Below are 57,671 nucleotides of genomic sequence, written 5' to 3' on the forward strand. Positions count from 1 at the left end.
GAGCATAAACAGGTTATTCTCTGGCTTATCCCAAGTCGATACTGTACTTAGTTTTGACATCATCTCATCCTTTCGACACCTCATCGGTGGTTCATTTACATTCATCTTCTTACAACTTACCTGACACCTCTTCGGATGCCTTTTCCGCTAACGCTCCTCACCATGGTTCGTTCACCACAGCAACTTAGCGGTAGTTTGATACCAACGCCTGTACGTCGATACCGATGGACCTACCATCATCTTCTGCAAAGCATCAAGCTTCGAGTTCTCACGAACTCTCTGCTTGTTCGTGTCGCCTAGTAACCAGGATTCTGGTACATTTTAACCGGATCTAATTTCACTTCATCAAAAGGAATAGGATAATACCTGTCTTTAGTGGTTACATTAGCCAGTTTAGCAATACCGTATGATGATTGTGGTTTGGCCTTTAAATAGCTAACTAACTCTGCAGCAGTAAAATTCCTGATTAAATCAAACCATCTTTGGTGTTCGAAAGCGAATTCTACCCTGCGTTCGTGTAAAATAGCAAGCTTTAAAGTAGGGAATTTAGCCGCATAAGTAGCATCTGTTTTGGATACAGCGTATAGTGGCATTCCAGCCCTTGCCCTAACCATATCTAAATATTGAATGGCCACCGCATCATTGCCCTGTAACATGTTTACCTCAGCAAGCATTAAAATTACATCAGCATAGCGCATTAAAACACAATCATTACCTCCATAACCCGCAATGGTTGCCCCTTGGCTCGCATCACGGAATTTGGTAATAAACCAATCTTTAACAGTCGGATCATTGGCAAATTTGACAGAGAAATCTTTTCTTAAATCGTTTGTTTCGTATTCATTAATCAGATCAAGCTTTACATTGCTACCAATCCCGGTAGAAGGTTTAAGCGAGTTGATGGTTTCGCCTTTGGCCTGGTTGTTTGCCGCAATGCTCGAACTAAAATTGATATCGCCCTGTCTGTAAGAAATCTGGAAAATCAGTTCTTTACAGGTTGTTTTTTTCGCTACGTCAAAAACATCTGTATATGGAATTTCAGATAGATTTCCGAAAGCTTTCATATTGTAAGCTGCCGTTAGATAATTATTGGCATTGCCTAGGTTCTCAGCCTTATTTGCCGGTAATGTAGCTGCCATGGTTAAATAAACCTTACCCAAATATGCGTTTATTGCTGCTTTTGAAGTTCTACCTACATTCGCTCCTGTTTGGAAATTCGGTAAGGTGCTGCTAAGGGCATCTTTTAAATCGGTTACAATTTGGTTGTATACAGCTTCTTCAGGCACACGAAAAGTGTTCTCTTTTACTTCATCGGCTGTGCTAAGCTGTTTGGTTACCACTGGTACCGGTCCCCATTTTCGTACCAGTTCGAAATACATAATGGCCCTGATAAACTTGGCTTCTGCTTTATAATTCTCTTTGGTGGCCGCATTAGCAAAAGATACTTTATCAATGTTTGTAAGTACAACATTGGTTCTGCCAATTGCCTCATAAAGTGCCAGCCAATGGCTCCTTAAATAAGAATTGCTTGGCAGGAGCGAAAAATCATTGAACTGGAAAGGCTCACCCGCATTACTCTGGTTATCATTCCTACCCGCATCATCCGAACGTTCGTCGGTAAACAAACCACTGTTTTCGCCCAGGGTATTGCTGCTTCTTAGCGATTGGTAAACACCATTAACAGCCAGCAATACATCATTTTCTGTTTTAAAATAGTTTTCTACAGCAATGGCGTTGGGGTTACTTTGATTTAGAAAATCTTTTTTACAGGCACCCAAACTTAAAATTGCACTTAGGGCCAATACTTTATAAATATGTTTTTTCATTTCTTTAGTTCTAAAAAGTCAATTTGATACCAAGGTTATAGGTTCTAGCCAATGGGTAGTTTCCATAATCCACACCCGGAGCAAGGTTATTGCCCGCACTATAATCTACCTCAGGATTATAACCTTTATAATCGGTGATGGTAAAGGCATTATCTACACTCGCATAAACGCGGATATTGCTCACCTTAAGTGTATTGGCCAGTTGCTTTGGAAAACTGTAACCTAAAGTAATATTGGTACACCTGAAATAAGATCCATCCTGAATGTAAAATGACGATAAACGCGTACTGTTACTTTGCGTACCCGCACGCGATGCACGGTAGTTTAAACCACTGCCTGGATTTGCTTCATTTCTGTAACGATCTGCAACCTCTACATACTGGTTTCCCGAACCTTCAAAGTTATACAGGTAATAATCCTGTCCATCCAAAACCTGGTTCCCGTACGATCCATTAAATGATGCCCTTAAATCAAACGTTTTGTAAGAGGTGTTTAAGGCGAAACCATAGGTAAATTTTGCGTATGGTGTGCCGATTACCGTTTTATCCGCGTCGTTTACAACGCCGTTACCATCCGTATCCTGAAAATATAAATCACCGATTTTCGCCGGGTTGGTAGAAGAAGCTGATGGCGCTACCTTGCCTAAATTATCGGCAGTAATCCGTCCTAAAACCTTAAATCCATAAAACATCCCGATTGGCTGGCCCTCTTGTGTAACGTGTGTAATGTACGAGCGCTCCGCACCAGCAGTAAAAATCGTACTGTTACCACCCAGGTCTAAGACCTTGTTTCGGTTTGCCGCGATGTTTCCGCTTAACCCCAAAGTAAAGTCCTCATTTTGGATAATTTTGCCATCAATCTGCAAATCGAAACCCTTATTGCGAACTTTACTATCAGAAAGATTGGTTAGAATTGTTGATGTTCCGGCAATTGCAGAAAGCGGTTTGTTAAACAATAAGTTGAAAGAATAACTTAAATAATAATTTGCCATGATGGATACACGGTTTTTGAACAGACTGATATCGGTACCAAAGTTGAACTGAGAAGTAGATTCCCATCCTAATCCCCTATCCTGAATGCTACTTGGCCAAATAGCGGTAGAAATAGCACTTCCGAAAACCGCGCCTCCCGGTGCGCTTAACTCTTGCTGCGTGCGGTAATCCGGGATATTGTTATTTCCGCTTAAGCCCCAGCTGGCCCTTAGCTTAACCCTTGATTGTTCACCCAAAAAGTTATTGTAAAAACTTTCGTCAGATAAATTCCAGCCTGCGGCTATAGAAGGGAAGTTACCGTATTTATTTAACGGACCAAACCTTGATGAACCATCGCGACGGAAGGAACCAGTTAAAAAGTATTTGCCAGCATAGTTATAACTGAAACGGCCAAAGTAAGAAAGTAAAGTGGTAACTGTTTTACCTGCTCTATCTAATTTAAAAAAACCTGCCTCAGCCCCTTTATCCGTAATTTCACCGATATAATCGTTCTGGAACCCGCTTGCGGCTACCCTGATCAGATCACTTGATGTTTTCTGGGCAGAATATCCGCCTAAAACATCTATACTATGTTTACCAAAGGTTTTATTGTAATTTAAAGTAAACTCTGCCAGTTGATCTACCTGATTAAGTGTTTGTGCAATTGCGTTTGCTGCCCTAATCGATTCGGGAGAGTAAGGTGGGGTATTGCCACTACTTAAGCTGGTAGGCAAATAATACTCATATTTCTCGTTGTATGTTTGTGTTCCTAGGTTAGCTTTAAAATTAAGCCCCTCTAAAATTTTGTAAGTAGCATTGGCATTATAATTACTCCTATTGCTCTTTCTGGTGATTTTTAATTGCTCAACCGTAGCCAAAGGGTTTTCAGGGTTTTGGATACCGAACTGAGAAGACAATGCACCCATTCCAAACTGAACAGGGTTGCCGTTTGCATCTCTTGCAGGCAGGTAAGGCAAATAAATTAATGCCGACATCATCGGACTTAAATTATAACGTCCTTCCTGCACCTCTCTGTTATCGTTCTTGGTATAAGCAATGTTTGCACCCACACGTAAACGCTCGCTCACCTTGCCATCAATATTACCCCTAAAGTTGGTTACTTTTTGGTTGGTGTTGGTTACAATACCATCATTGTCTTGGTAACCGCCGCTTAAAAAGTATTTTACATCTTTGGTACCGCCAGAAAATGAAAGGTTATGACGTTGAAAAGCCGCATTGCGGTAAAGTTCGTCCTGCCAATCGGTATTATAGGTAGCAGGGATAGCCTGTTGGGTGCTAAAATTATAAAGATCGGCCGGAATGCTTACGCTACTACCATTACCTACATTGGCAATACGGGTGGTATTGTTATCGCTGAACATGGCATCGTTCCAGGTTTTGCCCGAGTTTACCCACAAATCTTTATAGGCGTTGTTTCGTCCATCAATTAAAAGCTGTATAAACTGGTTCGCATCCAATAATTTTACTTTTTTAGCCAATTGGGAAACTCCCCCCTGAACATCGTACTCAAACTTTCCTTTTCCATCTGCACCTCTTTTGGTGGTAATTAACACTACCCCACCCGATGCCCTTGAGCCATAAATGGCTGCAGAAGCTGCATCTTTTAAAATATCGATGGTTTCGATATCCTCCGGATTGATGGATACGTTGTTTCCTGCCGGATAACCATCAATTACATATAAGGGATCAGAACTGGCGTTAATTGACCCGATACCCCTTACCCTGATTTTGGTACCGGAATATGGTGCACCACTGGTTTGTGATACCTGTACACCGGCAACTTTACCAACCAGCGCCTGACCAACAGTAGGAGAAGTTAAATTCATTTCACTTGCCTTAACACTGCTGATGGCACCTGTTACATCCGATTTCCTGATCTTCTGGTAACCAATGGCCACAACCTCATTTAGTGTATTGCTGCTTTCTTTTAAAGTAACATTAATGTTTTGGCGGCCATTAACCGCAACTTCCTGATTATCGTAACCGATATAAGAAAACACCAAAATTGCACCTTCTTCTACATTAATTGAATATTTACCATTGGGATCGGTAACGGTTGTTTTTTTTGTTTTCTTTTCGAAAACACTTACACCTGGTAAGGGTTGGTTATTTTGATCGGTAACCGTTCCGCTTATAGTGGCAAATGTTTTATTATGCAAGCCCGAAGCAGTTACTTCATGATTAATTGCTATTGCACCGGAATTACAGATGGCCAATAGGCCTAAAGGCAAAAGCAATTTCCTGCAAGCACTTTTTATACTTGCGGTTAAAAAAAATGATGTCATCTTTTTGTTCTTAGTAATGGTTTTGAAATATAATTGGGGTTTTGTTTAATTAGAAGCGTAGATTTTCACATTTACATAGGCTTATCCTTTAAGGTTAACAGGTAATTTTTTGAGCGTTCTACAGCCGCAAAAGTATAAGTGTACTTTTAACACGATGTATCTATTATGTTAACTCTATACACCAATTTGAACCGGCACTTTAAATTAATATTAAGCACCATTAGATATATGATAAATCGTTTTAATAGCTATCAAAACATAACATCTTATTAATGTTTCTTTAATGGCCAATCTTTAAATTTGCTTCCAAAACTTTGATGAAATTCTTTTATACCTTCTTTGTGTTATGCCTTTTTTGGCAATGCCTATCTGCACAAGATTTAACAAGCCAGTCTTACCAATTAATTAAGACCAGGAACGAAGTACAATACAAAAATTATTACCTGCTTACACTTTTTCAGCAATTGCCCGGGTTGCGCAAAATACTGAGCACAGACACCGCGCTCAATAACATCTATAAATCAAAAACAGCACAAGTAAATGAAGCAGTTAAAACCTGCAAAACAGATATTTCCTGTTCTGCCAAAGCCTTAAAATTTACCAATGAGGAAATAGCCGATATCGGAAACCGTTTGGCCTTGCTTTACGCAGAAAATAATCCCTTGGGAAATTTGGTGAAAAATCATCTAATCCCCTCAGGTTGTTATGCCATGTTCGCCAAAGGACAACACAAAACCCTTTTAGTTAAAGCCTGGGAACAAGATGCCAATGCCATTAATTATGCAATTGGTGTTTACGTAGAAGGGAACAAACCCAATTACCCAAAAATAGATTCGATCAGTTTTAGCTTAAAAGATAAAGCATTTGCAGAGCTCGTATCTGCCAGTGCATGGTTAGCCTTGCAGGGCAATACTAAGCTCTTTTTCGAACCCACCATGTTATTTGCATTGGAAGCTTTAGAACTGAATGAACGCAATGAGGCCGCCGATTACGAGCCGATGGCCAAAGGTGTAAACCTTGCCGCCATTAACCAGATTAAAAAAACAGACTGGAAAAAATATCCTTACAGCGTAATCCTGGTTCCTGGTGCCGGCCCGGAAGAAAAAGATGTTGCGCTAAGTGCTGGCGGAATGATCCGCTGCCGCTTAGCAGCCATACAATATAAAAAAGGTATGGCACCATTCATCGTGGTTTCGGGCGGACGTGTACATCCCTATAAAACCAAATTCAGCGAAGCCTACGAAATGAAGAAATTCCTGATGGAAGTGCTTCAAATACCCGAAAATGCCATTATTATGGAACCACATGCCCGCCATACCACCACCAACCTGCGCAACTGTGCAAGGCTAATGTTTAGGTATGGGATGCCGGTAGATAAACCGGGTTTAGCCTGTACCGTAAAATCGCAGAGCTATAATATCACCAATCTGCTCCCCGAGCGTTGCAAAAAAGAACTCGGCTATTATCCTTATAAAAACGGAAAACGTTTAAGTGATACTGAATCAGAATTCTACTTAAATACAGCATCCTTACAGATTGATTTTGACGAACCTTTAGATCCTTAGTTTATGAAAACATTAAACCCAATTTTAGTATTAATCGTGATGTTTTTTGTGGCCAGATACAATAAAACAGAAGGAAAGATCACAAAAACGATTACAATTGATTCGTTAGGCGCCTGCCAGGGCATTTCTTATCAAAGCGGACGGTATTTCCTCTACGGAGATAGAGAAGTGGGTGTAATGCGCGAATATAAACTCCATAAGGATTCTTTAATTTATCAGCATAAGGAATACAAGTTCACCATTAAAGGCGAAAATATCATCAAACATCCCACCGGTATTGCTTTCCACAAGGGCTTACCCACATTTGTGGGCAACTCGGTAAAGCAAAATGCTGAAGGCACCGTTTGGAAAGCGGTAATTAATTGCATCAACTGGGAAGCTTTTTTAAAGACGAAAACATTGGACGGAAATTTGGTAAAATCTATTGAAGATGATGCCTGTATCCAGGGTACGCGGCCCGAGTATGTAAATTATAAAGGCAAATGGTTTGTAGCAACAGCCGATTATGGCAATAAAGCAAATCAAGTACGATTATACAATCCCGAAGCCTTATCAAAAGCCGATAAAACAAGTGAAAAGGGAATTCTCTTTAAAAAATTCACCTGCTCACCATGGGTCCAAAATCTACACTGGATTGCCGATAAAGGTATACTCGTTTTAATCCAGAACCAAATTGAGGGACGTAAATGGAGACTGACCTTTCTTGATCTGGAAAAATCGCTTGCCAGCGGGCAGGAATCTGTCATCAAAGTTATAGATACCGATAAGCTGGATGAACTGGAAGGTTTTAACTTTACAGATCAAGCAGATAAAGGAATTGCGGTAAGCTCTGCTCGTAAAAACAATGTGAGCTTTATGGATTTTGCGGTTGGCGGTTAGCGCTAAGTGTTGGGCCAATCCAACAATAAAACACTACAGCAATGAAATTTTGTCCTATCGGTTGGTGTCTCACCGACCAAAATAAACATTCACTATTTCTTAAAAATCAGGAAATGGAGGGCTTGTAGTTTTTGGCGGTTCGCAGTCCCGCTCATTTCAAGTCCGCACCCGTACCTCGCTTACGGGCTTTGCATTGCAATCGGGTTTAGGAACAAGGGTTGTGCACCCTGCAACCTCACAAATGAAAAACTGCCTTAACCTATTAGCCCCGGCTGAAGCGATTACCCTGCAGCAACGAGGCACGGGGAAGCGAAGCGTAAAAGCGGAAGACGGGAATAAATTTAGTGTGTTGCAGAAGCCTTACGCTCCAAAATATAAGCTTGCAGTCGCCCCAATTTGCCAGTCTGAACGCAGTCGAAGCCCCCTAGATGCGTTTAACCATAGAAGGAATATAAGATCATGTAAGTTTAGTATGTTACCTGCCGGCAAAGATACTAATGGTGGCCCTTCTTTACTTTCCCTTTACACATCTTCGTCGTACCTTTATTTAATTAAAAAGGAAAGATATATGAATACTGAAAAAGCCATTCTTGCAGGCGGTTGCTTTTGGGGAGTAGAAGAACTGCTCCGTCATTACCCAGGTGTTACCTCTACCGTGGTAGGTTATACTGGTGGTGATGTTCCAAATGCCACTTACCGGAACCATGGCACACATGCCGAAGCCATTGAAGTTACTTTTGATCCAACTGTTTTAACCTACCGTAAATTATTAGAATATTTCTTTCAGATCCACGATCCGAGCACACGCAACAGACAGGGAAATGATGTGGGTACATCGTACCGCTCAGCTATTTTTTACAATAGTGAAGAACAGAAAAACACCGCAAATGCATTAATTGCCGAGTTAGATGCTTCGGGCAAATGGCCTGGCAAAATTGTAACCGAGGTGGTGCCCGAAACCGACTTTTGGAATGCTGAAGAAGAACATCAGGATTATTTACAGAAAAACCCTTACGGTTATACCTGCCACTTTGAAAGACCAGACTGGAAGTTATAATAAGACCGTCAATTACGATGCATGAAACATTTTGACAGAAAGCAGGAGGATCCGTTTCATTATCCGAAAATCAGATACAGTAGCATTTTAGTTCATGCTGCCCGTTGTTCGCTGTACCCCTCATACTTTGGGGCTGCACGATGCTGAAATACGATCCATCTATCTGCATCATGCCAATCAACCTTCAATAGCAGCAAAATATTCCCCATTTAAACCTGATTGCCGCGGTAGTCCCGATTTCCTTCTAATCGGGACTACAAGCAGAAAGCAAGACAAACGTTAATTGAGCACAGCAATTGCTTTCCAAATAATAATGAAAGTTCAGCATCTTTATTTTTCTAGAAATCAAGTTTTACAACAATAGCTATATACTAAGCTTTAGGATTGCTCCATGCCTTGCAACGATAAGCCCATTATCATGTTCGGAGGCCGCCTAACTTGTTAAAACTTTGTTTCATTAAGTAATGGCGATCCACTTGCATTTACCTGGTAAGTTTGGATCTTATCATTTTCATCAACCTCTACAATCCGGTAACCTTTATAGGCTGTGCCCCAGCTTCCACCGATGTGTGCATCGAAAAAATGTGGCAGTTTATTGGTATAAAAAACGGCATCGAGACTGTGGTCGTGCCCATGGAATACCGCTTTTACATTTGCATAGCTATGCAAGAGTTTAATCGTATCCGGACATTCTACAAAAGGACTTTCGGGTACCCAGAAATGAGGAGGGATATGCAGCACCACGAAAACAGTTTTCAGGTTTTTAAACTTATCAAGTTCTTGTTTTAAAAAATCATTGTCAGGGCATAAATAAGTGCCTTTGGTATCAGAAGTATTGGCCAAAACAAAACCTACTCCATTTTTTTCGAAAGAAAAGTTATCCTCGTAACCGAAAACCGATTTCCAGATCTTGGCATCGGCATGGTCGTGGTTGCCTGGGATAGCATAAAATGGAACTTTAAGTTTATCGTAATATTCTTTTTTTACTTCTGATAATAGTTCTGGGCGATCGTGAACAAGATCCCCATTAATAATCACAAAATTGAGCGGATTTTTATCATGCGATTCATTTAACCACTTCACAATATTCTGGTGGTGCAATTTGTACTCCGTTCCAGGCTGACCATAATGTCCATCCGATGCGATCGCAAAACGCAATTTAGGAGCTTTGCCTGATCTGGCGGGGGCGGTTTGTTCTTCAGCAAATGATGAAAGAACTGGCGAAATACTGGCAACCACAGCAGCAGCCAAACTATTTTTCAGAAAAAAGCGTCTGTTAGACATAAGGATAAGATATGTTTTGTATCAAAGCCCAATATTAGGGTGACCAGGCTTCTTAAACATAAATTTAATGTTATGATTAGGTTAAACCAATACATAAATGTGTATCAATTTTATAACAGAATAGTGATTTTGGCAGCTGGTTTTGCCGATACAATTTTGGCAATTTCAAAACAATTTAGGTGTAGCAGCGATTATCATAATATGAAACTACTCAAATCCTTACTCGCGGGCTTCGCTGGTGCCGGAGCATTAAATATATTGCACGAAAGTGTAAGACGGATTGATCCAGATGCACCTAGAATTGATCTTTTAGGCGAACAAGCACTGTCAAAATCGATGAAAAGTTTAAATCTTGAAACGCCAAGTGGAAACAATCTTTACCTTGCAACTCTTGCCGGCGATATTGTGAGCAATGGTTTATATTATAGTGCTATAGGCTTTGGCAGCAAAAAAAATATTTATATAAAGGGTGCGTTAGCAGGACTTACAGCAGGCCTAGGGGCTATAAATATTCCCGATAAAATGGATTTGGACGATACGCCAGTAACCCATACGAATAAGACAAAAATATTAACCGTAGCTTGGTATGTTATTGGCGGCCTAGTAACTGCAGCTGTTCTTAGCCGTTTACAACGGGCTTAATAAGATGAAAACGCATTCCCCGTCTGTGCCCCAACAGAAAGAAAAACAACTAATTTCTTCGTATTCAATACTTGACAAAAGCCAACTTGAAGGTCTGTGAGGACACAGACCTTGGTGAAGAAAACTTGCTTTTAGGTCTTCGACGAGCTCAGACGGATAATACTATTCAAAATAATAAAAATCAAGTGCACCTGTTCCGTGCTTTCCGTGTTTCCGTGGCAAAAACAAACTACCAATCCAGAAAATACAAAAAACAAAAAGGTCTGTGGGATACAGACCTTGGATTAGATTTATAGAATAACGATTGCCTGTTTTATGACCAGATAGGCCGCCAATGCGAACAAAAATATCGCTATCGATTTATTGATAATTAAACTACTCAGGGCAAATTTCTCCTGAATATAAGTGGCAAAATGCGCATATAAGTAAAGTGCGAGTGTAGAACCAACGCCCGAGCCCAAACTAAAAATCACTAATGAAAGGTAATCCGTTTCAATCCATTGGTGTAAAATTACATAATTGCCAAAAAACAGCCAGAACGGAATCTGAACAGGGTTTAGCACCCCTAAAATCAATCCATATAAAACGCTTCCACTGCGCTTATCTTCTTTAGTATTATTTGTTTTAGGCACTTTTTTCCTGTTCTTCCAGGTAATGGTACCCATCACCAAAAACATCACGATCATAAAACAATCGACTAAAGTACTTAAACGCACTTCACTTACCGCTTCGTTCGGATTGATATCGCTCATGGCCCAGCGGGCAAAACGCATCATCCCAAAGGTAAAAAACACTTCTACACAAGAGAAGGAAAGAATAAAGTACCAAACCTGCCGCATCCCCTTGTTAATAGCGAGCTGTGCAACGGTGAGATTAATGTTACCCGGGGGGATATAGCCCATGGCATTGAGAATGATGCCTATGAAAAACGTTAGAAAAAGCATTGCCGAAATTATGGATTTAAATTTAAATGCGATGCTAAATATTTTCCGGTGTACGATTTTTCTACCTTAGCTAAATCTTCGGGTATACCTTCAAATACCACCTGACCGCCGCCATCGCCTCCTTCTGGGCCGATGTCAATTACCCAATCGGCACATTTAATCATGTCCATATTGTGTTCGATCACCAAAATCGTGTTTCCTTGTTCGATCAAGGTATTCAGTGCTTTTAATAGTTTTTTAATATCATGAAAATGCAGACCAGTAGTAGGCTCATCGAAAATGAAGAGCGTTTTATTTGCATTGTTACCTTTAATCAGGAAAGAAGCAAGTTTAATACGCTGCGCCTCACCACCCGATAAGGTATTAGAAGATTGACCTAAATGCACATAGCCCAGACCTACATCAACCAACGGATTTAATTTATTGAGGATCTTTTGTTCATCTTTAAAAAATTCTACAGCCTCTTCAATAGTCATATCCAAAATCTCGGATACATTTTTCTCTTTATAGGTTACATCTAAAACCTGCTGCTTAAAACGTTTACCGTTACAGGCTTCGCAAGGCAGGTAAATATCGGCCATAAACTGCATTTCGATCTTCACCTCGCCCTCACCCTGACAAACATCGCAGCGGCCACCTTCTACGTTGAAAGAGAAAGCAGCTGGTTTTAAGCCTGCAGCTTTTGCCGATGCCAGGCCCGAAAATAAGGCACGGATATCATCCCAGGCTTTAACATAAGTAACCGGATTGGAACGGCTCGAACGGCCAATCGGGTTCTGATCCACCATTTCTACAGCACTTACCAGATCGTAATTGCCAAAAATGCCATCATAAGCACCCGTTTGCTCACCAGCGTAGTTGCCAATTGCCTTTTGCAGTGCAGGATATAAGATTTTTTTAACCAAACTGGTTTTACCCGATCCTGAAACGCCACTTACTGCAGTAAAAACACCTAAAGGAAACTTCACATCAATATTCTGCAGATTGTTTTCCCTTGCTCCTTTAATCAGGATGTGATCTTTCCACTTACGGCGTTTATCCGGAATGGCAATTTTTTCTATTCCCGATAGGTAACGGCCCGTTAAGCTGTTTTTATCTTTTAAAATCTCCTCGTAATTACCACTAAAAACCAAATTACCACCATGGGTACCAGCCTCAGGGCCGATATCGATAATGTAATCAGCTGCACGCATCATTTCTTCTTCGTGCTCTACCACCAAAACGGTATTGCCTACATTACGGAGCGAAATCAATACTTCGATCAGTTTATTGGTATCACGTGGGTGCAGACCGATGCTTGGTTCGTCCAAAACGTAAATGGACCCCACCAAGCTACTTCCTAATGAAGTGGCCAGGTTAATCCTTTGCGATTCTCCACCCGAAAGCGTATTCGATAAACGGTTTAAGGTAAGGTAACCTAAACCCACATTGTTTAAATAAAGGAAACGGTTATCAATCTCTGCCAATAAACGTTTGGCAATTTTGGTATCGTTGGCATTTAATTTCAGCTCGTTAAAGAAAACCAGCGCTTTTGCCAATGGCATCAGCACCACATCGATAATCGATTTTTCAGCAATCTTTACATAAGATGCGTCCTTACGCAAACGCGAGCCCTTACAATCAGGACAGGTGGTTTTGCCGCGGTAACGTGATAACATTACCCGGTACTGAATTTTGTAAGTCTGCTCTTCCAGTTCTTTGAAAAAAGCATCAAGGCCTGCAAAATATTTATTTCCTGTCCAAAGCAAGCGTTGCTCTGTTTCTGTTAAGGCACTATAAGGCCGGTGAATGGGAAAATCGAATTTTGGGGCAGCTTTAATAAAATTCTGCAACCATACATTCATTTTTTCGCCACGCCAAGGCGCAATGGCATTATCGTAAATACTTTTGCTCTTATCAGGAATAACCAGATCTTCATCAATGCCGATTACGTTTCCATAACCTTCACAACGTTTGCACGCACCATAAGGGTTATTGAAAGAGAAAAAGTTCGGCGTAGGTTCTTCAAATTTTATTCCATCCAGTTCAAACCTGTCGCTAAAATGTTTCGTTGTGCCCTGGGCTTCTACATAACAATCGCCTTTACCTTCAAAAAAAGCAGTCTGTGCCGAATCGGCCAATCTGCTTAATGTTTCTTCTTCCTGGTTGGTTACAATACGGTCGATCAGGATCTGAACGGTCTTATCATCTGTAAGTTCTGCATCTTTAAAATCAGCATCGTCTAAAACTGCTTCTATTTTTTCGATTTTATCATTAATCAGAACCCGTAAAAATCCTTTCTGTAATAAAATAGCCAGTTCTTCCTTAATCGTACGGTTATTGTGCGGGTACAAAGGACAAAAAATCGTAACCGTTGTATCCTCTGGCATTGCATTTACATAATCTACCACCGTACTTACCGAATCCTTTTTTACTTCTTTGCCCGAAACAGGCGAAATGGTTTTACCGATACGCGAGAAAAGCAGTTTCAGGTAATCGTAAATTTCGGTCGAGGTACCAACGGTAGAACGTGGGTTGGAAGTAATAACCTTTTGTTCGATGGCAATTGCCGGAGCAATACCTTTAATATAATCAACATCGGGTTTATTCATCCGGCCCATAAACTGGCGGGCATAAGAAGATAAACTTTCTACATATCGGCGTTGCCCCTCTGCATATAAAGTATCAAAAGCAAGCGAAGATTTCCCCGAACCAGACATACCTGTTACCACCACAAGTTTGTTTTTTGGAATGGCAACATCGATGTTTTTTAGGTTGTGCACACGGGCACCTTTTATGATAATATTTTTATGCGGATTTTTTTCGGCCTCTTTTTTGCTCATGTATGGTAACGAATATAAATGTATAACCCCAGAATGTTGTTAGGGTTTTAAGAACATACAAAAATAGGGTACTGAGACGGTTAATTTATTTTTTAACATTTTATTTTTTGTTTTTTGATAAAAAAATAACTTTCTTTGAACATTAACAACCTCAAAACCAAACTAACACATTCAAAAAACATAGGAGAGCAGCTATAGAAATTAAACATCTACAAATTAATTTTTAGCAAATAGTACGGGATTTAGTGTAGGTAAACCTATGAATTTACAATCATATAATGATCAGGACCTGGTAAAGGTATATATTACCGGGAACGAGAATGGATTGCAGGAACTTTTAAGAAGACATAAAAGTAAAATTTATACCTCTATCTACTTATTGGTTAAAGACCAATATCTGGCGGAGGATATTTTTCAGGATGCTTTTATAAAAGTAATTAACACCCTGCGGTCGGGAAGATATAACGAAGAAGGCAAGTTTTTGCCTTGGGTAATGCGTATTGCGCATAACCTGGTGATCGATTATTTCAGAAAAGAAAAGAGAACACCAATCATCACCAGTGCTGATGGAATGGATGTATTCAATATGCTACACTTTTATGATGAGAGCGCAGAAGATAAAATGCTTCGCGACCAGACCCATAAAGATTTAAAAGCAATGATCCATTTATTGCCTGATGAGCAGAAAGAAGTGCTCCTCATGCGCCATTATGCAGATTTAAGCTTTAAAGAGATAGCAGATTTAACCGATGTAAGCATCAACACAGCATTAGGCCGTATGCGTTATGCATTGAGTAATTTGCGTAAAATGCTTAAAACAAAGGAGATGACCTATAAAGGGTAGTGAAATTGTTACATATTTTTTTTTAGGGGTTGAAATAAAGCATCTGAACTATCGTTAAGTTTATAAAACTTATCACATTTAGTTGCTTATGACAAAAACCTCTACATCAAAAACAAATGTAAATTTACCTACACCTAACATGTTTCAGCCTAGAACTGATATTGAATCTGACGCAGAAATCGACTTATTTTATGATCAAATAAAAGGTAAGTTAGATAGACTGGCTAAAAATCCTCAAGATGAAACCATCAACAAGATTTTAGCTTACAGCAGAGCAAAGTAGAAAATCTTTACATGAGCCAAAAAGCTTGTTCCACAGGGTGGGGCAAGCTTTTTTTATTTTATGGGGCAGAAAATAAAAAGATTGAGATGGATAAAGATTCTACTGCAGCCTTTTCTAGCTAAAACTACTTTTAATAATTTTCTGTTTATTATATCATTAAAAATGCTTCTACCCCGAAATAAACAAATATGAAATTAAATCAAATTGTCATTATCAAACCAAAGATGGACAAACCGCTGTTGATGTAAATATACAAAACGAAACGATCTGGCTAACCCAGGCCCAAATGGTTAATTTATTTAAAAGAGATCAATCAGTTATTTCAAGGCATATTAGTAATATTTTTAAAGAAGAAGAATTAGATAAAAAAAGCAATATGCATTTTATGCATACTGCAAATTCTGACAAACCAGTAGCTGCTCTTACATATGCATATAATGGCCTAATTTTTACAATCCCCTAAAACAAAAAGCCTTACCTTTGCATAGTGTAAATTTAACACTAAGTACGCTATGAACAAGAACTTGCTCCCACTCACTTTAGGTGGTTTAGGCATCGGGATAACAGAATTTGTTATGATGGGCCTGCTACCCGATATCTCAAAAGATTTAGCAGTAACCATTCCGCAGGCAGGGCATCTAATTTCTGCATATGCTTTAGGCGTAGTAATTGGCGCACCCTTATTGATCATGATTGCCGGCAAATATCCACCAAAAATGATATTGATTGCTTTGATGATCATGTTCACGGTGTTTAATGCCTTCTCTGCATTCGCACCTACTTTTAATACCCTGTTTATTGCCCGGTTACTTTCTGGTTTACCACACGGTGCATTTTTTGGCGTGGGGTCGGTAGTGGCCAGCAGAATAGCCGAAAAGGGAAAAGCAGCTCAAGCCGTATCGCTTATGTTTATGGGCTTAACCATCGCCAATATTGTTGGGGTGCCATTGGGTACCTTCATCGGTCACAATTTCTCTTGGAGGATTTCTTTTGCCGTTGTTGTATTTGTTGGCCTGGTTACTTTGCTGAGTTTAAAATTATGGTTACCAGCTTTGGAAGCCACAAAAAACCGCGATTTAAAAGCCGAACTAAGTTTCTTCAAAAAAAGAGAAGCCTGGATTATCATTTTTATGATCTCGATTGGAACGGGTGGATTATTTACCTGGTACAGTTATATCGCCCCTTTAATGACAGATGTTGCAGGCTTTTCGCCTAATGCGGTAACCTATATATTAATGTTGGCGGGTATAGGCATGTTATGTGGTAATTATATCGGTGGTATACTGGCCGATAAATTTTCACCAGCAAAAGCATCAGCAGCCTTATTACTAACCATGGTAATTACCCTAACCATTGTTCACTTCGTATCAGCAAGTCAGCCATTGGCTTTAATTATGACTTTTGTTACCGGCGCCGTAGCTTTTGCGTTGGCAGCCCCAATCCAGATGTTAATGATCCAGAGTGCCAAAGGCTCCGAAATGCTGGCAGCATCTGCAAGTCAGGCCAGTTTTAATATTGGTAATGCTTTAGGCGCATTCTTCGGTGGGCTCCCGTTAGTGTACGGTTTCGATTATACTTCGCCAGCTTATGTTGGTGCGGCTATGGCTTTGGTTGGTGCTTTTTTTGCCTTCTGGTTGATTAAAAGTAATCAAGGCGTAACTGAAGAAGTTAAAGTGCCAGCTACCTCTTTTCACTAATTTTTATTTGGAAAACAAAGGTTAGTACAAGTAAAAATTTCAGTCCTGCTGTCCGCTAAAGCCTCGCAGAAAAAGCTCGGGCTACCGCTTCCATCAGGTTTATAATGAAAGGTCATTGCGATGCTTAAAACCCAACATACTAAAAATTGGATCGCCTAGCTAAAGCCCTTTATGCCTAATACCTGTGGCCTCCTTTATCTTTCAACCTGCCTACTACCAGACCTAGGGATATTCCATAAAAAGATTGCAGATTGTTCAGGTTTGCCGAAAAACCAGCAGTAACAGCCGCTGTCCTATCCAAGTACAGTTCATATTTCATTTCGAGCGGTAAACCGACCGTTTTTCTTCTGATCCTTTCATACACTTTATTACTGAAAAGGCATCCGCCCGGCCTGTCACAATCGTTATACAGGAATGCACCGGCGCTTACCTGATCAACCAAAGAAACCCCTGCACCAAACTTAACATAATGGTAACGGTTAAAAGTATAACTTTTGCCTGCTAAAACACCAACGTCAGCAATATGTGGTTCTGGCAAACCGCCGAAAAAAATCCTGATACGTTCTACAGCTGATGTTTTAAGCGAGATATAATTACTTCTTTTCTGCAGATAAAAATCTGCAGCTCCATACAACCGTCTGTTTCCCCCACCGCCCAGACTAAAGCCAAGGCCAAAATAGATTTTCCTTTTTTGGTGTAAGGTATCCTGCTGTGCCAAGGCATCTACAAACAGTGGCAAACAAAAGCATATCAATAAATACTTCATAACGTTTAATTTAGATAAGGGCTATACAGCGGTTCCCATTCTTTTAAGCAGTTTTAAATGAGATTTTATCCCTCCTAAATAACTGGTGCAATTGGGCGTTATACCACTTTCATTTAATATTTCGTATAATATTCTACTGATCTGTGGGTAGTATACATGGTGATAATGCGGAAATAAATGATGGGCAATGTGATTGTTAAAGCCACCCAAAATAAAGTTTGCCGTTTTACTAAAAGGATGCATATCGTTGGAGCTCTTAATCTGGTTCATTAACCAGGAAGCGTTAATATAACCCTGCGCATTTGCTTTCGGATATTGTGTTTCCTCTACATGGTGCGTCATAAAAAATGTAAACAGTAAAAACAACGATTGGCTTAAATGCATCATCAAAAAGCCAAGCACTATTACATCCCACTGCTGGCCAGAAAAAAGTAAGGGCAGCACTAATAATAAAATGATATAGATTGTTTTTTGAAGCACAAAAGACAGATAATACTCAAAACTCTTTTTAACCGCAAAGCCATCATTGCCAAAAAGAATCAGAAAATCTTTAATAAAAATCCAGAACAGCGAATAGGTAGTATAAGCCAATGGTGCATATAGGTGTTGGTAAGCATGAAACCAATACTGTTTACTATCGGGTACCACGCGGATCAGCTTCGATATTTTAAGGTCTGAATCATAATCTTCTACATTTGGTGCATAATGATGCGAATTAACATGCCTCAGTTTCCAGGCTTCGGCATGCGCACCAACCAATGTATAAATAGCCACAAAGCAGATATGGTTAAGCCGCTTGCTTCTAAAAATAGTATTGTGCGAAAAATCGTGCGAAAAATTAAAGGCAAAGAGCAACGAGATAAAACCATACCCCATAAAACAGCCTATAAAACCAATTGGGTTAACCATGCGGTACAAAGCTAAATATGCAAAAAAGGTGAGCACGAAATACACAACGAATTTAGCGGCAATTATCCTCATAAACGCAGATTTATCAATTACCAGTTCCTGCGCTACACGTTTGTATATTGCTTTGAGCAACTGACTATCAGCTGCTACATGAATGTGTTTATCCTTCATATCGCATTGGGATTAAGTGTTCACTTCTGCCCATCATTTTTAAAAACCTGAAATGTGAGGCCAACGATTCGCCGTACGACATTTCCATATAGGTAAGCTTGTGTTTTTTAGCCAGCGCTTTAAAAATTGGAATAATATCAAGGTAATGCACATGGCAAACATTCGGAAGCAGGTGGTGCACCGCATGAGCATTAAAACCACCAAGTGTCCAGTTAAGAAATTTACTTTCTGCATGATAATCGATCGAGGTAAGCAATTGCAGTTTCGGCCAGCTCATGTTCAATTTATTATCTTTATCAGGCATCGGATGAGATACATAATCTGATAAGTGTGCAACGCCTAACACCGATACAAACAGCAGCGAAATAATAAAATGGTTCAACAGGAAGGCCATCAGAACAACTGTCCAACCGAAAGGCAACAGATAAATAGGCAAAACGATCATATATCCTATATACAAGAGTTTATATAGGACCAGCTTTATGGCTTCAATACAGGGGATCTCCACTTTAATGGTTCGACTCGATAAATTGAACAACATCAGGGTTTCCCTAAAAAAGAACCAGTTAATAGAATAAAAGAGATATAGAAACGGTGCATAAATAAACTGATACCGATGGTACCCTTTTAAAGGCTGCGATTCGGTCATCCGAAACAGGGGATTGTTCAGCACATCAATATCGCTACCTTCTATATTGGTATATAAATGGTGCGATTCGTTATGGTTTTTACCCCATACATAAGCATTATTACCTTGCAGATTAAAACTGAGTGAAAACAACAACTGGTTCCAGAACTTACTTTTAACCGCTACACCATGGGCGGCATCATGCGAAACATTAAAAGCAGTTAATAAAACCGAAAGTCCCATCAGCAGGTAAAATGCATAGAATGCCAATGGCGAAGGACTGGTAATCATTAAGGCGTAAAACAGTATGTCTAAACCGAAGTAAAGGAAAATCTTGAAAAACATTTTTGCGTTCCCCGTCTTTTTCATTCCAGTTTGAATAAAATATTGTTCTATCTGCTCGTTCAATTCTTTATAGAATTCGGAGCCCTCATCTTTTATAAATCTTAATTTGTTCATAACAGTGCGTTTTAATTCTTAACCAAATCTAAAACATAGAACAAACCGTAATTAATCTAAAAGATTACAACAAACCAAATAATCACCTTTTAAAGAAAATACAAACACCCGTACTTAACTATAAATTAGATTTTATGATTTAATCTGATACAATAATCCATTTGATTATTAAAAAACCATATATTCAATTAAAAAATTAATCTTTATGAATAATCAGCAAGTATTATTTTTTCAAGCCATCAAAGCTGCGTTGCCCGAATACCAGAACCTGGCGCTAAGTGTCGCCGAAAAATTAGGAATAAGCACGAATGAGGCCTATAAGAAAATCAGGGGCGACAGCAACCTTACTTTCCAGCAAATCATCAAACTTTCCGATTGTTTCGACGTCCCGTTTCTGTACAGTCCGAAACAATCGTTATCGGTTACTTTTAGCTATTTAAATGTAAATGAAGATTTAGATATGATTGGCTATCTCCGAAACTTATTGGACAATATAAAAGCCATCAAGAACAGCAACAAGAAACACATCACCATTACTACCGACGATATTCCCCTATTTCATTTTTTCAAGTATCCTGAACTCACCAGCTTTAAACTCTTCTTTTGGGCAAATAGCGCCAATAACCTGGAAATGCCGTTCAGTTCTTCCTTTCTATCCGATGAGATTATTAAAATTTCGCAGGAGCTGCATGCCACTTATCTGGAAATACCAAGCACCGAAATATGGTCTAAAGATACCGTAACAGGCACACTCGAACAGATCAGGTATGCATTCGAAGCCGGGCACCTTACCGATACCGAACTGGCCGTAAAAATTGTAGAGCAGGTAAGGTATTGCCTCACCGATATGAATATGTACGCCATTAGCAGCAAAAAAACCATCGACCCCAACCATACCTTTAACTGGTACAATTGTGATGTACTGGGAAGCATCGCTTACCTGGTCGATTTTAAAGACCACATGGCCTGCTACAATAGGTTTAATACTTTCAATTACTTAAGAACCGAAGATCAGGCCTATTGCAAACAAACCAAACAATGGATGCAGGGCCTGATTATGAAATCGGTTTCTTTTAGCGGCCAGGGAGAAAAACACCGCAATAAATATCTGTACAATGCCTTTGCCGAATGCGACAAATTGCTGAGAGAGATTACCAATGGTTAGATTAATAATTAAGCGTTAAGCCTGCGCCAAAACCCATATCGCTATCATAGTGCGCAGAAATACCCATGTATTTTGTGGTAATAAACTTAAGTCCGCCCATAAATTCTTTATCACTGTTTACCATAAAGCTTGCCCTTAAGCGCTTAGAAATCGGTATATCTTCCCGCATTAACTGTAAACGCACATTACCATCATGATACACTTCTGCCTGCGCTACCACCAACATGGGCAAGGTATAGGCAAGCCCTACACTAAACAATCTTCTGTTATCCTTTGTACTTTTTTGGCCAAAAATATTGCTCTCCTGCTCACCCATTTCCATTTTCCGGTAGCGCCAATCGAACCCGACAAAAGGCATTAACCACTGCATTCTATCTATGTACCGGCCAATATGGATTTCAGTTTCAAAGCCGTGCATTTTAGTGTAACCTAAGCGCCATTCGGCGCCAATGCTCCAGCGCGTATTTGCCAACATGGCCATACCGTCGTTTCCGTTGCTGGCAAAATCGTTTTCGGCCATAAAATGAAACATCCTGTCATCGGCAAAAAGTTTTCGTTGCGCCAATTTAGGGTTTGGAATTTCAGGATTTAGCGGTGAGTTTTCATAGCTAAAAATTTTACCCATCCCACTCATCATGTGGTACAAAATGTGGCAATGAAAAAACCAATCGCCACTTTCTGAAGCGCTAAACTCAATGGTATCGCGCTCCATGGGCATAACATCGAGTACATTTTTTAAAGGAGCGTAATCTCCCTGGCCGTTAATTACCCTAAAATCGTGCCCATGCAAGTGCATAGGGTGGCGCATCATACTGTTGTTATATAAAATGATCCGCAGGTTTTCGCCTTTTTTGATGAGGATTTTATCTTCCTCGGAAATGGTTTTATTATCTAGAGTCCAAACATAACGGTTCATATTGCCCGTTAACTGAAACTCCATTTCGCGAGTTGGGGCTTTAGGTAAAATCGTTTTTTCAGGCGAGCGCAACATATCGTAATTTAATGTTGTCATGGGGCCTTTTGCGCTTTTGCTACTACCTATATTATGGGCTTTATGCGCATCAGCAGCAACAACAGTATCAGTCCCAGTATCATCCAGCTCAGCATACATTACGGCATTCATATCCATTACCTGGTTCTGCATTTTCATGCCTTCCATCTGCACCAGATTGCCGTTCATATCCATCATTTCGTTCATCATTTTCATGCCTTCGAAATATTTCAATTTGGGCAATTTTTGAGCCGGCACTTTTTGTCCGCTACCCAGCCATAACGAGGCCGATTTGGTGCGATCTTCAGGTGTTACCAAAAACTCGAAGCTTTTATTTTCGGGGATGGATACAATCACATCATAGGTTTCGGAAACGGCAATAATGAGCCGATCTACTTCTACAGGTGTTACATCGTTGCCATCATTGGCCACCACCGTTATTTTACCACCGGCATACGTGAGCCAAAAATAGGTAGATGCCCCGCCGTTAGCAATACGCAACCTTACCTTATCGCCTGCCTTGAGCTTGTTTGCTACCTGGTACTGATTTTTTCCGTTTACTAAAAATGCTTCGTAGTACACATCGCTCACATCCATGGCGGTCATCCGTTTCAGTTCGTTGGTGAGCTTGGTTTTAAAGTGCCCACCTTTTATGGCTTCGGCATAACTCTGTGTTGTACCTTTTTTTATTGCGAACCAATCATTCGCATTGTGTAATCGCCTGTCAACTTCGTGGGGCATCATATTTGTCCACTCACTTAAAACAACAGGTATCGTAGGTATGACAGGCTCTTTTCTTTTATTTAAAATCATGGCACCGTACATCCCAATCTGCTCCTGCAAGCCCGAATGGCTATGGTACCAATGGGTACCGCTCTGTATAATTGGAAAACGGTAAACATGGGTTTTATTGGGCTCAATAGGCATTTGGGTTAAATAAGGAACCCCATCATATTGATTTGGCAAAAATAGCCCATGCCAATGCAATGAAGTTGGCTCCTTAAGTCTGTTATGTACATGTATTTCTGCTGTATCGCCCTGGGTAAAAGTTAGTGTTGGCATAGGTATTTGCCCGTTAACCGCAATGGCTCTTTTAGGTTTCCCGCCAAAAGTTACCGTTGTATCGGCAACATATAAATCATAGCGCACAACCCCCGGCGACTTTTTGTTGCCTAAAGTTTCCACATCACTTGCTTTGAGGGGAGCTTTTTTTGGGGCGGCTGCTTTTACCTCACTGTGCTGATGTTGGCCAAAAGCAAAGCTACTAAGCAAAATACTAAGGCAACAAACTAAAATAAACTTCATTTTGTAGCGTATGTTTTATTTAAGCACCTCGGCAACCTTACCACAAGTTAACATTTTACTACCATAATACGGATTTTTTATCGCCTCGACTTCACTTAACCAATAGCTTTTTTTCATGGGGCAATAAGCATAATAAACAGGCTTATCACTAAGTTTTACTGCTTTTTCCAAGGCATAAAAATCGGTCGACAGGGAGGTAAAATGATCTCTTTGATGTTCGATATCTTTACTTTCGGCAATGTGCTCGGCATCAAACAATATTTTATCACGCAATACTTCCGAAGCGTTGGTTTTTTCGTTGGCTTTTATGGCATTAATTAATGCAGTAGCCTTGGTACCTGCCACGCTTGCATTGCTGCTAATTAAGGCATCTTTAACTTCATAATAAGCCTGCAAAGGGTTAACCGCTACTGCTTTTTCCTGTGCTGAGGCACTGCCAATTACAATTAGTACAAGGACGTTGATTGCCCAGAATTTAAATAACGTTTTCATTTTGTGTTAAGTTAAATGTTATCAATATATTTTCCCGATACCAGTTAGCGAGCTGCTTATTAATCTGCTTTCCAACCAGAACCGGGTTTTATTGTTACACAAAGCTAGCGGTATGGTCTTTCCTGATGTTACACTTTTACCGAAAATGTTTATATAATTATCGCTCTACGGTCAGGCCATGAGGTTGGCGTTAAGCGGTTGGGGGTGGATTGAGCGGTTTAACAATTAACCTTTTATAAGTAGAGATCCTTTCGACCAAGCTTTCATTGACAGATTCAAAAGAAAGGCCATCATTGCGAGGAGGAACGACGAAGCAATCTTTCAAACTAGTAACCCTTGCCATAAAGATTGCTTCGTCGGCTGAAAAAGCCTTCTCGCAATGACGATAATCTGAGGAGATTTATTTCTTTTAAATACTCCTGTCATTTATATTCATTTTTATACAAAAAATTAATCCCCAGGATGACAAATCGCAGTTTTAATGCATACCTCATCCATCTTCATGATCTTACATTTCCCGTATTACATTTTCCATCTTTAACCTATATTTGCACATGCTTAAAAAAGAACGCTACAAACTTTTTGTAGAACATTTTTCGGCCAAGCAGCCTGATGCAGAAACCGAGTTACATTATAACAACCCCTATCAGCTTTTAGTGGCGGTAATCCTTTCTGCTCAGTGCACCGATAAAAGGGTAAATATGGTAACCCCTGCGCTTTTTCAACGGTTCCCCAATGCTAAAGCGCTGGCCGAAGCTACGCCCGATATTGTTTTCGATTACATCAGAAGCATCAGCTACCCCAACAATAAGGCAAAACACCTGGTGGGTATGGCTAATATTCTGCTTAACGAGTTTAATGATGTGGTGCCTTCGGGGATTGACGACTTACAGAAAATGCCAGGCGTTGGCCGCAAAACTGCCAATGTAATTGCCTCGGTAATTTACAATGCACCGGCAATGGCGGTTGATACCCACGTTTTTCGTGTGGCCAACCGTTTGGGTTTAACCAATGGCAAAACCCCATTGGCGGTTGAAAAAGATTTAGTTAAAAACCTTCCCGAACACGATATCCACATTGCACACCACTGGCTTATTCTGCACGGACGTTACGTTTGTGTAGCAAGAAGCCCCAAATGCGATGTTTGCGAAATTACCTACATGTGCAGGTACTTCGAACGTTTGACCGCCCAAAACGAAAGAGATAAATTAAAAGCTTAAAAAATTATTTTCAATTTACTATTGACATTAGCTAAAAAACATTTACCTTAGCTAAATATATTAGCATCATAAATATCAACATTTAAGCATATTAGCCGATAAACGATTATATTTACGCAATCAATGAAAAAAGAAATGAGCACTGCAAATCCAGATAAACTAAAAGCCCTACAACTTACTTTAGATAAACTAGAGAAATCATACGGTAAAGGTACCATCATGAAACTTGGCGATTCTGCCATCGAGCCAATAGATTTTATTTCTACAGGATCAATCAGTTTAGATATTGCTTTAGGTATTGGCGGTATTCCAAAAGGCCGTGTAATTGAAATCTATGGTCCAGAATCTTCTGGTAAAACAACTTTAGCTACACATATTATTGCCGAAGCACAGAAAAAAGGCGGTATTGCTGCTTTTATCGATGCAGAGCATGCTTTTGATCAGTTTTACGCAAAGAAACTAGGTGTAGATACCGATAACCTTTTAATCTCTCAACCAGATAATGGTGAGCAGGCCTTAGAAATTGCCGATAACTTAATCCGTTCGGGTGCTATTGATGTAATTGTAATTGACTCTGTTGCGGCTTTGGTACCTAAAAGTGAGATTGAAGGCGAAATGGGCGACAGCAAAATGGGTTTACATGCCCGTTTAATGAGTCAGGCGTTACGTAAATTAACCGGTACAATTTCTAAAACCGGATGTTGCTGTATTTTCATTAACCAGTTACGTGATAAAATTGGGGTGATGTTCGGTAATCCTGAAACCACAACCGGTGGTAATGCTTTGAAATTCTATGCATCCGTACGTTTAGATATCCGTCGTATTTCACAGATCAAAGATTCTGATGAAGTTTCGGGTAACCGCGTTAAAGTAAAAATTGTTAAAAATAAAGTTGCCCCTCCTTTCCGTATTGCAGAATTTGATGTAATGTTTGGTGAAGGTATTTCTAAAAACGGTGAGATTATCGACTTAGGTGTTGATTTTGGCATCATCAAAAAAGCTGGTTCATGGTTCTCTTACGGAGATACCAAACTGGGCCAAGGCAGAGACGCCGTAAAACAATTGTTAAGCGACAACCCTGAGCTTGCAGAAGAATTAGAAATTAAAATTAAAGCCGAAGTAACTGGCGATAAATTGGCTGAGAAATAAGCCCGTCTTAATTCAATAATATTAAAACGCCCTGCTAAAATTATTTAGCGGGGCGTTTTGCTTTAAATGCTATAATATTTTATAGCGCAGGCCTTTATTGAAAAGACACCGTTATTAGTTCTGGCTAAAAATGGCGCTAAAATCTTTGGTTACATATACAATTACCAAAAGTGCGGCAATAACCAAAGCGCCTAAAATAATCACGCCCCAACTCCCCTTTAGTTTGTTTTTGTCATTCCTGATTAACCAATATAAAATGCCGATTAGCGGTATCGCGCAAACAATCCAAAATATTAACGATGCTCCAGTCATATATATAAATTCAATTTAAACAATTCTCGTTGCCAGTTTTCGGTTGGCGGTTTTCAGTTTACAGTCGTCAATCTTGGCCACGGAAGCACGGAAAAACACGGAGTTACATTATGCAGTACCCAACGGGCGTCATCCTGATCCGATAGTTATCGGATTTGTTTCAGGATCTTTTTTCAATAGCAATCATCCTACCCCTAAACAGATTGCTTCGTCGGCTGAAAAAGCCTTCTCGCAATGACGAACGAGGGGATAACTAATGAACCGACTAACCAGTTTGGCAATTAACCATAAACTATTAACCAATGGCCCATGAACCAAAACTAAAACTCCATCCTTGCCATTGGCGAAACATCCTGCCCAACAAAATCCTGCTTTAAATATTTTTGATAACCTGCTATGGCAATCATGCCCGCATTATCTGTACAGTATTGAAAAGCGGGGATATACACCTTCCAGCCCAGTTCGTCGGCGGTTTGTTGCAGGCCATTTCTTAAACCAGAGTTTGCCGAAACACCTCCTGCAATAGCTATTTCATTAATTCCGTATTGTTTTGCCGCTTTCTTCAACTTATTCTGCAAAATCTGCACAATGCTATATTGAACTGATGCACAAATATCATCTAAATTTTCGGCAATAAAATTAGGATTCTCTTTTTCCTGCTTCCTGATAAAATACAGGATAGAAGTTTTAAAGCCGCTAAAGCTAAAATTCAGATCGGCAATTTGCGGTTCGGCAAATTTAAAGGCCAAAGGATTTCCATGCTGTGCATGTTTATCGATCAGCGGCCCTCCCGGATAAGGCAAAGCCAGTAATTTAGCTGTTTTATCAAAAGCCTCACCCGCGGCATCATCCAATGTTTCGCCAACTATTTCCATATCAAAGTAATCTTTTACCAGCACAATCTGCGTGTGCCCGCCCGAAACGGTTAAACAGATAAACGGAAAATTGGGCTTAGGATCATCAATAAAGTGCGCTAAGATGTGCGCATGCATATGATTAACAGAAATTAAAGGTATATTTAAAGCTAATGCAAAAGATTTTGCAAAAGAAACACCAACCAGTAACGATCCTAAAAGGCCGGGGCCACGTGTAAAAGCGACAGCACTAATGTCCTGTTTTGTAACTTTAGCACTAATTAAAGCTTGTTGTACGGCAGGCACAATATTTTGTTGATGTACCCTTGAAGCTAATTCAGGTATAACACCACCATAATTTTGATGAATTGTTTGGTTTGCAATAACATTGGCAGTAATTTTGCCGTTGTTACAAATAGCAACGGATGTATCATCGCAAGAAGACTCGATAGCAAGTATAACAGACAAATTATTAATATTTAAGCTGCAAAATTATTAAAAAACTATTTAAAATACTCCTTTGGGTAATCGCATCAATAATCTTGCTGCTCGCGCTTCTTATTTTTTCTTTACAATTTAAGCCTGTTCAAACTTATTTTGCGCAGAAGGCTGCCACATATTTATCTAAAGAGCTTAAAACCACCGTATCGATCAAGAGTCTCTACATCAAGCCATTTAAATCTATTGTACTCGAAGATTTATTGGTTTTAGATTTACAAAAAGACACTTTACTAAGCACGCCACAATTTATGGTGGATATTAATCAATTATCCATTGATAAAAAGATCATTGATATCAATACCGTTCAAATTAACAATGGGCAGTTTTTCCTAAAGGATTTCAAAGATAAGTCTTCTAATCTCGATTTCATTATAAACTACTTCGATTCTGGTAAACCTACTGTAAAGAAAAAGAAAAGCAAACCATACGATATTAATGTTGGCCGCATTATTTTAAATAAATTCGCCTTCAGGTATATCAATTACAGGGCAAAAGATACCGTTCAGGGCAAAAGTGTAAACTTCGAAAATGTAGCTGTTAAAGAGTTGAGCGGAATTTTTGAAGGGCTAGACACCAAAAACCATTTGATTAAAACCAATATCAAAAACCTAACTTTTAAAGAGCGTAGCGGGTTTTACCTTAAAAACTTAACGGCTGAAACCACTATTGATAGTAATGCCATTGAACTGAAAAACCTATTGCTCGAAACCAACCAGAGCCATTTAACAAACTACTACCAAATGCGGTTTAAAAGCTATAAGGACTTTAACCACTATGTAGATAATGTTCGGATGAAGGCCATTTTTAAAGATAGCCATATCACATCCAGAGATATAGCCTTCTTTGCACCTGAGCTGAGCACCATGAAACTCGACCTTGATGTTGATGGCCAGATTACCGGTTTAGTGAATAACCTTAAAGCCAAAAAACTATCATTAAGAACCGGAAAAGCCACGCACATTAAAGGCGATTTTATTTTAAAGGGACTGCCGAAATGGAAAGAAACCTTTATGGACCTCAACATTGAAATGGCGGGAACGAATAAAACCGATCTGGATGAAGTGCTGGCAGGCATTACCAACAGCAAAAAGAAAATTGTTCCAGTAATTGTAAATAAATTCGGCAACATTAACTTTAACGGAAGTTTTACCGGTTTCCAGAATGACTTTATTGCTTACGGCGAATTTAAAACCAAACTTGGCCGTATTGTTTCGGATGTGAACATGAAAATCGATAAAAACGATATTCCATCCTATACCGGGAACGTAAAAACCTACGATTTTAATCTCGGCAACCTAATTGATGAAAAAAGCCTCGGCCGGATCAGCTCATCACTGTATGTTAAGGGTCGTGGCACCGAGCTTAAAGACCTGACCGAAAAGATAAATGGCGATGTAGACTATATCGACTTTAATAATTATCGTTACCACAATGTGAAGATTGACGGAACTTTTAACAAAAAGTATTTCGATGGCAAGCTGAGCATTAACGACCGCAACGTTAAACTGGTTTTTGATGGTGGGGTAAACCTGAATCCTAAACTGCCGGTATTTAACTTTAATGCTACTATTTCTAACGCAAGATTAAAGGCTTTAAAGCTGGTGAAAGATTCGTTGCAGGTTAATGCTAAATTTACCACCAATTTCTCAGGCACCAACCTGAACAATATATCGGGCAAATTACTAATCGAACAAATTAGGCTGCAAAATCCGAAGGGTAGCTATAGTATCGATTCTGTACAATTAATGGCCGACGGAACGGGTGCCAGTCGCGTACTCGATATCCGATCTGATATTTTTGATGCCAGCATTAAAGGTGAATATGACTTAAATTCTATTGTTTCTTATTACAAAGCCATCGCCAAAACATATATCCCTTCGTTAAAGGCCGATATTATCAAATACAAGAACCAGATTTTTCAGTTTAACCTGAAGGTTAAAAAGTTCGAACCACTGGCGCAGATATTTGTACCGGGCTTAGAATTGGAAGAAGGGGCTACAATAACCGGCGATTTCGATTCACGCAACAATACCGCAACGTTAAACGGTTTTGTTAAGAAACTAAAATACAATGGTATTGTGGTAAACAATATCATCCTCGATGAAAATACCACCACACAGCAGCTTCAACTGATTGTAACTTCCGACCGGGTGCAGATTAACGATAGTTTGTTTATTAAAGATGTAAACATCTCCAACATCCTGCGGAACGACAGTTTGGCCTTCAACGTAAAAATGTCGAATGCCGAAGAGGACAATCAACTCGATTTAAACGGCCTTGTAGAGTTTACCAAAAATCAGGATACCACGGCAAGGCTAAGCGTATTGCCTTCTATATTAAAAATCAACAATGAAGAGTGGCGCATCCAGGAAAAGGTACGCATCGTCCTCAACAATGGTAAAACCGAGATCACTAATTTCGATTTAACCAACGGAAACCAGCAGGTTATTATTGATGGATTAATTTCGGAAGACCCTAAAGATTTAATCAGTGTTGGCTTTAAAGAGTTTAACTTAAAAACCCTGAACCCTTTTACCAAAGGCTTTGGCGTTAAACTGGGCGGAAACCTGAACGGAAAAACCGATCTGTACGGCATATTAAAAGCACCGAGGGTTACCGACGACTTAAAAATCGATTCGTTAAACTTTAACGATATCTATATCGGTACTTTAACCGATACTTCATCTTACAGCAACGAAAGCAAAAGGATCAATGTATTTACGCGCATCATGGCCGACGATTCGGAGACTTTTAAGCTGACGGGAAATCTCGATTTAAAAGAAAAAGAAATCGACCTTGCTGTAAAAATGGATGAGAGCAAGCTTACTATCCTTGAGCCTTTCGTTAAACAACTGGTATCGAATTTAAAAGGGAACATCTCTGCCGATTTAACGGTAAAAGGCAAATTAGAAAAACCAGAAATTAATGGAACCCTATCGCTAGATAAGGGTCAGCTGATGGTAAATTACCTAAAAACCACTTATGTGATTACCGATGAGGTAGAAGTAAACAATAGTGTGATTAAACTGGATAACTTCACCTTAAACGACCTGGAAGGCCACGAAGCTACTGCAAATGGATCTGTAGATTTAAACGACATTAACTACCCTACACTAAAAGTAACGGTAAATGCAAACAGTTTAATGGCCTTAAACACTACCGCAAAAGACAATTCGGTATACTATGGCCGTGCCTATGGCACAGGTGTATTTACGTTTACAGGCCCTACCAATAAAATGAAGATCGATATTAAGGCAAAAACTGAAAAAGGAACCGTTTTCAACCTGCCATTAAACAGTTCAGAAACCATATCGGATAAAGACTTCATTAATTTTGTAAGCCGCGATTCGACTGTTCTGGTTAAGAAAAAGACAAACTTTGATGGCCTCACCCTAACCTTCAAATTAACCATCGACCCGAATACCACGGCAAATATATTTACTACCCTGGGTAATTTAAGTGGCAAGGGTAATGCCGAGCTGAACTTAAACATCAACAGTTTCGGCGATTTCGAAATGTCTGGCGATTATATCATTGAGACCGGAAGTTTCGATTTTACAGCCCAGGAGGTAATTAACAAAAAATTCGAAATCAGGCAAGGTGGAACCATCCGCTGGACGGGTAACCCTACGGCTGCACAGATAAACTTAAAAGCAGTATACGCTTTGAGAGCGAGTTTGAACGACCTTTACAAAGCAGCTAACCGCGATGCCAGTAGTAACGCCAACCAAAGGGTAAATACCGAGGTTGAGATGGGCTTAACGGGCCTACTCTTAAAACCAGATATTAAACTTGACATCAATTTCCCTGCTCAGCCTTCAATCAAAGAAGAACTGCAAACCTATTTCAGCGATCAGAACAACCTGAACCTGCAGGCTTTCAGTCTAATTATCAGAAGAAGTTTTGCCCCAGGAAACGGAGGAGAATCAATTGGGAATCAGCTCAGCTCTACTGCAACCAGTACGGCTACCGAGTTGGTATTTAACCAGTTTAACAACGTACTTTCATCATTAAACTTGAACTTTGTCGATCTGAATGTGCGCTCGTTGAGCGAGGCCAATGCATCGTTCAAATTCTTTAGCGATCGTTTAATTATCAACGCAGGTATTGTAGATCGGAACAGTGTGAACGATTTTACCGTTATCGATTTCTCTAAAGACAACGTAGGAAGAGAGGTTGAGGCCCTTTTCTTAATTAAAAAAGATGGAAGTTTAACCGTTAAGGCTGCAAATAAACCACCTACGCAACAAAGTATCTTCTTAAACAGCGGGATTAGCTCAACAGCAAACGTAACCTCTTTTGGTTTAGTTTATACCCAGCAGTTTGATACGTTTAAGGAGTTTATCCAGAAAATCTCTGGTGCTTACCGCCGAAATTTAAAGCGGAAACAAAGCGAGGCCCCTGTTAAAACGAATAAATCGATCAATAAAGAAGCGATTATCAATCAGAGCAAGGGGAACCAGAGGAGGTAGAGAGGTTAGGAGTTAGCGTTGAGGGGTTAGGGGCATTAGTACATTGGTCAATGGTTAATTGCCTTACTGGTTAATTGTTGAAATTGGTTAATTGATCATTTGCTCAGTGGTTATCCATCGTTCGTCATTGCTAAACCGATCCTAGGTGGTTCGTCATTCCCAACTTGATTGGGAATCGTAATGCAATGCGCTTTAAGATTCCCGCCTGCGCGCGAATGACGCTCGATTTAGAACTAAACAAAAAAACCAACAATCGAACACCTGTTCAACTGTTGGTCTTAACCATTTTAGTCATCATGTTAGGCTAAACGCAGGAATCTCCAAACTCCAAACGCCAAACTTTCAAACTATCCTTTCATAATCGAATGGCCCATTTTATCTCTTTTGGTGGTTAAATAACGCTCGTTATGTACGTTACTTGCAATTTCGATCGGAATGTTTTCTACCACTTCCAAGCCATAACCAATTAAACCTGCTCTTTTGGTTGGGTTATTACTCATTAAACGCATTTTAGTAACCCCTTCTGATCGCAGGATCTGTGCACCTACACCATAATCGCGTTCGTCACCTTTAAAGCCTAATTTAATATTTGCTTCTACCGTATCGAAACCGGCATCCTGTAGGTTATACGAACGTAATTTATTAATCAGCCCGATACCTCTCCCCTCCTGGTTCATGTATACAACTATACCCTTACCTTCTTTTTCGATCATTTCTAACGCTTTGTGCAACTGCGGACCGCAATCGCAACGGCACGACCCGAAGATATCGCCAGTTACACAAGAGCTGTGTACACGTGCTAAAATAGGTTCGTTGGCATTCCATTCGCCTTTAGAAATGGCTAAATGTGTCGCATTATTATCTAACTGCGTATAAGCCGTCATTTTAAAATCACCCCAAGCAGTAGGTAAATCGATGCTAACTTCTTGTTTAATCAAACTATCCATGGTTAAACGGTAAGCGATTAAATCTTCGATTGATATAATTTTTAACTGGTGCTGTTCGGCAATTTTAAATAAATCAGGGAGTCTGGCCATTTCGCCATCTTCTTTTAAAATCTCTACCAATAAACCTGCAGGTTTCATGCCTGCCAAACGCGCCAAATCTACCGCAGCCTCTGTATGACCAGCACGACGGATTACACCTCCATCTTTTGCAATTAAAGGAAAAATATGTCCTGGTCTGCCTAACTCTTCAGGATTGGTTTTAGGATTAACCAGAGCCAGCATGGTTTTAGAGCGGTCGCTTGCTGAGATCCCGGTGGTACAACCGTGGCCAACCAGATCTACAGAAACCGTAAAATTAGTTTCGTAAGCTGCAGTATTTTTACCCACCATCAGGTTAAGGTTTAACTCTTTACAACGTTCTTCTGTTAGGGGCGCACAGATTAAACCACGGCCATAGGTAGCCATAAAATTGATGATTTCGGGCGTTGCATTTTCGGCTGCCGTTAAAAAATCACCTTCGTTCTCTCTATTCTCATCATCTACAACAATAATCACTTTACCAGCTTTTATATCTGCGATGGCCTCTTCTATTGTGTTTAATTTTGTTTGCATTTTATAAACATTATGGGGCAAATGGTGTGTGAGGCGTATTAAAATCAATTAATATCACAAACAATAACCCGTACAAATGTACAACCTTATTGAGCAATATTTGGATTAAAATATCATCTGTAAGTAAAGGAAAAGACGCCTATTTTTCCTTTTTTTTAAACAACTGAACGAGGAGCTGCTTGTAGTAATTTACATCAAACAAGGCCGAGTCTACTGTAGCTTTATAGGTTAAAAAGGCCGCCAAAGGCGATAAAACAATTACGGCAATCCACATCCCGAATATCGGGTTTAAATTACCTTCGCGTGCCGATTTTTCGGCCACTGTGGTAATAATGTGGTATACCAGGAAGAAACAAATGGCCACCACAACCGGCAAACCCATTCCCCCTTTTCTGATAATGGCACCCAACGGTGCACCAATAAAAAACAACAGGATGCAGGATGCCGCGAGGGTAAATTTACGCTGATACTCTACTGTGGTAAAAATAATTTCGCCGGTTAAATCAGTTTGGCGCGGACCCCAGTTGGGTACATGCTGCATAATATTCGCCACCGTATTGTTTGCATTATCGAGGGCCAGTTTCCGCGATCCGTTAGGGATACTCTTCAATATTACTTCATCAATCTCTTTCGGTACGGCTTTTACTTTGGTATAACCTTTAGTCACATTAAACTGCTTAAAGTTGCTCGTGAGGTTGGCAATGGTGCGCATTTTCATCGTATCCAGTTGTTTGGTTAGCGAGTCGCGCTTTTTTACAATCCCTTTCAGGTTTAACATGGGCGTACTGTTTCCAAAAGCATTGGGATCGGTGGTATTGCCGTCAAAAGACGACATATCGAAACGCGGTGAGGTTTCTTTAAAACGGTTCCGTGTAAAAATCTGCCGTGGATTATACATGCCGTTTTTCGAAGCCTGCTCTTCGTACTGTACACCATTTTTAAGGTAAAGCACTAAAAACTTACCATCTGCGGTTTTATTCATCTTACCCTCTCTGGCCAGAATTACTTTCGGAATCCCGTTGTTTTCACGGTGATCGTAGATCATGATATTGTGCAGCGTACCGTCTTCTTCTTTCGAATCGACACGGATGGCATAACCTGGAATGGCATTATTAAAAACCCCTGGTTTGATTAAAAATGAAAGTTTTTTGTTCCTGATATCGTACAGTAGCGAGCCAAATTTAAGGTTGGCTTTAGGCAGCATGTAGTTGGCAAAAAAGAAGGAGGCTATGGTGAGCATCAAAATCACCACAAACAAGGGGCGCATGGCTTTTTGTAAAGAAATTCCGGCCGATTTAATGGCCACCAGCTCGTAATTTTCGCCCAGTGTACCAAAAGTCATGATGGATGAAAGCAGTACCGATAGTGGCAGCGCCATAGATACGTTGGCGGCCGAGGCATAATACATTAGCTCCAGAATGGTGTACCATTCGAAACCTTTTCCGATTAAATCATCAATCCATTTAAACAGAAAAAACATCAATAGAATAAACATCATAACAAAAAATGTTGCTATGAATGGCTTCACAAATGCTTTTATTAATAGAAGATGTATTTTTTTCACCCTACAAAGGTAAACAATACGAAGGTAATTTATGCACCCAAAACGCTAATCAGATAATCGATCTGGTTATCCCAGATTAATTTTTTCTCTGCAAGAAGCTCATCGGTAGTAAAATCAGTAATCGAGAGGGCAACATCATTGGTTAGTTCGTCCTGTACAATTTCCATCTCAAAATAACATTGAGGTTCATCATCCAGCCACTTAAATTTAACCAGCTTATTTTCTTTAATGGAAACCAGTTTTGCTTTTTGCTGCTCATCGTCCCAGGTAAAAGTATATACCTGATCGCGGAAATTCACATCGTCCGCAAACCATTGCGATAAGCCGTTTGGCTCACTAATAAAACTATACAATATTCTTGGTGACGATCTAACTTCGTACTCTAGTGTAAATTTTTTCTTTTCTGCCATGTTAGTACACTACCAGGATAATTTCCGGACTATTTTTTTAATATTATTTTTCTAAAGAAAGGTAATTTATTCTATATCTGCAACAATATAATTTTTATTGGTTCAAGGTGCGGGTTCAGTGGTTCATTTGCCATTGGTTCATTAATCCGTCGTCATTCCCCTCATTGGTTCAAGCCAGGGGGCTACTGGTGTTGTTGGGGGTAATCGGTTAATTGTTTAAATCGGTTAACTGGCTTCGGACTAAAGCTCCATCTTACATTTTCCATATTTTCAACCACAAAGCGCATTGAGAGAAGGCACACAGGTCACAGAGCTAGAGGACAAAAATACCACTAAATCTGTTATAAAAAGCGGGCATAAAGTTCTTTACCATATAAGCATTTAGACCATTTAAGCTTCTGATTGAGCTTATATGAACCTTAAATACCTTAAATGGTTTAGAAAAGATGTTGCATAGCTAACCACTTTATAGCTTTCACCTCAACTCTTTCGTTTCGTTTCAAAACTAGCCGCTCAGGATGACGAATGCAGGGAGGTTAATTGACTCTGGACTAAAGACTTCCGACTCTGGCCTAATTCCTTTACCTATCCTGCACCATTTCTTTACCCTTTCTAGGCACCAGGTTAACCCCAGGGTTACCCTTTGCTTACCAATCCTTTACCCTGGCGTTACCTTATTTATTACCTAAAAGGTAAAGGATTGGCGAATATCAGCTATAGATAAGGTTACCTTAGGGATAACTTGGTAACACCAAGGGGTAATCAATCTTTTTGAAATCCTTAATTTTATCAGCACAAATGGTTGACTGAAATATCATACCATAAGCAACAGACTTGATGATATACTAAGACCAGGAACGCGGTTAATTTTGCGGTATCCGCCGAAATGCTGCGCTTTGTTGTGTTGTTAATTTCTAAAAACAGGCTCCCTTAAGGCCTAAAATGACCGTTACAGCCTCTTAAAAACAATCAAATTTACTGAGCAATAGCACTTTAAAGTATTTTTCACATTTCTTTTTAATAGAATGTATATTTATTCTATATTTGCAACTCTTAAAAATAACCACATCGATATTTACGTTATGTAGTAAATATTAACCCGGCGGGGTAGCTCAGATGGTTAGAGCGCAGGATTCATAACCCTGAGGTCGGCAGTTCGATCCTGCTCCCCGCTACTAGACCGGAAAAAGCGGAATATTCGAGACACAAATCGGGTATTCCGCTTTTCTTTTTACTTATAATTTACTGAAAACAAGCAAGATACAAAAATACTGAATTTATTTCCTCGGTTCGACATTCATCGGTTTTCTTGTCATATGTAATCCCTAAAGGAAACAGCAAATGTTGTAGTTGTTGCTTCGTATGATAGTCCCCAGAATGCCACTTTAAAGGCAATTCAGTGGCGAATTTGATGGCCAGATCGACGCAATTTTCAAGGTTCGACACTTGTGAAGTCAATTTCATTAAATTTTGCTCGATGTTATCCCTTTCTTTGTCGTACTTCACTTTATACTTCCTGTATAACTCGCTTCCGATCTCCTCTTCAATGTACCGCTGTTCTAAGCGACTAACTTTGCCGATAATTTCTCTATGTAATTTTTGCAATACCTCTAAATCTTCTTGCTTTCCGCTGCTCAGCTGATTGAAGGTTGCGACTACTTGCTTTTTTAATAGCGTTAAAAAATCCTTGGCGTGACTAACTTTAAACACCTCAAGAATATTTGCAAACCTGTTATTAAGCACTTCGGCATTCTTATTATTACCACAGTTTGATATTTTCTATTACATTCTAAACAGCCGTGAAGGATAAACCATAGACAAACAAGCTTACTAGAATAATCCTGTTGTCAATCACTTATCGTTAAAGATTTCTTCATAGATGAGTTCCATTTGGCTGAACTCTTCCTCGGTAATCTCTTCAAAATTTTTCTTCCGACGCTTTGGAAATATGCCTTTATTTTGATGTAAAAAAATAATTATATCATTTAACCTTCGGTCTGGCATATCGATCAAGTTCTGCAAAGCTCGTTTTAGTTCATCATAACGTTCTAAAAAGTAAAGCTCTTCTGTCAAGTCCTGCTGGATTGTTGCCTGAATTGTCTTGGCGAGGTAGATGCATTGGGTTGTTAGGTCTGGGTAGCGAAAGTACGCACTGACTTCTTCCGGATTCTTTACAGCAACTTCTCCCTGGTCATTTCTAATAAATTTGATTCTTTGCATTAGCGGCTTGGAATATGCTTCCAGTGCAACGTCATAATCCTTCATGTTGTTGATCATATGTGCAGAGACAGGAATTATCATTCCATGTTCAGCCAAGCCATCACGTGTTAGCATATCATGGATTATGAAACGATGAATTCGTCCGTTCCCATCTTCAAATGGGTGTATAAAAACAAATCCGAAAGCTATTATCGCTGCCCTGACAACTGCTGACGCCCCAATAGACTTAGTTTCTACATCGATCAAACCTTTCATCATGGAACTAACCATATCCTGTGGAGGACAGATATAATGATAGATCTCTTCCATGCGATAGTTAGTCTGACCGATGTAATTCTGAAAACCTCGGAATCCCGGCTGGGCATATCGTGGATCCACAATGGCATTTTGCAAGGCTGTAAGATTTTTCTCAGCAAAAACTTCAGCACTTGGTGATTTTCCTGCCTGGGATAGAATTGAGATAAATCTGTCTATACGCTCTGGGGAAGGCTTTTCACTTTCTATTTCATATGATGATTTAGTTTCTTTGCGATACAGATATTGTGTGGCCCTCGCAAAAACTTCCGATGAAAATTCCTTTTTAAGACCATTAATTTCTGCCTTGTAGTCAGTGTTTATTGCCTCTTCTAAAGCTTTTGTCCGGCGAACCATAGGGCAAAACTGTGGCAAACCTAGTAGGTTATCATTTATTCTCCACCGACTGTTTTTTATTGTCTTACCTGTAATGTAATTCATCGGCTCAAGGAAGTCAATATAGTTACCGCCAGGTTCGAAGTTTAGTTGGAGTTCCTTTGCCATCAGCCATTCATATATAAACCCTAACTTTCGGTTATATCGCCCGGCCGGGCTGGTTGAAATATAAGCAACTAATTCATCTTCCTTTACGTGACGAAACACGGCCTCGAGGAAATCAAGGTTGACATCATCATATTTAAGGAGAAACTCCAGGTGCGTAAAAATCGAATCTGTATCAGGAGCATACTTACTGCCAAAATACTGGTCGATAGTCCCATCAGGAGCCATTTCGATTTTGTTTTTTGTTCCAATAAAAGACCGTGTACTTAGTTTATATTCCGGAAGATTTAACTCCTTCTTCAACCATTCGCTTCCCGCTGCCTTTTTTATCATGATATTGGTAATTTGAATATTATGTTAGTAAAGTTAATAAATATAACATAAATATTTGTAAAACGAATAAATAGATATAATTTAACGTCTATTCAAATTAGAGGTAAAACGAATTCAACGTTGGTAATATTAATAATTGACAGATTGTTTTCAGTAAACCGATTAGGAAACGACATCTAATCCACTTTACAGCCACTTTTGTTGAGACATATACATAGTAAGGCAAATTACGCGCACAAAATAAAAGGTAACTATACAGTTAACTTTATTTTTTGCATAAACTTGTCTTCATATATCCTATAATTTTAAGACTGAGAATCCTGAGCAATAAAACAGGGAATCCACTAATTGTATATTTCATCAAAAGTGGTTCTCCGTCACTTTTGGTGAATTATGCTGATTTTGCAAGTACCATTTTCCTTAGCAGCTGAAACCCTGCCTTGCCGTACATCTTTCTTTTAATTGTTTTGATACGATTGACCTGCCCTTCAACCTGCCCATTACTTATATTGGTTATCAATGCGTTATTTACTGCATCATAGTCTTTTAAAAGGTTTTTTTTGCAAAATTGTTCAAACCACAGTCTGATTCAAACACCTCTTCAATCCAGGTTTTCAGCGTGCCATCCTTTTTAGTCTTAAATAGGTTTTTAAAGCCTTTAACTAACTTTTCCATTTTCTTCATTTGTGGGTATTTTCAAATAGAAGCTTTAGAAAATCTTTGTCATCAGCTCTTTTTAGTTCCCAGGGCTCCATGTATAGCATAAGTGATAATCTGGTGGGAGACCAGGTTTTTACCAGTATTGGGCCTGTGGCTTTCGGTCTAAGAGCTGGTTGCGTATTCTAAGCTCATTCATTTTTTGCAAAACTGGAATGAATCTGATTAAAGCATGGGTTAACGAAACTCATTTTAACAATGATTAACGGTCCAGCGTCAGAGCCAACAGAATATCAGACCTAATCATCCACCTGATTTTCGACAGCCATCTAGACCGAGCGCAGTGAGGCTAAAACAAATTGAAAATCGGTATCGGTCCTACAACGATAGGCATCAATCTTGAATACCTAATAATCAATTGGATTTCCGTCTTTTATTTCATGATAAAAAAATTTAGTAGCCGCTACCTTCCATCATCATCTATAAATTTTTCAAATTCCAGATTGAATAGATTATTAAGAGAAATAATTTTTTGCTTGTTCTCATTGCCAGGGCATCGCTTCTCATATACATCCGGGTACTGATAAACTAAGGTTTTGATATTATTCTTAGTAATGAGGTGAATAATATCTGGTCGGCCTTCCAATGCATCACCAGTGGTTTTCCCATTACAACCAACTCCAAAACTGCTATCGTCCACAAGTTTCCATAAATTTAATTTTTGCAGGCGCTCCCAGACGAGATCAGCCTTTTCCTTACCCATTCTTGAGGGGTACATCCACCAGTCATAAATTACAGTCGCGATCGGTTACTTTTTGCCAAATCAGCTAAAAACCTCATTTCAGAGTTGAACCCAAAATCAATTTCCTTTATATCAGCAACCCCACTATCTGGCGCGGATCGTTAACGATCCGAAGTTTTCGCTGAATACTGCTACAGAGCCGAAAAAGCGGAAACGATAACTCCGCTTAGGGATTAATGCCTATATTGATCTGCAACAAACAGGAAAATGGGTTTAGAAACAAATCTCATATCAGTTTTCACGGCTTGATCTATCTATAAGAAGCTATTTATAATTATATAAAACATAAGGAAAATTGTATAAGCTTAATAGCAGGTCTTTAGATAGATTTGTTTGATAAAAGATTATCAGCAAGTGCTTAAATGCGAGCCTGGCTAATTGACATTGTTCTGGTACGGCCTACAACGTAATAGTCCGACTTGCAGAGCTTAGCACCCGGCCGGGGAAGGCCTTGTGACTTCAGTAAAATAAATAGTATGTGCTATCCTCCGGCATTAAATTAAATCCTAAAAAATTAAAAACATGGAACATCGCTATAAAATAACCGGAATGAGCTGTCAGGGCTGCAGGGCAAAAGTTGAAAATGCACTAAACTCGATTAATGGTATTTCTGCAAAGGTATCACTGGAGCCTGCTGAAGCCATTATTACCATGGAAAAACATGTCCCAACCGAGAAGTTGCAAAAGACACTATCTGCGGCGGGAAATTACGGTATTGAGATGGGATCTCATGTAAAAGGGGGTTCAAAAACACCCGGGCAAATAAATAGTGTTCATCATGAATCAGAATACAAACATAATACCCCGGTTAACAAAAACGACATCAACCAAGATGGAGAATTATTCTATTGTCCGATGCATTGTGAGGGCGAAAAGACTTATCCAAGAGCGGGGCATTGCCCTGTATGCGGAATGGACCTGGTGAAACAGCCTGTAAAGATCCGGTCGTCACAGTTTACCTGTCCGATGCATCCCGAAGTTATCAGGGATGAACCGGGAGCATGCCCAATCTGCGGGATGGATCTGGTTCCTACCAGGGCAGTTCTGGAAGAAGAAGATAAAACTTATGATTCGCTACTCAGAAAGTTTAAGATTGCAGCAGCTTTTACGCTACCCATTTTTGTCATCGCAATGACGGAAATGATTCCCAATAACCCACTATTTGATTTGCTGGAACTTAAATACTGGAATTGGATTCAGTTTGGACTATCCATTCCGGTAGTTTTCTATGCTACCTGGATGTTCTTTCAGCGCGCCTGGATATCGGTGATAACCTGGAAACTGAATATGTTTACCCTTATAGGAATAGGTGCGGGAGTAGCCTGGCTTTTCAGTCTGACCGCACTGATTTTCCCCGATATTTTTCCTGCCCAGTTTAAAACGCACCACGGGACGGTCTTTGTTTATTTTGAAGCGGCAACGGTTATCCTAACATTGGTACTGCTCGGACAACTTTTAGAGGCCAGGGCGCATGGGAAAACCAATAGTGCCATTAAGGAGCTATTGAAACTAGCTCCAAACACCGCTACAAAAGTGGTTGGGGATAAGGAAGTGTCGGTACCCATTGAAGACATCCAGAAAGGAGATCTTCTGAGGGTAAAGCCCGGAGAAAGCATTCCGGTAGACGGCGGCATTGAGACCGGAGAAGCGGTAATTGATGAATCGATGATTTCAGGAGAACCGGTTCCTGTGGAGAAAAAAACAGGCGAAAAGGTAACTTCGGGAACAATTAACGGCAATAAGACTTTTATAATGGTAGCCGAAAAAGTAGGCTCAGACACCCTCTTATCCCAGATCATCGAAATGGTAAATTCCGCCAGTCGCTCCAAAGCACCCATCCAAAAGATGGCCGATAAGATTTCCGGGTATTTTGTACCCGTTGTTGTGTTTATTTCCATCATAACATTTGTGTTATGGGTATTATACGGCCCCGATCCAGCGTATGTTTATGCCTTTGTAAATGCGATAGCGGTACTGATTATTGCATGCCCATGCGCGCTGGGCCTTGCGACACCGATGTCTGTAATGGTGGGCGTCGGCAAGGGTGCACATTCGGGTATCCTGATAAAGAATGCGGAATCGCTGGAGAAAATGAATGCTATTGATGTAGTTGTCATTGACAAGACCGGAACGGTAACCGAAGGTAAACCTTCGGTTGAAAAAGTGGTTAGCGTAAATTCAAGCTTTACCCAAAAGGATATTCTTGAAAAAATTGTGGCTTTGAATAGCAGCAGTGAGCATCCACTGGCACAGGCAACTTTACGCTATGGCGAAGAAAACAAGATAGAGGTCAAGTCCCTAACAAGCTTTGAGGCAATCACAGGAATGGGTGTAACAGGCAATTTGGGATCGGAAGTACTGGCTTTAGGCAACCAGAAATTAATGGAGCAGGTTAAAGCGGTAATAGACCCTGAATTAAAGGAGCAGGTTAAGGCTGCCCAAAAAGAGGGCAAGACAGTCTCTTATCTGTCTGTAGGAGAAAAAGCTGTCGGATATGTTGTGATTTCTGATAAGATTAAGCCTTCGAGTGCATCTGCAATTCAAAAACTCCAGGGTGAGGGCATAAAGGTCATGATGTTTACCGGCGATAATGACGATACAGCTAAAGCAGTTAGCGAAACGCTGAAATTAGACGGCTATAAAGCCCAGATGCTTCCGGAAGATAAATTAAAAGAAATAAAAAGTCTCCAGGCTGAAGGCAAGAAGGTGGCGATGGCGGGAGATGGCATTAACGATGCCCCGGCACTTTCCCAGGCTGATATCGGCATAGCTATGGGAACAGGAACCGATGTGGCCATACAAAGCGCGGGGATCACCCTTGTGAAAGGAGATTTAAATGGAATCGCGAAAGTAAGGCTATTAAGCCACAAAGTAATGGCAAACATCAAAGGCAATCTCTTTTTTGCGCTTGGATACAATATTGTGGGCATCCCGGTTGCTGCCGGCCTGCTGTATCCTTTTTTTGGGATACTGCTCTCGCCAATGATCGCAGCCCTTGCCATGAGTTTAAGTTCCGTTTCTGTTATCCTCAATTCCCTACGCCTGAGGAATGTAAATATCGATTGATTTTTTAGCAAAGGGTAAACTGGACGAGAACTTCCTTAGGGAAGTTAGTAGGAAGATGTGTAGGTATCTATAATTGGCCATTAGGCATAACCAAATGGGCGATCAATATCTATTAAATCTTAAATTTATTAGCTAATCGCAACTGGTAAATCTTTTAAAATAGTGATAACTTATTTTTTGGAACATTCTACTGTGCATGTAAGCTGGCAAGATGGCTCAGACAAATTATTGTCCCACATTTTCTGACAAACTGCAGCTTCTAGATGGTGTATTTATTAAAAATGGAATACCTTTTGGAAAGTTTAATAAAACAACCCCATCATATAATACAAAGTACGGTACCGCCTTTGTCTCGCCGAAAGTAATAATGAACTTCTCCTCTACGATCATGCCTGTCGATGGCGATGACTCTTCCCTTTTTGCCACTTTCTGGTGATCGTATTGTAATTTAAACGGATCATTTATTATCTGCCCCTGTTTTTTCTTCGTGCAACCTTTCAAGGATGGCTTGCATCTGCCTGATTTCCTTTTCCTGGGAAGCTATGATGGATAAAGAGAGTTCTTTAAGCTCAGTATCCTGTATATCAGCATGACGGCTGGTCATGATGGCAGAGGAATGATGTGGAATCATCGCCCTCATATACTGGGCATCGGTTACCGCGGTCTGGCTGCGGAGCATCCAGAGGCTTAAAACAAATACCGCAAACGAAGAGAAGTAGATGATCCTGTTAAGCCGCTTGTTCTGATACATCACAGGCATCAGCGATAGCATGAGCACGGCCATGGGCGCGATCATGAGCAGGGTCATATAGGTACGTGTGATACTTAGATAAATGTGACTGGTATCATCGACGTTTAAAAACATAACGCCATACATGATGAAAAAAGAAAGGCTAAGCATTAGCCCAAAGGTTTTGTAGCTATTGGTCTTCATAGTAATCCTTTTATGTAAAAAGCTATACTTTTCAAACAGTTTAGCTATGTAAATGTTTAGAACGTGCCGGATTGTTGACCATCTGTGTGGTAAATTGCCATTTCAGGTTAAGACAAAAAGAAAAATTGTAACCAGGATAAATGGACATAGGGAAGCAAAGAAAATAAGGACTTTCAGATAAGATACATGCAGGACAAAAAAGATAATGTGCCAGGTGCACTGCGAACATTCTTCTCCAGGCGCTTCAATCTGAATCTGGGGAAAGCAAATGAAGAGGAAGTTGTGAATTCAATCTCCAGAAATTCTGTATTTGTAGGCGGCCCGCTTTGGACGCTCATTTTTGCCATAATTATCGCTTCGGTAGGGCTGAATGTAAACTCCACCGCAGTGATTATCGGCGCTATGCTGATTTCGCCGCTTATGGGGCCGATCATGGGAATAGGCCTGGGTATTGGTACAAACGATTTTGAGCTTGTTAAAAGAGGTGGGAGAAATCTGCTGATTGCTACCTTCATTAGTATAGTCACCTCGACCATATATTTCTATATCACCCCACTTCATGAAGCCCAGAGTGAACTTCTCGCCAGAACCACTCCATCCATATGGGATGTATTTATAGCTTTCACCGGAGGGCTGGCGGGCATCATTGCCGCCACCAGGAGAGACAAGAGTAACGTTATTCCAGGCGTAGCCATTGCTACGGCGCTGATGCCTCCACTTTGTACAGCAGGCTATGGACTCGCTATGGGCAACTGGCCATTTTTCTTTGGGGCGTTATATTTGTTTTTTATCAACAGCCTTTTTATCTGTATCTCGACCTATCTTATCGTAAGATTTTTGAAGTTTGACAAAAAACATTTCGAGGATCCGGGAGTAGAAAAAAAGGTTTCGAGGTATATTCTTATCAGTGTGCTTGTCACCGTTATTCCCAGTATATACCTTGCCTACGGTATTGTGCAGAAAAGTATTTTTGAAAACAATGCACAGACCTTCATTCGTGAGCAGTTCAACTTTACAACCACCCAGGTGATCAACCGGAACCTTCGTTATGCTAAAGGAGAAAAAGAGATCGACCTGCTGTTGATCGGGGACGAACTCTCCCAGACTAAAGTAAACTCAATAAAAGGTAATCTAAAAAAATACAAGCTAGAGGGAACTACTTTGCGAATAAGGCAGGGACTTAATGCCAGGCAGGAAATTGATTTTTCTCAGATCAAGGCCAGTATAATGGAAGATGTATTCAAAAAAGAGAACCAGTCCCGTACCGCGGTAAAGGTCGATAAGCTTGCCCAGCCCCTGCCCGACATCAGATCTGAGCTAATTGTCCTGTTTCCGGAGATCAAAAGTTATTCACTTGCTAATACTGTAATAAGCAGGCTGGACACCCAAAGCAAGGACACCCTTACCCTTTTCAGTGCCGGGGTCTCCAAGATGCCTAGCGCCAGCAATCAGGTAAAGATCCGTTCATGGCTTAAGAGTCGGCTAAAAGTAGATTCTTTAGAAACAATTTATAGTAGTAAATGATACGGCATTAGATATATGCAATAGTTATTTATCTGTTCGGAGATAAGGTTTATAAAAATCTTGAAAAGGGAAGACTAAAATAATAACATCAAAAAACCATATCAATGCTTGATAAAACAAAACGTTAATATTTCGGAAGATTCATATCATTAAATCTGTATTTGAACATTCACTCTTCTTTCTTCCTGCGGTCTTTCTGGAATGGATTTCATCTGGTAAAAATCCACTTAAAGCAAACGAATACCTGGGCATCCGCAACTTTTTTAATTTACTTTTTGTATATTGTCAATTACTACTTCAATTGATGAGGAAAAAAGATATTGGGACTTGTATAAAAAAGTATTTGCCGTTAATTATGGGAACGGCATTTGCCTGTTTACTTGTTTTTTTATCTCATTCATCAAGGACAAAGATAATTGCATTCGAATCCAGCCCGAAAATTAACTCGTTTGAAAAGGATCTTAACAAGATCGCTAACATCATTCCGGTAAAAATAAAGGACAGTACTTTTTCTAACCCGGAGGCCAGGCAATCGAGGTACAGAAAGAAATTCCAAATGGGTGGGGATTCTTATATCGTGTTTAAAGCAGAAGAAACCTTTGTTTACAAGCTAGCTAAACACTTCCGGGACCTTACTATCAATTATCATACGCCTAATGTAATCAGTGCCGTCATACTATTCATGCACAGGCTGGCTTCTTTTTAATTTCAAGATCCACTTACTTATCAATATTTTATGTTGACGGTACGCTAGATTGCGTCTATTCATCTTATAGACCTTTGAGTGTAATTGAGCACATTGATTGCTCAATCATCGAGGTGGCTAAAGTTTTACTATCTCACTCCAAATTTTGCCGAAACTGCTCATATACTGAATATCTGTTGCTGTTTTAATCACATGGAAGTCATGCAACAAACAAAAAATGATTAGGATACTGTAAAATAAAAGATTAGCTTGATAGTAGTCCGCTGATAAGACATTGTTGTCTGGAATTGGGCCGGATAGCATTTCTGGCCCTTTTTCTTTCATTGAGCTTATAAAGACAACACAAGAGAAGTAAATCAGGTAATTCCCCGCGTTGGCGACACTAATAGCCAAGAAAATAGAAAATTAAACTTTGATTAAATGATGAGACCAGAATCCAAATATAATTGTGTAATCATTGATGATGATATAAATAGCATTCAGCTTTTAAAAGAATATGTGTTTGCCCTGCCTGAGTTATCAGTCCATGCAACCTTTTCGAATCCGGCAGCTGCAATAAAAGAGATCAAAGATAGAAACAAGGTAGACTTCTTGTTTCTTGATATTGATATGGATATTTCCGGCCTTGATATTGCACGTATGTTGAGGGAACATGTTTGCTTTATCGTTTTTGTGACCGGACATCCCGAACATGCGCTGGAAGCCTTTTCTGTAAATGCTGACCGATATCTGGTTAAACCTGTGAGTCTGCAGAAATTTGTGATGACTGTAAATGAGCTACAATCTCAGCATGCCCGGCTGAATGCCTAACCGGTTACCTGCCCGAAGATTTATATCGTTATCGGATTTAAGTCTGTTTTGGCCTGATTCGTGTTGCAGGGAATAAACAGCCAAGTATATAAAAGTCTTTACCCAATCAACATTCAATATATTACATTATGCAAAAAACCAGACCAATTGATCAGCAGCAGTTATCGCAGCTGGGCGTACCAACGGTTTCCAGAAAGAGCTTGCTTATTGTGATTGTCATCGCCTTGGCCCTACTCTCCGGTCTTTGGATATGGAAAGCCGTCGAATTAAGGAAAGTCAGTTCCGAAAACGAGATGGCCAATAAACTGCTCAAAAGAAAAGTTTCCATGCAGATGGATGCCAATTTAAAGTCGCAACTAATATTATTGTCTAAACCCTTTGTCTGGGCAATCCGGGATAAAATGATATCGGGAAACAGGCAGGATATCAATATTTATATGAATCAGATGGTAAAGGAAAAGAACTTTGAGGAAATCCCCATTGTTGATCAAGGTAATGTTATTCTGCTTTCTACGGATAAAAAAGAGGAGGGAAAACCATACTCAACCTTTTACAATAGCTCTTTCCTAAAATCTGACAGCACCAATATGTATACTCAGCGTGGCAGGACCATAGTCATTACTACGCCGATATTAGGCTTGGATAAACGTCTTGGTACCCTTTCAATTAAATATAACATGCCTAATCCCATTTAGATTGACCTGCCAGGAAAATCAATTCAAGATATTTATAACGCAGGAGTCGGCAGAATGAATTAATGAACTTATTTTAGACAATAGACTGATGGACACATCTTTACACAAACCTTCTTTTAAATTGAGTGAGCTTCAGGCCACTGCTATCTGTGGTAATGATATCAGCTCTTCCTGTCTGTATGTTGCCGCGCTGACCATTTCGTACGCTGGTCAATATGCCTGGATTTCGCTGATCGTTGTGGGCCTGGTGCTTTATCTTTTCAGAAAAATATACGGTGAGGTTGTGGGTGCGCTCCCCTTGAACGGCGGCGCGTACAACGTACTGCTCAATACCACCTCTAAATCCACTGCATCTTTCGCTGCATGTCTGACAATTTTGTCTTACATGGCTACCGCAGTAATCTCAGCATACGAGGGTATGCATTATTTTAGGGGTATTGTGCATGTGCTTCCCTTAATTCCCGCGACGATACTCTTGCTGTTAATTTTTATGATGCTGGCCATTATAGGAATAGGTGAATCCGCAGTTGTGGCTGTCATTATCTTTATCACTCACATTGCTTCCCTCACTTTGTTGATTCTGGCAGGGTGCTGGTTTGTATTCCATCATGGAGTGGATATATTCGAGCAGAACTGGCAACTTCCTGTCAGGTCAGGTGGCATCATGGCTGCCTTATTCTTTGGCTTTTCTGCAGCTATGCTTGGCATATCGGGGTTCGAAAGTTCTGCGAACTTCGTTGAGGAACAGAAACCTGGGGTTTTCCCAAAAACACTGAGAAACATGTGGAGGGTGGTAAGCTTTTTTAATCCGGCAATTGCGCTACTGGCGCTGAGCATTATTCCCCTTGCGGGTATCGATGGCCACAAGGAATCGCTACTTTCTTTTATGGGCGAAACCGTGGGTGGCAAATGGCTCGCCCACCTGATCTCCTTCGATGCGGTATTGGTCCTCAGCGGAGCGGTGTTGACCTCATATGTGGGGGTTACAGGACTGGCCGAACGCATTACGCTGGATAGGATTCTTCCCAACTTTTTTCTGGTTAAGAACCGTAGGGGAGTGAATTACCGGATTGTAATCGGTTTTTTTATCCTATGCCTTTCAATACTACTGGTTACAAAGGGTAATCTGGTCAATCTGGCCGGGGTTTACACCTTTTCTTTCCTACTGGTTATGGCACTGTTTGGTATGGGCAACCTCATGTTGAAAATTAAGAGGAACCGGCTGCCACGTCCTGAAAGGGCTACAATACTATCAGTGATCGTAGCGATATGTTTTATCCTGGCAGCTTTCTTTGGCAATCTGCTGCTGAATGCCCATGCATTTTATGTATTCCTGCAATACCTGATTCCGGCAATGCTGTTCATCATTGTAATGCTGAAAAGGGCTCAAATTATCAAATGGACCCTCTATTCGATGCGCCATTTGGACAAATCTTACAAAAGGCTGGTGCTCGACAATATCAGGCTTCACCGGGCACTGATCAAGATTAACGCACAGGAACTGGTATTTTTTACCCGTGGAGACAACGTCGCGGTACTGAACAGGGTTATGATCTATGTAGAGGAAAATGAGGCGACAAAGAAATTGAAGATCGTACATATCGCTAATAGCGATAGCGATAATGAGAACCTGAAGTCTGATATCCGTGTTTTAGACCGTGCCTATCCCGAGATTGACATTGATTTTGTGGAGATGGAGGGAGAATTTGGTCCTGAACTTATCGAGCGGTTGTCTCAGGAGTGGGGAATACCAAAGAATTTTATGTTTATAGGAGCTCCGGGAGATAAATTCCCATACCATGTCTCTGAACTCGGTGGGGTTAGACTTATCATGTAATAACAGATTTATGAATATCGAACACGCTTATGAGATAATTTTGGATAAACTCAGCTTCTGGGCCAAAGAGTTTATCAGAATTTTACCAAACATTGCCTTGGCAGCATTCATTCTGGTCTTAGGATTCTATGCCGCTAAGCACCTGCGGAACCTGTTAAGAAAGGTTTTAAGAAGATTTATACTCAATGAGGCACTGGATAACCTGTTTAGCTCCGTAATTTATATCTTTTTGCTTGGGATTGTAATCTTCGTGGCCCTGAGCGTTTTACAGTTAGATAAGGCGGTAACCTCCATTTTAGCTGGGGCGGGAATCATCGGACTTGCCCTTGCATTTGCTTTTCAGGATATCGCGTCAAATTTTATTTCGGGCATTTTTCTTTCAGTGAGGAAACCCTTATATGTTGGAGACATTGTTAAGATCAAGGATTATATGGGAAAGGTAGAAGAGATTAACCTCAGGGATACCGTCATTAGGACCTACCAGGGGCAAATGGTGATTATTCCGAACAAGGACGTTTTTCAGAACCCCATAGAAAACTATACCCTATTGGGCAAAAGGCGTGTAGACCTAAAAGTAGGGATCTCCTATGGTGAGGATCTTGAGAAAGTTAAAACGCTGACCATTGATGCGGTGAAGGATATCGAAGGGTTGGTTGAAGAGGAAGAAGTCACCATGTTTTATACCGAGTTTGCGGACAGCTCTATTAATTATGTGATCAGACTATGGATCAATATCCATGAAAACGTAAATTTTCTAGAAGTTCAGAGTCAATGTATCATCAGAATCAAAAAAGCATATGATGCGAATAATATCATGATACCCTTTCCGATCAGAACACTTGATTTTGGAATTAAGGGCGGCGTTTCGCTGAAAGAGGTACAGCAAGATGTTACTGCAGAGTGATGTCTCTTTTGGGAAGTTCAAAGCCTTTAAAGGAAAAACTTGCAATTAGTTTTTTTGCATTCGCGGTATGGGGTCGATATATTACCTTCATTTCCTAATTTTATATTTAATTTATCAGCTTAAGCTGGTGGTGGGCTACCCAACAATCTATTTAATCTGCCTTAGACTGCATCCCCGGAAGGATCACTGCAACCAATAATATGATTTCCGGTTTATAATTCCTCTTCCCAGACCTGCCACTAAGTTAGCTAACGCAGCAAACACCTGAAGAACAGATGGATGTAGCGATTTAAACAAACGTTATCACCTTGAGGACTCATTTTTGACGTGTAGATTTTTGACTAAAATAATGGTCATTGCGCCTAACTTTGCTGCTATTGAACAATATTATCGTGCTCAGGAAAATCGATAATGGTACTCAAAAGCGACGATACTACGTGAGGGCTATGTAAATTATAATCCGCCAGGGAAGCCTGATTTCCAACCTTTATGGTAAAGGTGCCCTTTTTGCCGGCAAGCGCACGGAACATGTCCTCATCAGTATGGTCATCTCCTATACAAAGGATAAAACTGTTTTGTTTTTCTTTCAGGATATTCTCCACGGCCCTGCCCTTGTTGATTCCATGGTTTCGCACCTCAATGACACGGTTGCCATCGAGTACATCCAGAGAAAGTCCGGGCGTGATTTCCCGGAGCCTTCCACTGAGCTCCCCAGCCCGCTTGAGACCAAGAGAGGCCTCTGTTTTTCGGTAATGCCACGCGAGGGAGAAATCCTTTTCCTCAATAAAACTCCCCGGTGTCCTGGAGACCATTTCTTCCATAACCGGTCTTATCTCTGTTTTCCAGCCGGCCGCCATGTCGTCAATTGCAACCGTCCAGTCCCCACCAATCGCCTTTACCTTAGCGCCATGTTCCCCAATCAGCCCAATGGGCAAATGCCCAAGCCATTTTTCAAGCGTAGCACTGTCCCTCCCGCTGATGATATACAGGCTCACCCTTGGATCTAAAGAGAGGACTGAAAGCTGGGACAAAAGGAGCTCACCCGGTGAGGCATGCTCGGGCAGTGAAGAAAAGGCTACCAGCGTTCCATCATAATCCAGCAGTAGGAGGCGATGAGAACTTTCGGCATAGGCATTGAGCAATACAGACTTGGAAAAAGCGTCCATAAAACGGATATCCAGTTTTTTCTGCCGCTCTTTAACCCTATTCAACTGGGTAAAGAAGTCCAGTGCCCAGGCATTAACATCATACCTGCGTATCCGCTCGCGCATAACCGAGAGACGCCGGCCCTGCTCGGAGGGGTCCATTTCCAGAGCTACGCGGATCATTTCCCCCATCTCCAGCACATCATTGGGATTGATGAGCAGGGATTCGGTAAGCTCAAAGGCAGCGCCTGCCATCTCACTTAGGATCAGTACCCCCATTTTATCGTTCCTACTGGCAACAAATTCCTTGGCCACCAGATTCATCCCATCGCGCAGCGGAGTCACCAGGGCGATATCGCATGCCGTATAGAGACCCAGTAGGTCCTGAAAATTGAGGTGGTCATATTGGTAGATCACCGGCTGCCAGGAAATGGTTCCCATGGTTGAGTTAAGCCTGCCGATAAATTCATCGATCTTTTTCTTCCTATCCGAATACTGAAAGATTGAATGCCTGGATGGTACTACCACCATAATGAAAACTATTTTTCCGATATAGCTTGGGTTTGTGGTCAGAAAATGCTCAAAAGCCCGTAGCCTGTTGAAAATCCCCTTGGTATAGTCCAGCCTGTCCACTGAAAATATCATTTTCTTATCTCCTTTGATGTCCACGTATCTTTCTCTGGCCAAGCTGACGCTCTCTAACCGATGGGCTGTATCAAAAAGACCGAAATCAATACTCACAGGAAAAGCATCAGCTTTGATCTCCCGATGCTGGTAGGTGATATAATCACCCTCCTGTTCAAGTCCGAGGGAAAGTTCCAGGGATTTTAGAAAATGGCTGACATATTCAGCTGTGTGAAAGCCAATGAGATCGGCGCCGAGCACACCTTCCAATAGCGCCCTCTGCCATCCCCTGGGAATGACCCTGAAAAGCTCGGCTGAAGGGAATGGGATATGGAGAAAAAAGGCGATGGTGATACCGGGATTTGTCTTCCTTAAAAGACCAGGGAGCAACATGAGATGGTAATCGTGTATCCAGACAGTATCCCCTTCATGCAAGAGCGGGGATAATTTTTCGGCAAACTGCTCGTTTACCCGCTTATAGGCCTCAAAGAAATCAGGCCGGTAGTCTGCCAGAGATGGAAAATAATGAAACAGCGGCCAGAGCACCGAATTTGAAAAGCCGTTATAATAATCCTCATAATCACCGCTGCTGGTGAAAACGGGAATAAAATCATAATCCGCCCCTGTATGATCAAGGGAGGCAAGCGCCCAGACATCCTCAACGCAATCCGGAACCCCTGCCCATAGCCGTTCTGAGAAAACTTTGCCCCCCTGTCCGGTAAGGTAAGCTCCGACAGCGGACACCAATCCTCCTGAGGATTGGCGGAATGAATATCCTTCATTGTTTTTTTCTATTGATATGGGCAAACGGTTGGAAACGATAAGTAGTCTTTTCTGCATAGCGGCATTTTAAGGTGAAACAAGATGACGGCCAGATGATCTTCAAGGAAGGCCATAATACCCCTGGATTCCCGCAAGGGAGGGGCTTAAATATTTCCGGCTTGACCGGGGATTTTGACAAAGGTAGCAAAAATGAATTAAATGCCTTTTCCGGCAACAAAAACAGCTCCTTTTTAGCTTAAAAGGCTTTATTTTGTTACATTGTGATATCAAAATATAATATGGTCAAAATCTTTACCCTTTCGATAAGCTTACTCATCTTTGCCCAGCTGAACACGCTTCAGCAGGACAGTACCAGTAAAAAGTCCGACAGCTTGAATACCAGAAAACTCAACAGCGAACTGGATAAGGTTAGTCAACTATCTGCAGAGCGGCTTTCCGATTCGCTCAAGCGTTCGGAGCTGGAACGTCGGGTGAGTAATTTGGGCGATAAAGACCGAATTGAGAAAAACATGCTGATGCAGGAGCTCTCTTTACTGCGTAAAAAGGATTCGGTGCATCTTTCACGTCAGCTTGCGCAGATAGACTCCCTACGGGGGGTCATTAAAGCCAGTCCTGTACGTTTTGCTTCCGACACGCTGTTCAATATCTATGCCCGGTTGGGAAGTTTCAGTGCAGCCGACCGGGCGAGAGCCGTTTCAGAAAGACTCGAGCGCATTGGCGACCTCGGTGGCTTCTCGGCCGATTCACTCCGGCTTAGTAACGCCGAACAGTCAACAGACCTGATTTATGGAGGCACACTTATCCTCTCCATTACCGATCAGGATGCACTTTGGGCAAGGAAAGATCGTAATGCCTATGCAAAAGAAATCAGTGAAAAGATAGCTGAGTCTCTGAAAAAATATCGCATGGACAACAGTTGGCGGGTACTGCTGAGAGAAATCCTGCTGACCTTTCTTGTTATTGGAGTCGTTATAGGCCTGATCTATCTCATCAATAAACTCTTTGGGAAGCTTTCCGGAAGGTTTCTCTCTGCAGAAAGCCGTTTGGGAAAAGGGATAAAGATAAAAAACTATGAGCTCCTGGATCCTTCCAGGCAGCTTGGGGCGTTGAAGGTTCTGATAAGGGTTATCCGCTATCTGGTTATCCTGCTGGTGGTCTATTTAGCTTTTCCGGTTCTGTTTGGAATTTTCCCCTTTACCAGAGACCTTTCAGAAAACCTACTGAACTATATCCTTAGCCCGCTGAAAAAAATCGGCACATCGGTTTGGGACTATGTGCCAAACCTGATGACCATACTGGTTCTTTTAGCAGTCTTCCGTTATGTGATCAAATTTGTACGCTTTTTGAAAACAGAGATTGAAAGAGGCAAACTGACCATTCCCGGTTTCTATAAGGACTGGGCCAACCCTACTTATCAAATCGCCCGCGTACTGATCCTGGCCTTTATGCTTATCGTTATCTTTCCATATCTGCCGGGATCAGATTCGGGCATATTCAAGGGCGTATCGGTGTTTATAGGCGTATTGTTTACCTTCGGTTCAGCAGGTGCACTTGGCAATGTAGTGGCAGGACTGGTGCTTACTTATATGCGTGCCTTTAAGATCGGCGACCGGGTTAAGATCGGCGAGGTAACGGGTGATATTATTGAAAAGACGCTTCTTGTCACCCGCGTGAGGACTATACAGAACGAAGTGGTATCGATCCCAAATTCGGCCGTGATGAACAATCATACGGTGAATTATAGCATTGAAGCCAAGGAAAAAGGGCTGATCGTAAATACCACAGTGACAATCGGCTATGATGTGCCCTGGAGAACGGTACATCAATTGCTCATCGACGCGGCCCTTGCCACTGAGCTAATTGAGGCCGAGCCTGCACCCTATGTTTTGCAGACCAGCCTGGATGATTATTACGTAAGTTACCGGCTGAATGCCCATACCCATTCACCAAACCGTCAGGCAGTTATCTATTCTGCACTTCATGCCAATATTCAGGATGAGTTCAACCGTGCGGGCGTAGAGATTATGTCTCCTCATTACAAGGCGCTCCGGGACGGTAACGCGACTACCATCCCACAGGATTATCTTCCAGGCGATTACATTGCGCCACGATTCCGTACCGAAAGCGAAGAAAACAAAAAAGAAACGAAAAACTAACGCTTATTAGAGCGTTAAATTCATAAGTCAAAAGCATAGACATTATTTCAGATGAACACCCAGGAAATTATAGCCATAACCATAGTACTTGCAGCAATTTTTGCTTATATCAACCACCGTTTTATCAAGTGGCCGCCAACCATTGGAATTATGGCACTCTCACTAATTTCCTCCATCCTGCTGGTGAGTCTGGGGAGCTCCAGATCACTGCTTTCAGAGAAGGCCATTTCGCTTGCTACCTCTGTAGATTTTCAGGATGTGCTGATGAACTTTATGCTGAGCTTTTTACTTTTTGCCGGAGCGATACATATTGATGCCAGCAAGCTTAGGGCCGAGCGCCTGCCGGTCCTTGTACTGGCCACTGTAGGTATCCTTATTTCAACATTTGTAGTTGGGATATTGGTATATTTCCTTTTTGGATGGTTTACAATGCCTATCCCATTGATATACTGCCTGCTTTTTGGTGCGTTAATCTCCCCTACCGATCCTATTGCCGTTCTTGGTATACTTAAAAAAGCAAATATTCCCGCGAGTTTGGAGCTGAAAATTTCCGGTGAGTCGTTATTTAATGATGGTGTTGCAGTGGTCGTGTTTGTGAGCCTGGCAGAAATTGCGCGTTCAACAACAGGAGATTTTTCCCTCATCTCGATAGGTAAGCTTTTTTTTATCGAAGCATTGGGCGGTCTGTTTTTTGGCCTATTGCTTGGTTATATCGGATATCTGGCTTTGCGGAGCATTGATGACTATAAGGTCGAGGTGCTCATTACCCTGGCCATTGTAACCGGGGGATATTTTCTGGCAGGCAGGCTTCATGTATCGGGACCACTTGCCATGGTTATTGCAGGGATTTTTACGGGCAATAAGTCAAAGCGGGAGGGCATGTCAGATCTTACCAGGGATTATCTTGGCAAATTCTGGGAAATGATCGATGAGATCCTTAATGCTGTACTTTTTCTTTTCATCGGTGTGGAGATGCTTATTATAACAGTAGAATCAACGGTATTCTGGATCGGGATCATCAGTATCGGTATCGTGCTACTGGCCAGGTGGATTTCGGTGATCATACCGGTCTCATTGATGCGCTTTAAGGTAAAGTTTGAAAAACATGCAGTGACTATAATGACCTGGGGCGGGCTGAGGGGTGGTATTTCGGTGGCCCTAGCACTTTCCTTAAGCCCCTCGATGTACCGGGAACAGTTCGTACTGATCACCTATATTATTGTAGTCTTTTCTATTTTGGTCCAAGGATTGAGCATCGGAAAGGTTGCGAAGCGACTTGGGTTTTAAGGAGAAGCCGAACGTCATATAATCTTCTCCCCTTTTTGAACGGGCTGAGACAGCATCAGGATTAAAGCGCACAGCAGCAGCTGAACAATATGGAAAGTTGATCCGCGACGCGGATTAATGCTGGCTTTTTTAAGCATATTTTTTTCATTAAGTTTTAAAATGACTACTTTGGGCGCTAACCAAAGAATTTACAAAACCGATGAAAATAACCAAGAAAATCTCTGTTTATCTCGCGGTCGCTTCCATCACATTCGCTGTGATCGGACTCATTGGCTGGCTTACGGGAAATGGTGCACTCAAAAGTTTCTTCTCTGCTGAAGTGTCTATGAAATTCAACATGTGCCTG

Annotated in this window: 45 protein-coding genes and 1 tRNA gene (1 of these 46 running past the window's edge); 24 read left to right on the top strand and 22 right to left on the bottom strand. The window is 40.7% G+C overall.

Annotation, left to right across the window (positions count from 1 at the left end; all coding sequences use genetic code 11):
* Positions 1 to 296 precede the first annotated feature (296 nt).
* Together EYS08_RS22085 and EYS08_RS22090 are read right to left on the bottom strand one after the other, a co-directional pair.
* The gene (locus EYS08_RS22085) at positions 297 to 1,826 is read right to left on the bottom strand and encodes a RagB/SusD family nutrient uptake outer membrane protein (RefSeq protein WP_131032141.1); all 1,530 of its coding nucleotides are present in this window, start codon (positions 1,824 to 1,826) and stop codon (positions 297 to 299) included.
* A gap of 10 nt (positions 1,827 to 1,836) precedes the next feature.
* On the bottom strand, positions 1,837 to 5,103 hold the full coding sequence (locus EYS08_RS22090) for a SusC/RagA family TonB-linked outer membrane protein (protein ID WP_131032142.1): 3,267 nt from the start codon (positions 5,101 to 5,103) through the stop codon (positions 1,837 to 1,839).
* 317 nt (positions 5,104 to 5,420) lie between these two features.
* Here EYS08_RS22090 and EYS08_RS22095 point away from each other — a divergent pair, with 317 nt between their 5' ends.
* From EYS08_RS22095 to msrA, 3 genes are all read left to right on the top strand, one after another.
* The gene (locus EYS08_RS22095; protein WP_208745931.1) at positions 5,421 to 6,668 is read left to right on the top strand and encodes a YdcF family protein; all 1,248 of its coding nucleotides are present in this window, start codon (positions 5,421 to 5,423) and stop codon (positions 6,666 to 6,668) included.
* Between the two features lie 3 nt (positions 6,669 to 6,671).
* Positions 6,672 to 7,547: a hypothetical protein gene (locus EYS08_RS22100; protein WP_131032143.1), complete on the top strand. Its 876-nt coding sequence runs from the start codon at positions 6,672 to 6,674 to the stop codon at positions 7,545 to 7,547.
* A gap of 568 nt (positions 7,548 to 8,115) precedes the next feature.
* A complete protein-coding gene (gene msrA, locus EYS08_RS22105; protein WP_057933770.1) occupies positions 8,116 to 8,604 on the top strand; it encodes a peptide-methionine (S)-S-oxide reductase MsrA in 489 nt (162 codons plus the stop codon).
* Between the two features lie 441 nt (positions 8,605 to 9,045).
* Here the strand turns inward: msrA and EYS08_RS22110 are convergent, their stop codons facing one another.
* A complete protein-coding gene (locus tag EYS08_RS22110; protein WP_131032144.1) occupies positions 9,046 to 9,888 on the bottom strand; it encodes a metallophosphoesterase family protein in 843 nt (280 codons plus the stop codon).
* A gap of 72 nt (positions 9,889 to 9,960) precedes the next feature.
* Between EYS08_RS22110 and EYS08_RS22115 the strand changes: the two genes are divergently transcribed.
* Both EYS08_RS22115 and EYS08_RS22120 read left to right on the top strand, forming a co-directional pair.
* Positions 9,961 to 10,530 carry a hypothetical protein gene (locus EYS08_RS22115; RefSeq protein ID WP_244216019.1) on the top strand — a complete coding sequence of 190 codons (570 nt, stop codon included), beginning with the start codon at positions 9,961 to 9,963 and terminating at the stop codon, positions 10,528 to 10,530.
* Positions 10,531 to 10,601: 71 nt separating this feature from the next.
* A complete protein-coding gene (locus EYS08_RS22120) occupies positions 10,602 to 10,826 on the top strand; it encodes a hypothetical protein (RefSeq protein WP_131032145.1) in 225 nt (74 codons plus the stop codon).
* Here the strand turns inward: EYS08_RS22120 and EYS08_RS22125 are convergent.
* A complete protein-coding gene (locus EYS08_RS22125) occupies positions 10,821 to 11,474 on the bottom strand; it encodes a LysE family transporter (protein WP_131032146.1) in 654 nt (217 codons plus the stop codon). The genes EYS08_RS22120 and EYS08_RS22125 overlap by 6 nt on opposite strands.
* Positions 11,475 to 11,482: 8 nt before the next feature.
* Positions 11,483 to 14,296 carry an excinuclease ABC subunit UvrA gene (gene uvrA, locus EYS08_RS22130; protein ID WP_131032147.1) on the bottom strand — a complete coding sequence of 938 codons (2,814 nt, stop codon included), beginning with the start codon at positions 14,294 to 14,296 and terminating at the stop codon, positions 11,483 to 11,485.
* Positions 14,297 to 14,555: 259 nt separating this feature from the next.
* Between uvrA and EYS08_RS22135 the strand changes: the two genes are divergently transcribed.
* From EYS08_RS22135 to EYS08_RS22150, 4 genes are all read left to right on the top strand, one after another.
* Positions 14,556 to 15,140: an RNA polymerase sigma factor gene (locus tag EYS08_RS22135; protein ID WP_057933765.1), complete on the top strand. Its 585-nt coding sequence runs from the start codon at positions 14,556 to 14,558 to the stop codon at positions 15,138 to 15,140.
* Between the two features lie 88 nt (positions 15,141 to 15,228).
* On the top strand, positions 15,229 to 15,423 hold the full coding sequence (locus tag EYS08_RS22140; RefSeq protein ID WP_108199343.1) for a hypothetical protein: 195 nt from the start codon (positions 15,229 to 15,231) through the stop codon (positions 15,421 to 15,423).
* Between the two features lie 286 nt (positions 15,424 to 15,709).
* Entirely contained in the window at positions 15,710 to 15,886 is a 177-nt protein-coding gene (locus tag EYS08_RS26155) for a hypothetical protein (RefSeq protein WP_208745932.1), read from the top strand.
* 49 nt (positions 15,887 to 15,935) lie between these two features.
* Positions 15,936 to 17,120 carry an MFS transporter gene (locus EYS08_RS22150; protein WP_131032148.1) on the top strand — a complete coding sequence of 395 codons (1,185 nt, stop codon included), beginning with the start codon at positions 15,936 to 15,938 and terminating at the stop codon, positions 17,118 to 17,120.
* Positions 17,121 to 17,295: 175 nt separating this feature from the next.
* Here EYS08_RS22150 and EYS08_RS22155 read toward each other — a convergent pair whose 3' ends face one another.
* Genes EYS08_RS22155 through EYS08_RS22165 form a run of 3 tightly spaced genes read right to left on the bottom strand, consistent with a single transcriptional unit; the run spans position 17,296 to position 20,053 of the window.
* Complete coding sequence (locus EYS08_RS22155) at positions 17,296 to 17,886, bottom strand: hypothetical protein (RefSeq protein WP_131032149.1); 591 nt, start codon at positions 17,884 to 17,886, stop codon at positions 17,296 to 17,298.
* Positions 17,887 to 17,907: 21 nt separating this feature from the next.
* Positions 17,908 to 18,966, bottom strand: a complete 1,059-nt coding sequence (locus EYS08_RS22160) for a fatty acid desaturase family protein (protein WP_131032150.1) — start codon at positions 18,964 to 18,966, stop codon at positions 17,908 to 17,910.
* Positions 18,956 to 20,053 (bottom strand): fatty acid desaturase family protein, encoded by a 1,098-nt coding sequence (locus EYS08_RS22165; RefSeq protein ID WP_131032151.1) that lies wholly within the window; start codon positions 20,051 to 20,053, stop codon positions 18,956 to 18,958. The genes EYS08_RS22160 and EYS08_RS22165 overlap by 11 nt, the downstream gene beginning before the upstream one ends.
* 205 nt (positions 20,054 to 20,258) lie before the next feature.
* On the opposite strand from EYS08_RS22165, the gene EYS08_RS22170 reads away from it, so the two are divergent.
* Positions 20,259 to 21,218 carry a hypothetical protein gene (locus EYS08_RS22170; protein WP_131032152.1) on the top strand — a complete coding sequence of 320 codons (960 nt, stop codon included), beginning with the start codon at positions 20,259 to 20,261 and terminating at the stop codon, positions 21,216 to 21,218.
* Position 21,219: 1 nt separating this feature from the next.
* On the opposite strand, the gene EYS08_RS22175 is transcribed toward EYS08_RS22170, so the two are convergent.
* Positions 21,220 to 23,514: a multicopper oxidase domain-containing protein gene (locus EYS08_RS22175; RefSeq protein ID WP_131032153.1), complete on the bottom strand. Its 2,295-nt coding sequence runs from the start codon at positions 23,512 to 23,514 to the stop codon at positions 21,220 to 21,222.
* 15 nt (positions 23,515 to 23,529) lie between these two features.
* Positions 23,530 to 24,006 carry a DUF3347 domain-containing protein gene (locus EYS08_RS22180; protein WP_131032154.1) on the bottom strand — a complete coding sequence of 159 codons (477 nt, stop codon included), beginning with the start codon at positions 24,004 to 24,006 and terminating at the stop codon, positions 23,530 to 23,532.
* A gap of 554 nt (positions 24,007 to 24,560) precedes the next feature.
* Between EYS08_RS22180 and nth the strand changes: the two genes are divergently transcribed.
* On the top strand, positions 24,561 to 25,226 hold the full coding sequence (gene nth, locus EYS08_RS22185) for an endonuclease III (RefSeq protein WP_029280284.1): 666 nt from the start codon (positions 24,561 to 24,563) through the stop codon (positions 25,224 to 25,226).
* 135 nt (positions 25,227 to 25,361) lie between these two features.
* Complete coding sequence (gene recA, locus EYS08_RS22190; RefSeq protein WP_057935221.1) at positions 25,362 to 26,375, top strand: recombinase RecA; 1,014 nt, start codon at positions 25,362 to 25,364, stop codon at positions 26,373 to 26,375.
* A gap of 114 nt (positions 26,376 to 26,489) precedes the next feature.
* Here the strand turns inward: recA and EYS08_RS22195 are convergent, their stop codons facing one another.
* Together EYS08_RS22195 and tsaD are read right to left on the bottom strand one after the other, a co-directional pair.
* Positions 26,490 to 26,687 carry a hypothetical protein gene (locus EYS08_RS22195; RefSeq protein ID WP_057930348.1) on the bottom strand — a complete coding sequence of 66 codons (198 nt, stop codon included), beginning with the start codon at positions 26,685 to 26,687 and terminating at the stop codon, positions 26,490 to 26,492.
* A 320-nt stretch (positions 26,688 to 27,007) separates the two neighbouring features.
* Entirely contained in the window at positions 27,008 to 28,009 is a 1,002-nt protein-coding gene (gene tsaD, locus EYS08_RS22200; RefSeq protein WP_131032155.1) for a tRNA (adenosine(37)-N6)-threonylcarbamoyltransferase complex transferase subunit TsaD, read from the bottom strand.
* A 74-nt stretch (positions 28,010 to 28,083) separates the two neighbouring features.
* On the opposite strand from tsaD, the gene EYS08_RS22205 reads away from it, so the two are divergent.
* Complete coding sequence (locus tag EYS08_RS22205) at positions 28,084 to 32,514, top strand: translocation/assembly module TamB domain-containing protein (RefSeq protein ID WP_131032156.1); 4,431 nt, start codon at positions 28,084 to 28,086, stop codon at positions 32,512 to 32,514.
* Positions 32,515 to 32,861: 347 nt separating this feature from the next.
* On the opposite strand, the gene EYS08_RS22210 is transcribed toward EYS08_RS22205, so the two are convergent.
* The 3 genes from EYS08_RS22210 to EYS08_RS22220 all read right to left on the bottom strand — a co-directional run bounded on the left by EYS08_RS22210 (position 32,862) and on the right by EYS08_RS22220 (position 36,047).
* On the bottom strand, positions 32,862 to 34,073 hold the full coding sequence (locus EYS08_RS22210) for a bifunctional 3,4-dihydroxy-2-butanone-4-phosphate synthase/GTP cyclohydrolase II (protein ID WP_131032157.1): 1,212 nt from the start codon (positions 34,071 to 34,073) through the stop codon (positions 32,862 to 32,864).
* Between the two features lie 139 nt (positions 34,074 to 34,212).
* Entirely contained in the window at positions 34,213 to 35,637 is a 1,425-nt protein-coding gene (locus tag EYS08_RS22215) for an LptF/LptG family permease (protein WP_131032158.1), read from the bottom strand.
* Between the two features lie 29 nt (positions 35,638 to 35,666).
* Positions 35,667 to 36,047, bottom strand: a complete 381-nt coding sequence (locus tag EYS08_RS22220; protein ID WP_029278206.1) for an START-like domain-containing protein — start codon at positions 36,045 to 36,047, stop codon at positions 35,667 to 35,669.
* A 1,101-nt stretch (positions 36,048 to 37,148) separates the two neighbouring features.
* Here EYS08_RS22220 and EYS08_RS22225 point away from each other — a divergent pair.
* Positions 37,149 to 37,222, top strand: a tRNA-Met gene (locus tag EYS08_RS22225).
* A gap of 67 nt (positions 37,223 to 37,289) precedes the next feature.
* On the opposite strand, the gene EYS08_RS22230 is transcribed toward EYS08_RS22225, so the two are convergent.
* The 5 genes from EYS08_RS22230 to EYS08_RS22245 all read right to left on the bottom strand — a co-directional run bounded on the left by EYS08_RS22230 (position 37,290) and on the right by EYS08_RS22245 (position 40,815).
* The gene (locus EYS08_RS22230; protein WP_131032159.1) at positions 37,290 to 37,790 is read right to left on the bottom strand and encodes a hypothetical protein; all 501 of its coding nucleotides are present in this window, start codon (positions 37,788 to 37,790) and stop codon (positions 37,290 to 37,292) included.
* Between the two features lie 108 nt (positions 37,791 to 37,898).
* The gene (locus EYS08_RS22235) at positions 37,899 to 39,395 is read right to left on the bottom strand and encodes a Fic family protein (protein ID WP_131032160.1); all 1,497 of its coding nucleotides are present in this window, start codon (positions 39,393 to 39,395) and stop codon (positions 37,899 to 37,901) included.
* Positions 39,396 to 39,786: 391 nt separating this feature from the next.
* Positions 39,787 to 39,915 (bottom strand): hypothetical protein, encoded by a 129-nt coding sequence (locus tag EYS08_RS26700; protein ID WP_394343131.1) that lies wholly within the window; start codon positions 39,913 to 39,915, stop codon positions 39,787 to 39,789.
* A gap of 26 nt (positions 39,916 to 39,941) precedes the next feature.
* Positions 39,942 to 40,070: a hypothetical protein gene (locus tag EYS08_RS26500; RefSeq protein WP_262711743.1), complete on the bottom strand. Its 129-nt coding sequence runs from the start codon at positions 40,068 to 40,070 to the stop codon at positions 39,942 to 39,944.
* Between the two features lie 445 nt (positions 40,071 to 40,515).
* The gene (locus EYS08_RS22245) at positions 40,516 to 40,815 is read right to left on the bottom strand and encodes a hypothetical protein (protein WP_131032161.1); all 300 of its coding nucleotides are present in this window, start codon (positions 40,813 to 40,815) and stop codon (positions 40,516 to 40,518) included.
* A gap of 561 nt (positions 40,816 to 41,376) precedes the next feature.
* On the opposite strand from EYS08_RS22245, the gene EYS08_RS22250 reads away from it, so the two are divergent.
* Positions 41,377 to 43,920, top strand: a complete 2,544-nt coding sequence (locus EYS08_RS22250) for a heavy metal translocating P-type ATPase (protein WP_131032162.1) — start codon at positions 41,377 to 41,379, stop codon at positions 43,918 to 43,920.
* Positions 43,921 to 44,377: 457 nt separating this feature from the next.
* Here the strand turns inward: EYS08_RS22250 and EYS08_RS22255 are convergent, their stop codons facing one another.
* Entirely contained in the window at positions 44,378 to 44,854 is a 477-nt protein-coding gene (locus EYS08_RS22255) for a DUF305 domain-containing protein (RefSeq protein WP_131032163.1), read from the bottom strand.
* Positions 44,855 to 45,040: 186 nt separating this feature from the next.
* Here EYS08_RS22255 and EYS08_RS22260 point away from each other — a divergent pair, with 186 nt between their 5' ends.
* From EYS08_RS22260 to EYS08_RS22280, 5 genes are all read left to right on the top strand, one after another.
* Positions 45,041 to 46,378 (top strand): TIGR00341 family protein, encoded by a 1,338-nt coding sequence (locus EYS08_RS22260; protein ID WP_131032164.1) that lies wholly within the window; start codon positions 45,041 to 45,043, stop codon positions 46,376 to 46,378.
* A 1,126-nt stretch (positions 46,379 to 47,504) separates the two neighbouring features.
* Positions 47,505 to 47,894, top strand: coding sequence for a LytR/AlgR family response regulator transcription factor (locus EYS08_RS22265; protein WP_131032165.1), 390 nt, complete (start codon positions 47,505 to 47,507; stop codon positions 47,892 to 47,894).
* A 128-nt stretch (positions 47,895 to 48,022) separates the two neighbouring features.
* Positions 48,023 to 48,589: a hypothetical protein gene (locus EYS08_RS22270; RefSeq protein ID WP_131032166.1), complete on the top strand. Its 567-nt coding sequence runs from the start codon at positions 48,023 to 48,025 to the stop codon at positions 48,587 to 48,589.
* Positions 48,590 to 48,677: 88 nt separating this feature from the next.
* Positions 48,678 to 50,426 (top strand): APC family permease, encoded by a 1,749-nt coding sequence (locus tag EYS08_RS22275; protein WP_131032167.1) that lies wholly within the window; start codon positions 48,678 to 48,680, stop codon positions 50,424 to 50,426.
* A gap of 10 nt (positions 50,427 to 50,436) precedes the next feature.
* Positions 50,437 to 51,330: a mechanosensitive ion channel family protein gene (locus tag EYS08_RS22280; protein WP_131032168.1), complete on the top strand. Its 894-nt coding sequence runs from the start codon at positions 50,437 to 50,439 to the stop codon at positions 51,328 to 51,330.
* A 374-nt stretch (positions 51,331 to 51,704) separates the two neighbouring features.
* Here EYS08_RS22280 and EYS08_RS22285 read toward each other — a convergent pair whose 3' ends face one another.
* Positions 51,705 to 53,939 (bottom strand): bifunctional alpha,alpha-trehalose-phosphate synthase (UDP-forming)/trehalose-phosphatase, encoded by a 2,235-nt coding sequence (locus EYS08_RS22285; RefSeq protein ID WP_131032169.1) that lies wholly within the window; start codon positions 53,937 to 53,939, stop codon positions 51,705 to 51,707.
* A gap of 14 nt (positions 53,940 to 53,953) precedes the next feature.
* On the opposite strand from EYS08_RS22285, the gene EYS08_RS25895 reads away from it, so the two are divergent.
* The 4 genes from EYS08_RS25895 to EYS08_RS22300 form a co-directional block, all read left to right on the top strand.
* The gene (locus EYS08_RS25895) at positions 53,954 to 54,121 is read left to right on the top strand and encodes a hypothetical protein (protein WP_165456538.1); all 168 of its coding nucleotides are present in this window, start codon (positions 53,954 to 53,956) and stop codon (positions 54,119 to 54,121) included.
* A gap of 39 nt (positions 54,122 to 54,160) precedes the next feature.
* Positions 54,161 to 56,038 (top strand): mechanosensitive ion channel family protein, encoded by a 1,878-nt coding sequence (locus EYS08_RS22290; RefSeq protein WP_131032170.1) that lies wholly within the window; start codon positions 54,161 to 54,163, stop codon positions 56,036 to 56,038.
* A gap of 51 nt (positions 56,039 to 56,089) precedes the next feature.
* A complete protein-coding gene (locus tag EYS08_RS22295) occupies positions 56,090 to 57,325 on the top strand; it encodes a cation:proton antiporter (protein WP_131032171.1) in 1,236 nt (411 codons plus the stop codon).
* A 199-nt stretch (positions 57,326 to 57,524) separates the two neighbouring features.
* Positions 57,525 to 57,671: the start of a sensor histidine kinase gene (locus tag EYS08_RS22300; protein ID WP_131032172.1), read on the top strand. It continues 1,746 nt past the right edge of the window; only the first 147 of its 1,893 coding nucleotides appear in the window; the start codon lies at positions 57,525 to 57,527; its stop codon lies off the right edge, out of view.

Source organism: Pedobacter kyonggii, assembly GCF_004310665.1.
GTDB classification, from domain to species: domain Bacteria; phylum Bacteroidota; class Bacteroidia; order Sphingobacteriales; family Sphingobacteriaceae; genus Pedobacter; species Pedobacter kyonggii.

Bases quoted from the DNA above. Each gene is read 5' to 3' on its own strand.
- EYS08_RS22085 (WP_131032141.1), bottom strand. From the start codon at position 1,826: ATGAAAAAACATATTTATAAAGTATTGGCCCTAAGTGCAATTTTAAGT.
- EYS08_RS22090 (WP_131032142.1), bottom strand. From the start codon at position 5,103: ATGACATCATTTTTTTTAACCGCAAGTATAAAAAGTGCTTGCAGGAAA.
- EYS08_RS22095 (WP_208745931.1), top strand. From the start codon at position 5,421: ATGAAATTCTTTTATACCTTCTTTGTGTTATGCCTTTTTTGGCAATGC.
- EYS08_RS22100 (WP_131032143.1), top strand. From the start codon at position 6,672: ATGAAAACATTAAACCCAATTTTAGTATTAATCGTGATGTTTTTTGTG.
- msrA (WP_057933770.1), top strand. From the start codon at position 8,116: ATGAATACTGAAAAAGCCATTCTTGCAGGCGGTTGCTTTTGGGGAGTA.
- EYS08_RS22110 (WP_131032144.1), bottom strand. From the start codon at position 9,888: ATGTCTAACAGACGCTTTTTTCTGAAAAATAGTTTGGCTGCTGCTGTG.
- EYS08_RS22115 (WP_244216019.1), top strand. From the start codon at position 9,961: ATGATTAGGTTAAACCAATACATAAATGTGTATCAATTTTATAACAGA.
- EYS08_RS22125 (WP_131032146.1), bottom strand. From the start codon at position 11,474: ATGCTTTTTCTAACGTTTTTCATAGGCATCATTCTCAATGCCATGGGC.
- uvrA (WP_131032147.1), bottom strand. From the start codon at position 14,296: ATGAGCAAAAAAGAGGCCGAAAAAAATCCGCATAAAAATATTATCATA.
- EYS08_RS22135 (WP_057933765.1), top strand. From the start codon at position 14,556: ATGAATTTACAATCATATAATGATCAGGACCTGGTAAAGGTATATATT.
- EYS08_RS22140 (WP_108199343.1), top strand. From the start codon at position 15,229: ATGACAAAAACCTCTACATCAAAAACAAATGTAAATTTACCTACACCT.
- EYS08_RS26155 (WP_208745932.1), top strand. From the start codon at position 15,710: ATGGTTAATTTATTTAAAAGAGATCAATCAGTTATTTCAAGGCATATT.
- EYS08_RS22150 (WP_131032148.1), top strand. From the start codon at position 15,936: ATGAACAAGAACTTGCTCCCACTCACTTTAGGTGGTTTAGGCATCGGG.
- EYS08_RS22155 (WP_131032149.1), bottom strand. From the start codon at position 17,886: ATGAAGTATTTATTGATATGCTTTTGTTTGCCACTGTTTGTAGATGCC.
- EYS08_RS22160 (WP_131032150.1), bottom strand. From the start codon at position 18,966: ATGAAGGATAAACACATTCATGTAGCAGCTGATAGTCAGTTGCTCAAA.
- EYS08_RS22165 (WP_131032151.1), bottom strand. From the start codon at position 20,053: ATGAACAAATTAAGATTTATAAAAGATGAGGGCTCCGAATTCTATAAA.
- EYS08_RS22170 (WP_131032152.1), top strand. From the start codon at position 20,259: ATGAATAATCAGCAAGTATTATTTTTTCAAGCCATCAAAGCTGCGTTG.
- EYS08_RS22175 (WP_131032153.1), bottom strand. From the start codon at position 23,514: ATGAAGTTTATTTTAGTTTGTTGCCTTAGTATTTTGCTTAGTAGCTTT.
- EYS08_RS22180 (WP_131032154.1), bottom strand. From the start codon at position 24,006: ATGAAAACGTTATTTAAATTCTGGGCAATCAACGTCCTTGTACTAATT.
- nth (WP_029280284.1), top strand. From the start codon at position 24,561: ATGCTTAAAAAAGAACGCTACAAACTTTTTGTAGAACATTTTTCGGCC.
- recA (WP_057935221.1), top strand. From the start codon at position 25,362: ATGAGCACTGCAAATCCAGATAAACTAAAAGCCCTACAACTTACTTTA.
- EYS08_RS22195 (WP_057930348.1), bottom strand. From the start codon at position 26,687: ATGACTGGAGCATCGTTAATATTTTGGATTGTTTGCGCGATACCGCTA.
- EYS08_RS22210 (WP_131032157.1), bottom strand. From the start codon at position 34,073: ATGCAAACAAAATTAAACACAATAGAAGAGGCCATCGCAGATATAAAA.
- EYS08_RS22220 (WP_029278206.1), bottom strand. From the start codon at position 36,047: ATGGCAGAAAAGAAAAAATTTACACTAGAGTACGAAGTTAGATCGTCA.
- EYS08_RS22235 (WP_131032160.1), bottom strand. From the start codon at position 39,395: ATGATAAAAAAGGCAGCGGGAAGCGAATGGTTGAAGAAGGAGTTAAAT.
- EYS08_RS26500 (WP_262711743.1), bottom strand. From the start codon at position 40,070: ATGGAAAAGTTAGTTAAAGGCTTTAAAAACCTATTTAAGACTAAAAAG.
- EYS08_RS22245 (WP_131032161.1), bottom strand. From the start codon at position 40,815: ATGGGTAAGGAAAAGGCTGATCTCGTCTGGGAGCGCCTGCAAAAATTA.
- EYS08_RS22250 (WP_131032162.1), top strand. From the start codon at position 41,377: ATGGAACATCGCTATAAAATAACCGGAATGAGCTGTCAGGGCTGCAGG.
- EYS08_RS22255 (WP_131032163.1), bottom strand. From the start codon at position 44,854: ATGAAGACCAATAGCTACAAAACCTTTGGGCTAATGCTTAGCCTTTCT.
- EYS08_RS22260 (WP_131032164.1), top strand. From the start codon at position 45,041: ATGCAGGACAAAAAAGATAATGTGCCAGGTGCACTGCGAACATTCTTC.
- EYS08_RS22265 (WP_131032165.1), top strand. From the start codon at position 47,505: ATGATGAGACCAGAATCCAAATATAATTGTGTAATCATTGATGATGAT.
- EYS08_RS22270 (WP_131032166.1), top strand. From the start codon at position 48,023: ATGCAAAAAACCAGACCAATTGATCAGCAGCAGTTATCGCAGCTGGGC.
- EYS08_RS22275 (WP_131032167.1), top strand. From the start codon at position 48,678: ATGGACACATCTTTACACAAACCTTCTTTTAAATTGAGTGAGCTTCAG.
- EYS08_RS22280 (WP_131032168.1), top strand. From the start codon at position 50,437: ATGAATATCGAACACGCTTATGAGATAATTTTGGATAAACTCAGCTTC.
- EYS08_RS22285 (WP_131032169.1), bottom strand. From the start codon at position 53,939: ATGCAGAAAAGACTACTTATCGTTTCCAACCGTTTGCCCATATCAATA.
- EYS08_RS22290 (WP_131032170.1), top strand. From the start codon at position 54,161: ATGGTCAAAATCTTTACCCTTTCGATAAGCTTACTCATCTTTGCCCAG.
- EYS08_RS22295 (WP_131032171.1), top strand. From the start codon at position 56,090: ATGAACACCCAGGAAATTATAGCCATAACCATAGTACTTGCAGCAATT.